48 protein-coding genes (1 of these 48 only partly in view) are annotated in these 57,671 nt (G+C 57.5%); 23 read left to right on the top strand and 25 right to left on the bottom strand.

Annotated elements, in window-relative coordinates; genetic code table 11:
• Positions 1-197: 197 nt before the first annotated feature.
• The 5 genes from BFG58_RS21905 to pckA all read left to right on the top strand — a co-directional run bounded on the left by BFG58_RS21905 (position 198) and on the right by pckA (position 6,364).
• A complete protein-coding gene (locus BFG58_RS21905) occupies positions 198-2,333 on the top strand; it encodes an intracellular growth attenuator family protein (RefSeq protein ID WP_045909339.1) in 2,136 nt (711 codons plus the stop codon).
• Between the two features lie 66 nt (positions 2,334-2,399).
• Positions 2,400-3,083 (top strand): GMP/IMP nucleotidase, encoded by a 684-nt coding sequence (yrfG, locus tag BFG58_RS21900; protein ID WP_048027692.1) that lies wholly within the window; start codon positions 2,400-2,402, stop codon positions 3,081-3,083.
• Positions 3,080-3,481, top strand: a complete 402-nt coding sequence (gene hslR / locus BFG58_RS21895; protein WP_063622743.1) for a ribosome-associated heat shock protein Hsp15 — start codon at positions 3,080-3,082, stop codon at positions 3,479-3,481. Before yrfG ends, hslR begins: the two co-directional genes overlap by 4 nt.
• 24 nt (positions 3,482-3,505) lie before the next feature.
• Positions 3,506-4,384, top strand: a complete 879-nt coding sequence (gene hslO, locus BFG58_RS21890) for an Hsp33 family molecular chaperone HslO (protein WP_023309492.1) — start codon at positions 3,506-3,508, stop codon at positions 4,382-4,384.
• A 360-nt stretch (positions 4,385-4,744) separates the two neighbouring features.
• On the top strand, positions 4,745-6,364 hold the full coding sequence (gene pckA / locus BFG58_RS21885) for a phosphoenolpyruvate carboxykinase (ATP) (protein ID WP_021242192.1): 1,620 nt from the start codon (positions 4,745-4,747) through the stop codon (positions 6,362-6,364).
• A gap of 66 nt (positions 6,365-6,430) precedes the next feature.
• Here pckA and envZ read toward each other — a convergent pair whose 3' ends face one another.
• Complete coding sequence (gene envZ / locus BFG58_RS21880) at positions 6,431-7,777, bottom strand: two-component system sensor histidine kinase EnvZ (protein ID WP_008503047.1); 1,347 nt, start codon at positions 7,775-7,777, stop codon at positions 6,431-6,433.
• Positions 7,774-8,493 carry a two-component system response regulator OmpR gene (gene ompR / locus BFG58_RS21875; protein WP_001157751.1) on the bottom strand — a complete coding sequence of 240 codons (720 nt, stop codon included), beginning with the start codon at positions 8,491-8,493 and terminating at the stop codon, positions 7,774-7,776. Before ompR ends, envZ begins: the two co-directional genes overlap by 4 nt.
• A gap of 228 nt (positions 8,494-8,721) precedes the next feature.
• Between ompR and greB the strand changes: the two genes are divergently transcribed.
• The 5 genes from greB (at position 8,722) to feoC (ending at position 14,763) form a co-directional block, all read left to right on the top strand.
• Positions 8,722-9,195 carry a transcription elongation factor GreB gene (greB, locus tag BFG58_RS21870; RefSeq protein ID WP_008503048.1) on the top strand — a complete coding sequence of 158 codons (474 nt, stop codon included), beginning with the start codon at positions 8,722-8,724 and terminating at the stop codon, positions 9,193-9,195.
• A gap of 88 nt (positions 9,196-9,283) precedes the next feature.
• Positions 9,284-11,614, top strand: a complete 2,331-nt coding sequence (locus BFG58_RS21865; protein WP_069720568.1) for a Tex family protein — start codon at positions 9,284-9,286, stop codon at positions 11,612-11,614.
• Positions 11,615-11,934: 320 nt separating this feature from the next.
• Positions 11,935-12,162, top strand: coding sequence for a ferrous iron transporter A (gene feoA, locus BFG58_RS21860; protein ID WP_008503050.1), 228 nt, complete (start codon positions 11,935-11,937; stop codon positions 12,160-12,162).
• A gap of 30 nt (positions 12,163-12,192) precedes the next feature.
• Entirely contained in the window at positions 12,193-14,511 is a 2,319-nt protein-coding gene (gene feoB / locus BFG58_RS21855) for a Fe(2+) transporter permease subunit FeoB (protein ID WP_069720567.1), read from the top strand.
• A gap of 12 nt (positions 14,512-14,523) precedes the next feature.
• Positions 14,524-14,763 (top strand): [Fe-S]-dependent transcriptional repressor FeoC, encoded by a 240-nt coding sequence (gene feoC / locus BFG58_RS21850; RefSeq protein WP_045909345.1) that lies wholly within the window; start codon positions 14,524-14,526, stop codon positions 14,761-14,763.
• Here feoC and bioH read toward each other — a convergent pair.
• The gene (gene bioH, locus BFG58_RS21845) at positions 14,735-15,517 is read right to left on the bottom strand and encodes a pimeloyl-ACP methyl ester esterase BioH (RefSeq protein WP_069720566.1); all 783 of its coding nucleotides are present in this window, start codon (positions 15,515-15,517) and stop codon (positions 14,735-14,737) included. The genes feoC and bioH overlap by 29 nt on opposite strands.
• Positions 15,518-15,553: 36 nt before the next feature.
• Between bioH and gntX the strand changes: the two genes are divergently transcribed.
• The 3 genes from gntX (at position 15,554) to gntT (ending at position 18,585) form a co-directional block, all read left to right on the top strand.
• The gene (gene gntX, locus BFG58_RS21840; protein ID WP_069720565.1) at positions 15,554-16,237 is read left to right on the top strand and encodes a DNA utilization protein GntX; all 684 of its coding nucleotides are present in this window, start codon (positions 15,554-15,556) and stop codon (positions 16,235-16,237) included.
• 61 nt (positions 16,238-16,298) lie between these two features.
• Positions 16,299-16,874, top strand: a complete 576-nt coding sequence (nfuA, locus tag BFG58_RS21835; RefSeq protein WP_008503055.1) for a Fe-S biogenesis protein NfuA — start codon at positions 16,299-16,301, stop codon at positions 16,872-16,874.
• A gap of 394 nt (positions 16,875-17,268) precedes the next feature.
• Positions 17,269-18,585, top strand: a complete 1,317-nt coding sequence (gene gntT / locus BFG58_RS21830) for a gluconate transporter (protein WP_024907902.1) — start codon at positions 17,269-17,271, stop codon at positions 18,583-18,585.
• An 88-nt stretch (positions 18,586-18,673) separates the two neighbouring features.
• Here the strand turns inward: gntT and malQ are convergent, their stop codons facing one another.
• Positions 18,674-20,752: a 4-alpha-glucanotransferase gene (gene malQ, locus BFG58_RS21825; protein WP_069720564.1), complete on the bottom strand. Its 2,079-nt coding sequence runs from the start codon at positions 20,750-20,752 to the stop codon at positions 18,674-18,676.
• A 9-nt stretch (positions 20,753-20,761) separates the two neighbouring features.
• The gene (malP, locus tag BFG58_RS21820) at positions 20,762-23,155 is read right to left on the bottom strand and encodes a maltodextrin phosphorylase (RefSeq protein ID WP_069720563.1); all 2,394 of its coding nucleotides are present in this window, start codon (positions 23,153-23,155) and stop codon (positions 20,762-20,764) included.
• Between the two features lie 585 nt (positions 23,156-23,740).
• On the opposite strand from malP, the gene malT reads away from it, so the two are divergent.
• Positions 23,741-26,446: an HTH-type transcriptional regulator MalT gene (gene malT, locus BFG58_RS21815; RefSeq protein WP_045909015.1), complete on the top strand. Its 2,706-nt coding sequence runs from the start codon at positions 23,741-23,743 to the stop codon at positions 26,444-26,446.
• A gap of 81 nt (positions 26,447-26,527) precedes the next feature.
• On the opposite strand, the gene BFG58_RS21810 is transcribed toward malT, so the two are convergent.
• From BFG58_RS21810 to glpE, 3 genes are read right to left on the bottom strand one after another with little or no spacing between them, the layout of a single operon-like run.
• Complete coding sequence (locus BFG58_RS21810) at positions 26,528-27,286, bottom strand: DeoR/GlpR family transcriptional regulator (protein ID WP_008503060.1); 759 nt, start codon at positions 27,284-27,286, stop codon at positions 26,528-26,530.
• Between the two features lie 16 nt (positions 27,287-27,302).
• Positions 27,303-28,133, bottom strand: a complete 831-nt coding sequence (gene glpG / locus BFG58_RS21805) for a rhomboid family intramembrane serine protease GlpG (protein WP_028015659.1) — start codon at positions 28,131-28,133, stop codon at positions 27,303-27,305.
• A gap of 47 nt (positions 28,134-28,180) precedes the next feature.
• Positions 28,181-28,513 (bottom strand): thiosulfate sulfurtransferase GlpE, encoded by a 333-nt coding sequence (glpE, locus tag BFG58_RS21800; protein ID WP_008503062.1) that lies wholly within the window; start codon positions 28,511-28,513, stop codon positions 28,181-28,183.
• Between the two features lie 188 nt (positions 28,514-28,701).
• Between glpE and glpD the strand changes: the two genes are divergently transcribed.
• Positions 28,702-30,210, top strand: a complete 1,509-nt coding sequence (gene glpD, locus BFG58_RS21790) for a glycerol-3-phosphate dehydrogenase (protein ID WP_069720562.1) — start codon at positions 28,702-28,704, stop codon at positions 30,208-30,210.
• Positions 30,211-30,295: 85 nt separating this feature from the next.
• Here glpD and glgP read toward each other — a convergent pair whose 3' ends face one another.
• The 6 genes from glgP to asd form a co-directional block, all read right to left on the bottom strand.
• On the bottom strand, positions 30,296-32,743 hold the full coding sequence (gene glgP / locus BFG58_RS21785) for a glycogen phosphorylase (protein ID WP_025910282.1): 2,448 nt from the start codon (positions 32,741-32,743) through the stop codon (positions 30,296-30,298).
• 18 nt (positions 32,744-32,761) lie between these two features.
• Positions 32,762-34,195, bottom strand: coding sequence for a glycogen synthase GlgA (gene glgA, locus BFG58_RS21780; protein WP_008503065.1), 1,434 nt, complete (start codon positions 34,193-34,195; stop codon positions 32,762-32,764).
• Positions 34,195-35,490 (bottom strand): glucose-1-phosphate adenylyltransferase, encoded by a 1,296-nt coding sequence (gene glgC, locus BFG58_RS21775; protein WP_008503066.1) that lies wholly within the window; start codon positions 35,488-35,490, stop codon positions 34,195-34,197. The genes glgA and glgC overlap by 1 nt, the downstream gene beginning before the upstream one ends.
• 17 nt (positions 35,491-35,507) lie before the next feature.
• Positions 35,508-37,481, bottom strand: coding sequence for a glycogen debranching protein GlgX (glgX, locus tag BFG58_RS21770; protein WP_069720561.1), 1,974 nt, complete (start codon positions 37,479-37,481; stop codon positions 35,508-35,510).
• Positions 37,478-39,664, bottom strand: coding sequence for a 1,4-alpha-glucan branching enzyme (glgB, locus tag BFG58_RS21765; protein WP_032623089.1), 2,187 nt, complete (start codon positions 39,662-39,664; stop codon positions 37,478-37,480). Before glgB ends, glgX begins: the two co-directional genes overlap by 4 nt.
• Before the next feature lie 249 nt (positions 39,665-39,913).
• Complete coding sequence (gene asd / locus BFG58_RS21760) at positions 39,914-41,017, bottom strand: aspartate-semialdehyde dehydrogenase (protein ID WP_008503069.1); 1,104 nt, start codon at positions 41,015-41,017, stop codon at positions 39,914-39,916.
• Positions 41,018-41,194: 177 nt separating this feature from the next.
• Between asd and yhgN the strand changes: the two genes are divergently transcribed.
• The gene (gene yhgN / locus BFG58_RS21750) at positions 41,195-41,788 is read left to right on the top strand and encodes an NAAT family transporter YhgN (RefSeq protein ID WP_003861574.1); all 594 of its coding nucleotides are present in this window, start codon (positions 41,195-41,197) and stop codon (positions 41,786-41,788) included.
• A gap of 140 nt (positions 41,789-41,928) precedes the next feature.
• Here yhgN and tusA read toward each other — a convergent pair whose 3' ends face one another.
• Positions 41,929-42,171, bottom strand: coding sequence for a sulfurtransferase TusA (gene tusA / locus BFG58_RS21745; RefSeq protein WP_008503071.1), 243 nt, complete (start codon positions 42,169-42,171; stop codon positions 41,929-41,931).
• A gap of 167 nt (positions 42,172-42,338) precedes the next feature.
• On the opposite strand from tusA, the gene BFG58_RS21740 reads away from it, so the two are divergent.
• Positions 42,339-43,004, top strand: coding sequence for a 7-cyano-7-deazaguanine/7-aminomethyl-7-deazaguanine transporter (locus tag BFG58_RS21740; RefSeq protein WP_069720560.1), 666 nt, complete (start codon positions 42,339-42,341; stop codon positions 43,002-43,004).
• 72 nt (positions 43,005-43,076) lie between these two features.
• Positions 43,077-43,634 (top strand): DcrB family lipoprotein, encoded by a 558-nt coding sequence (locus BFG58_RS21735; RefSeq protein ID WP_008503073.1) that lies wholly within the window; start codon positions 43,077-43,079, stop codon positions 43,632-43,634.
• Between the two features lie 4 nt (positions 43,635-43,638).
• On the opposite strand, the gene BFG58_RS21730 is transcribed toward BFG58_RS21735, so the two are convergent.
• A complete protein-coding gene (locus tag BFG58_RS21730) occupies positions 43,639-44,856 on the bottom strand; it encodes an MFS transporter (protein WP_069720559.1) in 1,218 nt (405 codons plus the stop codon).
• 145 nt (positions 44,857-45,001) lie between these two features.
• Between BFG58_RS21730 and BFG58_RS21725 the strand changes: the two genes are divergently transcribed.
• Entirely contained in the window at positions 45,002-46,051 is a 1,050-nt protein-coding gene (locus tag BFG58_RS21725) for an AI-2E family transporter (protein WP_045909021.1), read from the top strand.
• A gap of 104 nt (positions 46,052-46,155) precedes the next feature.
• Positions 46,156-46,776 carry a 4'-phosphopantetheinyl transferase AcpT gene (gene acpT, locus BFG58_RS21720; protein ID WP_069720558.1) on the top strand — a complete coding sequence of 207 codons (621 nt, stop codon included), beginning with the start codon at positions 46,156-46,158 and terminating at the stop codon, positions 46,774-46,776.
• Here acpT and arnF read toward each other — a convergent pair.
• The 8 genes from arnF to BFG58_RS21680 all read right to left on the bottom strand — a co-directional run bounded on the left by arnF (position 46,709) and on the right by BFG58_RS21680 (position 55,059).
• Positions 46,709-47,113 carry a 4-amino-4-deoxy-L-arabinose-phosphoundecaprenol flippase subunit ArnF gene (gene arnF / locus BFG58_RS21715; RefSeq protein ID WP_069720557.1) on the bottom strand — a complete coding sequence of 135 codons (405 nt, stop codon included), beginning with the start codon at positions 47,111-47,113 and terminating at the stop codon, positions 46,709-46,711. The genes acpT and arnF overlap by 68 nt on opposite strands.
• On the bottom strand, positions 47,110-47,445 hold the full coding sequence (arnE, locus tag BFG58_RS21710; protein WP_045909037.1) for a 4-amino-4-deoxy-L-arabinose-phosphoundecaprenol flippase subunit ArnE: 336 nt from the start codon (positions 47,443-47,445) through the stop codon (positions 47,110-47,112). Before arnE ends, arnF begins: the two co-directional genes overlap by 4 nt.
• Positions 47,445-49,100: a lipid IV(A) 4-amino-4-deoxy-L-arabinosyltransferase gene (gene arnT / locus BFG58_RS21705; protein WP_069720556.1), complete on the bottom strand. Its 1,656-nt coding sequence runs from the start codon at positions 49,098-49,100 to the stop codon at positions 47,445-47,447. Before arnT ends, arnE begins: the two co-directional genes overlap by 1 nt.
• Entirely contained in the window at positions 49,097-49,999 is a 903-nt protein-coding gene (gene arnD / locus BFG58_RS21700; RefSeq protein WP_048226324.1) for a 4-deoxy-4-formamido-L-arabinose-phosphoundecaprenol deformylase, read from the bottom strand. The genes arnT and arnD overlap by 4 nt, the downstream gene beginning before the upstream one ends.
• Positions 49,996-51,978, bottom strand: coding sequence for a bifunctional UDP-4-amino-4-deoxy-L-arabinose formyltransferase/UDP-glucuronic acid oxidase ArnA (arnA, locus tag BFG58_RS21695; protein ID WP_069720555.1), 1,983 nt, complete (start codon positions 51,976-51,978; stop codon positions 49,996-49,998). Before arnA ends, arnD begins: the two co-directional genes overlap by 4 nt.
• Positions 51,975-52,958 (bottom strand): undecaprenyl-phosphate 4-deoxy-4-formamido-L-arabinose transferase, encoded by a 984-nt coding sequence (gene arnC, locus BFG58_RS21690; RefSeq protein ID WP_048027754.1) that lies wholly within the window; start codon positions 52,956-52,958, stop codon positions 51,975-51,977. Before arnC ends, arnA begins: the two co-directional genes overlap by 4 nt.
• A 1-nt stretch (position 52,959) precedes the next feature.
• The gene (gene arnB, locus BFG58_RS21685) at positions 52,960-54,099 is read right to left on the bottom strand and encodes a UDP-4-amino-4-deoxy-L-arabinose aminotransferase (protein WP_048027756.1); all 1,140 of its coding nucleotides are present in this window, start codon (positions 54,097-54,099) and stop codon (positions 52,960-52,962) included.
• A gap of 453 nt (positions 54,100-54,552) precedes the next feature.
• Positions 54,553-55,059, bottom strand: a complete 507-nt coding sequence (locus tag BFG58_RS21680) for a phenolic acid decarboxylase (RefSeq protein WP_024908855.1) — start codon at positions 55,057-55,059, stop codon at positions 54,553-54,555.
• A 99-nt stretch (positions 55,060-55,158) separates the two neighbouring features.
• Between BFG58_RS21680 and BFG58_RS21675 the strand changes: the two genes are divergently transcribed.
• Both BFG58_RS21675 and BFG58_RS21670 read left to right on the top strand, forming a co-directional pair.
• Complete coding sequence (locus BFG58_RS21675) at positions 55,159-56,040, top strand: LysR family transcriptional regulator (RefSeq protein ID WP_069720554.1); 882 nt, start codon at positions 55,159-55,161, stop codon at positions 56,038-56,040.
• A 32-nt stretch (positions 56,041-56,072) separates the two neighbouring features.
• Positions 56,073-56,867, top strand: a complete 795-nt coding sequence (locus tag BFG58_RS21670; protein ID WP_021242161.1) for an SDR family NAD(P)-dependent oxidoreductase — start codon at positions 56,073-56,075, stop codon at positions 56,865-56,867.
• Between the two features lie 5 nt (positions 56,868-56,872).
• Here the strand turns inward: BFG58_RS21670 and BFG58_RS21665 are convergent, their stop codons facing one another.
• On the bottom strand, positions 56,873-57,319 hold the full coding sequence (locus BFG58_RS21665) for an NlpC/P60 family protein (RefSeq protein WP_175430185.1): 447 nt from the start codon (positions 57,317-57,319) through the stop codon (positions 56,873-56,875).
• 320 nt (positions 57,320-57,639) lie between these two features.
• On the opposite strand from BFG58_RS21665, the gene BFG58_RS21660 reads away from it, so the two are divergent.
• A protein-coding gene (locus BFG58_RS21660; RefSeq protein WP_024908852.1) for an HAD family hydrolase crosses the window boundary here: on the top strand, positions 57,640-57,671 show its beginning. 631 nt of this gene lie beyond the right edge of the window; 32 of the gene's 663 nt are visible here — the first part of the coding sequence; it begins with the start codon at positions 57,640-57,642; its stop codon lies off the right edge, out of view.

Here is a 57,671-nt window from a genome sequence, read left to right as displayed (position 1 = left end):
GTCAAGAGGTTGAAATGTTTCCAGGAATTTGCTGATATCGCGCCATAACAGGCTTTGCTATCATCACCGGTCACTGGGATGCGCTTCAGAATGCTCAAGTTCGACTCCATACTTGCCGATAGCCAACCACAGACACTCATTCAATGTAAAGGTGCTACTGACTACACCTGTAAGAAGATAAGTAAGATGGGGAAAGCATGAGCACCATTTTGATTGTTCTCGCTGCTATGCTGGCCGGCGCATTGGTTGCAGGGTGGTTGTACAGGCGTCGCGTACAGCGACGTTATCGTCTGCCCTTTTTAAATGCATTTGCGGGCGCGACCACGCGTAAACTCACGCAAGAAGAGCGCGATGCAGTTGAAAACTATCTCGAAATCCTGAACCGTTCTCAGCTCACGCCTGGGCCAACGGGAGCCACCACTGCGCCCGTCGCGCTAAAGCTTAATGCGCAAAGTGACACCGTGCTCTGCGTGACGCGTTCCATCACGCGCTACGGCATTACCACTGATGACCCCAACAAATGGCGCTATTACCTGGATTCCGTCGAAGTGCATCTGCCTCCGTCATGGGAGCAATACATTAATGACGAAAACAGCGTTGAGCTGATTCACACCGATTCATTGCCTCTGGTTATCTCGCTTAACGGCCACACGCTGAATGAATATCTTCAGGAAGCCCCGCGTTTTGCGCTGGAACGCGCCAGTTCAACGCAGGCCTCCATTCGTGGCGAAGAGACAGAGCAGATTGAACTGCTGAACATTCGCCAGGAAACCCATGAAGAGTACGCCCTGAGCCGACCGGACGGTATTCGTGAAGCTCTGCTGATCGTCGCCGCTTTCCTGCTCTTTTTTATCTGCCTGCTGACGCCGGATGTGTTTGTCCCCTGGCTGGCAGGCGGTGCGGTGCTGCTGCTGGCGGGCGGACTTTGGGGGCTCTTTGCTCCACCGGCCAAAACCTCGTTGCGCGAGATCCACTGCCTGCGTGGTACGCCAAAGCGCTGGGGTCTGTTCGGTGAAAACGATCAGGAACACCTCAACAATATTTCGCTGGGAATTATTGACCTGATCTACCCGCGCCACTGGCAACCGTGGATTGCGCAGGATCTGGGCCAGAAAACCGATATTGATATCTACCTTGACCGCCACGTTGTGCGTCAGGGGCGCTTCTTATCCCTGCATGATGAAGTGAAAAATTTCCCGCTTCAGCACTGGCTTCGCAGCACGGTCATTGCCGGAGGCGCGGCGCTGGTCTTAGTCATGCTGCTGCTCTTTGTGCCGCTGGATATGCCCATCAAATTCACCCTGTCGTGGATCAAAGGGGCGCAAACCATTGAAGCGACCAGCGTCAACAAGCTGGATGAAGCCGGTGTCCGCGTGGGGGACACGCTGCGCCTGAAGGGAACCGGGATGTGTAATATTCACACGCCGGGGGCATGGAACACGCGCCAGAACTCACCGTTTATGCCGTTTGATTGCTCGCAAATTATCTGGAACGACGCACCGCCGCTGCCGCTGCCGGAATCCGAAGTGGTGAATAAAGCCACGGCCCTCACCCAGACGGTTAACCGCCAGCTGCACCCGAAACCGGACGATGATTCGCGCGTCAGCCCCGCGCTGCGCTCGGCCATTCAAAAGTCAGGCATGGTTCTGCTGGATGATTTTGGTGACATCGTTCTGAAAACGCAGGATCTCTGTTCTTCGCAGGATGAGTGCATACGTCTTAAAAATGCCCTGGTAAACCTGGGGAACAGTAAAGACTGGGACTCGCTGGTGAAACGCGCAGAAGCGGGGCGGCTGGATGGCGTCAACGTGCTGCTGCGTCCGGTGAGCGCTGAATCGCTGGATAACCTGGTCGCCACTTCCACGTCGCCGTTCATGATGCGCGAGACCACTCGAGCGGCTCAGGCGCTGAACAGCCCGGCACCGGGCGGGTTTGTGATTGTCAGCGATGAGGGCAGCGACCTGGTCGATCAGCCTTACCCGCAGGTTGCGCTTTACGACTACCCGGCGCAGGAGCAGTGGAGTCAATTCCAGCGCCTGGCGCAGATGCTGATGCAAACGCCGTTCAGTGCCGAAGGGATCGTCACAAGCCTCTACACCGACGCCAACGGTACTCGCCATATCGGCCTGCACCGGATGCCGGATAGCGCAGGGCTGTGGCGTTATATCGGCACCTCTCTGCTGATGACCGCAATGCTAATCGCCATTTTCTGGAACGGCTTTATGGCCCTGCGCCGCTACCAGCGCTCGCGCACCCGGCTTGCCGAGATCCAGCAATATTACGAAAACTGCCTCAATCCTAAGCTGATCCCCTCCTCTGAGAGCCTGATCTGATAACGTCGTTGCGCGGCAAGATGTGCTACCCTGTCGCGCACGTTTCTTCTGGCTGGAGTTCCCCTTATGCATCTTGATATCGCCTGGCAGGAGGTTGATACCGTTCTGCTGGATATGGACGGCACGCTGCTCGATCTCGCCTTTGATAACTATTTCTGGCAAACGCTGGTTCCAGAAACCTATGGCGAGCAGCAGGGGATCTCCCCGGCAGAAGCGCAGGCATTCATTCGTTCGCAATATAGTGCCGTGCAACATACGCTAAACTGGTACTGTCTTGACTACTGGAGCGAGCGCCTCGGTCTGGATATTTGTGCCATGACCACCGCCCAGGGTCCACGCGCCGTGCTGCGCGAGGATACGGTTCCGTTCCTGGACGCGCTGAAAGCAAGCGGCAAGCGCCGCATTTTGCTGACCAACGCGCATCCCCATAACCTGGCCGTGAAGCTGGAGCATACGGGTCTGGCATCACACCTTGATTTATTACTTTCCACCCACACATTTGGTTATCCGAAAGAGGATCAGCGGTTGTGGCATGCGGTGAAGGAAGAGACGGGTTTGCAGCCGGAACGCACGCTGTTCATTGATGACAGCGAACCCATTCTGGATTCCGCGGCTAAGTTTGGCATTCGCTATTGTCTGGGCGTCACCAATCCTGACTCTGGCCTGGCTGAAAAAAGCTATCTGCGCCATCCGGGACTGAACGACTATCGCCAGATGATCCCCTCACTGACCGTGAAGGAGAGGCCATGAAAGAAAAACCCTCTGACGGGGTAAGACTGGATAAATGGCTGTGGGCGGCGCGTTTTTATAAGACGCGCGCCCTTGCCCGCGAGATGATTGACGGCGGAAAAGTGCATTACAACGGCCAGCGCAGCAAACCAAGCAAGCTGGTTGAGCTGAATGCCACCTTAACGCTGCGTCAGGGCAACGATGAACGTACGGTAGTGATTAAAGCCATTACCGAACAACGACGGCCGGCAGCCGAAGCCGTACTGCTTTATGAAGAGACGGCGGAAAGCATAGAAAAGCGCGAGAAGACCGCGCTGGCGCGCAAAATGAATGCGCTGACCATGCCCCACCCGGACCGGCGACCGGACAAAAAAGAGCGCCGCGATCTGATGAAATTTAAACACGGTGAGACCGAGTAACCCTCACCTGCACGAGAGACTATTATGGCCCAACACGACCAATTACACCGCTATCTGTTTGAACAATTCGCCGTGCGCGGCGAGCTGGTCACCGTATCCGAAACCTGGAAACAGATTCTGGAAAACCACAACTACCCGCTGCCGGTGAAGACCCTGTTGGGCGAACTGCTGGTTGCCACCAGCCTGCTCACGGCGACGCTGAAATTTGCCGGTGATATCACCGTGCAGCTGCAGGGTGACGGCCCGATGACGCTGGCGGTCATCAACGGCAATAACCAGCAGCAGATGCGCGGCGTGGCGCGCGTTCAGGGCGACGTGCCTGAGAATGCTGACCTCAAAACGCTGGTGGGTAATGGCTACCTGGTGATCACCATCTCCCCAGAGGAAGGTGAGCGCTATCAGGGCGTGGTGGGTCTGGAAGGCGATACCCTCGCAGCCTGCCTGGAAGATTACTTCATGCGTTCTGAACAGTTGCCGACGCGCCTGTTCATCCGCACCGGTGAAGTGGACGGCCAGCCTGCTGCGGGCGGGATGCTGCTGCAGGTTCTGCCTGCGCAGGACGCGCAGACCAATGATTTTGAGCACCTGGCGACGCTGACCGAAACCATCAAAGCGGAAGAACTGTTCAACCTGTCGGCGACCGACGTGCTGTGGCGTCTGTACCACGAAGAAGAAGTGACCGTCTACGACCCGCAGTCTGTAGAGTTTAAGTGCACCTGCTCCCGCGAGCGTTGCGCTGGCGCACTGAAAACCCTGCCGGATGAAGAGATCGACAGCATCATGGCGGAAGACGGCGAAATTGATATGCACTGTGACTACTGCGGTACGCACTATGTGTTCAATTCGATGGATATCGCTGAGATCCGCAATAACGCCTCCCCGGCGGATCCGCAGGTTCACTAAACCTCTCTTCCCCTCACCTTAACCTTCTCCCCAAAGGGGAGAAGGCTGGGCTGAGGGGAAAAAAACTCCACCCAAGCTGAATCGTTTTCCCAATGTAACTCTTACGTAATTTTCTTACGTGTATGCGATTACATTCACATTCTCTCCGATAAAATCACCAGCCTTTAACCTTTTCGGAACATTTTCCCCAACCAAAAAGCGATTCCTGCGATAATCCGCCTGCGCTGTGACTGGAGTTGCAGCGTTTTCCGTTAGTAAGGGTTTTGTCCAGATGCGTGAATCTATGAGCCCCGTCGCGGTAAACAACCTCAGAAAAACCCTACAATTTCAGGCAGTACATATTGGCTAAGGAGCAGTGATATGCGTGTTACTGGTTTAACCCCGCAAGATCTCAAGGCTTATGGTATTCACGACGTCCAGGAAGTCGTCTACAACCCCGACTACGATACGCTGTATCAGGAAGAGCTCAATCCAGCACTGGAAGGATACGAGCGCGGTGTGTTGACGAATCTTGGTGCTATCGCCGTCGATACCGGTATCTTTACCGGTCGTTCGCCGAAAGATAAGTATATCGTCCGAGACGAAACCACCCGCGATACGCTGTGGTGGGCTGACAAGGGCAAAGGGAAGAACGACAACAAACCGCTCTCTCCGGAAACCTGGCAGCACCTGAAAGGGCTCGTCACCCATCAACTTTCCGGCAAGCGTTTGTTTATTGTCGACGCTTTCTGCGGCGCTAACGCCGACACCCGTCTCTCCGTACGTTTTATCACCGAAGTGGCCTGGCAGGCGCATTTCGTGAAAAACATGTTTATCCGTCCAACCGACGAAGAGCTGCAGGACTTCACCCCTGATTTCATCGTGATGAACGGCGCGAAATGCACCAACCCACAGTGGAAAGAGCAGGGTCTGAACTCCGAAAACTTTGTTGCCTTCAACCTGACCGAGCGTATCCAGCTGATCGGCGGTACCTGGTACGGCGGCGAAATGAAGAAAGGGATGTTCTCGGTCATGAACTACCTGCTGCCGCTGCGGGGCATCGCCTCCATGCACTGCTCGGCTAACGTCGGTGAAAAAGGCGACGTGGCGGTCTTCTTCGGCCTTTCCGGCACCGGGAAAACCACCCTGTCTACCGATCCAAAACGTCGTCTGATTGGTGATGACGAACACGGCTGGGATGACGACGGCGTATTCAACTTTGAAGGCGGCTGCTACGCGAAGACCATTCGCCTGTCTGAAGAGGCCGAGCCGGATATCTTCCACGCGATCCGTCGCGATGCGCTGCTGGAAAACGTCACCGTGCGTGCCGACGGCTCCATCGACTTCGACGATGCGTCGAAAACAGAAAACACCCGCGTCTCTTATCCGATCTACCACATCGACAATATCGTGAAGCCGGTGTCGAAAGCGGGTCATGCCACGAAGGTTATTTTCCTGACGGCGGATGCGTTCGGCGTGCTGCCTCCGGTGTCTCGCCTGACGGCCAGCCAGACGCAGTACCACTTCCTCTCCGGTTTCACCGCCAAGCTGGCGGGTACCGAGCGCGGTGTAACGGAGCCAACCCCAACCTTCTCCGCCTGCTTCGGCGCAGCCTTCCTGTCGCTGCACCCGACGCAGTACGCTGAAGTGCTGGTGAAACGCATGCAGGCATCCGGCGCGCAGGCATACCTGGTGAACACCGGCTGGAACGGCACCGGCAAACGTATCTCCATCAAAGATACCCGCGCCATTATCGACGCCATTCTGGATGGTTCTCTGGACGACGCCGAAACCTTCACGCTGCCGATGTTTGACCTGGCGATCCCAACGTCGCTGCCGGGTGTGGATACGCATATCCTCGACCCGCGCAATACGTACGGTTCGCCGGAGCAGTGGCGTGAGAAAGCGGAATCGCTGGCGAAGCTGTTTATCGAGAACTTCGAGAAGTATACCGATACCCCGGCGGGTGCTGCGCTGGTGAGTGCGGGTCCAAAACTGTAGTCCATGTCGGGTGGCGGCTTCGCCTTACCCGACCTACAAAAAAGGGTGGCTCGTGCCACCCTTTTTTCAACTCTCTTTCACCTGCCCTCGCGTCACCGGAACCGGCAACCAGGCGCGAATGCTCAACCCCCCCCGCTCGCTGGTACCAATCTCCAGCAACCCGTTATGGTTATCCACAATACGCTGCACAATCGCCAGGCCTAAGCCCGTACCGCTGGTGCTGCGCGCGCTGTCGCCGCGCACAAACGGCTGGAACAGATGCTTACGCTGCTCGGGCTTGATGCCCGGACCGTCGTCTTCCACCTGGAACCAGGCGCGGTTGAGCTCAGAGCCGCTGCTGACCTTAATCCAACCGTTGCCGTAGCGCGCCGCGTTAACCACCATGTTGGCCACCGCGCGCTTAATGGAGAGCGGGTGCATACGTACCTGGATCTCGCCCGCCTGAAGGTCGGTATCAATTTCACGCTCGTAGCCGCTTTCCGCCGCCACCACTTCGCCCAGCACCGCGTTCAGATCCGCCATCTCCATCGGCATCTCCTGACCGGTGCGCAGGTAGTCGATGAACTGCTCGATGATGGCGTTGCACTCTTCGATATCCTTGTTGATGGACTCGGCAAGATAACCGTCCTCTTCTCCCATCATTTCCGTCGCCAGACGGATACGCGTCAGGGGGGTGCGCAGGTCATGGCTCACGCCCGCCATTAGCAGCGTACGGTCATCCGCCAGCTGCTTCACGCCTGCCGCCATATGGTTAAACGCACGCGTCACCGAGCGGACTTCCGAGGCGCCATACTCGCGCAGCGGAGGAGGAATAATGCCTTTACCGACCTGCAGCGCAGCGTGCTCCAGGTCGACCAGCGGTCGGTTCTGTATACGGATAAACAGCCAGGCCCCGCCTATCGCCAGCAGCATAATCGCCAGGGTATAGCGGAACAGCGGCGAGAAATCGCCCTGATGGATTTCGGTCAGCGGGACGCGCACCCAGATGTTGGGTGACAGCCAGGTTTTCAGCCAGACGACGGGCGAGCTTTTGTTGACCTCAACGCGCACTTCCGTCGGGCCGCCCAGCTGTTGCGCCATCTGCTGGCTGAGGAATTCATAGTGCTGCGCCCAGCGCAGGCCCGCGTCTTCCGCCGCTTCATTCGAGTAGAGCGAAATGCCCAGTTCACGATAGATTTCACGACGAAACGCCGGGGGAACGACGAGCTGTGTGCCGTCCTCCAGCTGCAGCTTATCGGTCATCAGCATACGCACTTCGTAGGCCAGGACCTTATTGAACTGCTGGAGGCTCGGCAGGATCGCAAAGTTCAACACCACCAGGTAGGTCGTCACCAGACTGACGAACAGCAGGGTGACGATCAGTAACAGGGTGCGGGCAAACGAGCTTCGCGGCGAGAAGCGCATTCGCCTCATGCTTTAGAGCCGTCCGGGACGAACACGTAGCCCAGACCCCATACGGTCTGAATATAACGAGGATGCGCCGGATCTTCTTCCACCATGCGGCGCAGGCGGGAGATCTGCACGTCGATAGAGCGTTCCATAGCGGAGTATTCGCGACCGCGCGCCAGGTTCATCAGCTTGTCACGAGAAAGCGGTTCACGCGGGTGGCTGACCAGCGCTTTCAGGACCGCAAACTCGCCGCTGGTGAGCGGCATTGGCTCGTCTTCACGGAACATTTCGCGCGTGCCGAGGTTCAGCTTGAACTTGCCGAAGGCAATAACGGCTTCTTCCTGCGACGGCGCGCCCGGCAGTTCGTTCGCCTGACGACGCAGCACGGCGCGAATGCGCGCCAGCAGTTCACGCGGGTTAAACGGTTTTGGAATATAGTCGTCGGCGCCGATTTCGAGGCCCACGATACGGTCAACTTCTTCGCCCTTCGCCGTCACCATGATGATCGGCATCGGGTTGCTCTGGCTGCGCAGACGGCGGCAGATAGAAAGCCCATCTTCGCCAGGCAGCATCAGGTCGAGAACCATCAGATGGAAAGATTCACGGGTCAGCAGACGGTCCATCTGCTCAGCGTTCGCGACGCTACGAACCTGGAAGCCCTGCTCGGTCAGATAACGTTCCAGCAGCGCACGCAGGCGCATGTCGTCATCCACGACCAGAATTTTGTAGTTTTCTTGCATTGTGTGTACTCCCAAAGGTTCGGATAGTCTTTGTAACAGCGTATTCTAAAAAAGTGCACGTATTCGACCAGTTAATTCTGGTATAAATTCTAGTCGAAATTGTTACAAAGCATATTTAACAGCAGCTTATCTGTTCATTTCATCACATAAATCATTATTAATCCTGTCTGTTACACTGTGTGGTACGTATTGTGCGCAAAACAGAGAACCGGCAGCAAAGGCAGCACCATGAAAACGCCCCTGATCACCCGCGAAGGGTACGAGAAACTCAAAAAAGAGATGGATTTCCTCTGGCGCGAAGAGCGTCCTGAGGTAACCAAAAAGGTGACCTGGGCCGCGAGCCTGGGCGATCGCAGCGAAAACGCTGACTACCAATACAACAAGAAGCGGCTGCGCGAAATTGACCGCCGGGTACGCTATCTGACGAAATGCCTCGAAAATCTAAAAATTGTCGATTACTCCCCGCAGCAGGAGGGCAAAGTGTTCTTCGGCGCGTGGGTGGAGATTGAAAACGACGACGGTGACACCCTGCGCTTTCGCATTGTCGGCTACGATGAAATTTTTGGTCGTAAGGATTACATCTCCATCGACTCGCCGATGGCCCGCGCGCTGCTGAAAAAGGAAGTGGGCGATCTGGCCGTCGTGCAGACCCCAGCCGGTGAAGCCAGCTGGTACGTTAATGAGATCGTCTACGTAAAATAGTCCGAGAGCGCCCTCCCCGGCTGGCATTTTGCCCTGTCAGCCCGTATAACTATCCCCTGATTTTTTCGACTCGACAGATGATAAAGCCATGATGAAAGATTCGCTCTGCCGCATTATTGCGGGTGAACTTCAGGCCAGAGCCGAACAGGTAGAAGCTGCCGTTCGCCTGCTTGATGAAGGGAACACCGTGCCGTTTATTGCACGCTATCGTAAGGAAGTCACCGGCGGTCTGGATGACACGCAGCTGCGTAACCTGGAAACCCGTCTCGGTTATCTGCGCGAACTGGAAGAACGTCGTCAGGCGATCCTCAAATCCATCGGCGAACAGGGCAAGCTGACCAGCGAACTGGAAAACGCCATCAATGGCACCCTGAGCAAAACCGAACTCGAAGACCTCTATCTGCCGTACAAGCCGAAGCGCCGTACGCGCGGACAGATTGCGATTGAAGCGGGTCTTGAGCCGCTGGCCGACCTGCTGTGGAACGAACCGTCCCACGATCCGGATACCGAAGCGGCGAGATTCATCGACGCCGACAAAGGCGTAGCGGACACCAAGGCCGCCCTCGACGGCGCGCGCTATATTCTGATGGAGCGCTTCGCCGAAGACGCTGCCCTGCTCGCCAAAGTGCGTGATTACCTGTGGAAGAACGCCCACATCGTCTCTACCGTCGTCGCGGGTAAAGAGGAAGAAGGCGCGAAATTCCGCGACTACTTCGATCACCACGAACCGATTTCCACCACCCCTTCCCACCGCGCGCTGGCAATGTTCCGCGGCCGCAACGAAGGCGTGCTGCAACTCTCCCTGAACGCCGACCCGCAGTTTGACGAGCCGCCGAAAGAGAGCCACTGCGAGCAGATCATCATCGACCATCTCGGCCTGCGCCTGAACAACGCCCCGGCTGATAGCTGGCGTAAAGGCGTGGTGAGCTGGACCTGGCGCATCAAGGTGCTGATGCACCTCGAAACCGAGCTGATGGGCACCGTGCGCGAACGTGCTGAAGATGAAGCGATTAACGTCTTCGCCCGCAACCTGCACGACCTGCTGATGGCCGCCCCTGCTGGCCTGCGCGCGACCATGGGTCTCGATCCGGGTCTGCGTACCGGTGTAAAAGTCGCTGTCGTTGACGGCACCGGCAAGCTGGTCGCCACCGACACCATCTATCCGCACACCGGCCAGGCAGCGAAAGCGGCCGTCGTGGTGGCGGCGCTGTGCGAAAAATACAACGTCGAGCTGGTCGCCATCGGCAACGGTACGGCGTCCCGCGAAACCGAGCGTTTCTATCTCGACGTGCAGAAGCAGTTCCCGAAAGTGACGGCACAGAAAGTGATCGTCAGCGAGGCCGGGGCGTCCGTCTATTCCGCGTCCGAGCTGGCGGCACAGGAGTTCCCGGACCTGGACGTTTCCCTGCGCGGCGCGGTCTCGATCGCTCGCCGTCTGCAGGATCCGCTGGCGGAACTGGTGAAGATCGATCCGAAATCGATCGGCGTGGGCCAGTATCAGCACGATGTGAGCCAGACTCAGCTGGCGCGCAAGCTGGATGCGGTCGTGGAAGACTGCGTAAACGCCGTTGGCGTTGACCTGAACACCGCCTCCGTTCCTCTGCTGACCCGCGTGGCGGGCTTAACCCGCATGATGGCGCAGAACATCGTCGCCTGGCGCGACGAGAACGGCCAGTTCCAGAACCGTCAGCAGCTGCTGAAGGTAAGCCGTCTGGGGCCAAAAGCGTTTGAGCAGTGCGCGGGCTTCCTGCGCATCAACCACGGCGATAACCCGCTCGATGCCTCCACCGTTCACCCGGAAGCGTATCCGGTGGTGGAACGCATCCTGGCCGCTACTCAGCAGGCGCTGAAAGATCTCATGGGCGACAGTAGCGCCCTGCGCAACCTGAAAGCCGTTGATTTCACCGACGATAAATTTGGTGTGCCAACCGTTACCGACATTATCAAAGAGCTGGAAAAACCGGGCCGCGATCCGCGTCCTGAGTTCAAAACCGCGACCTTTGCTGACGGTATCGAGACCATGAACGACCTGCTGCCAGGCATGGTGCTGGAAGGTGCGGTGACTAACGTCACCAACTTTGGCGCGTTCGTGGATATCGGCGTGCATCAGGATGGCCTGGTCCATATCTCATCCCTTGCCGACAAGTTCGTTGAAGACCCGCACACCGTGGTCAAAGCGGGCGACATCGTGAAGGTCAAAGTGCTGGAAGTGGACCTGCAGCGCAAGCGTATCGCGCTCACCATGCGTCTGGACGAGCAGCCGGGTGACACCAACGCGCGCCGCGGCGGCAATGGCGGTGGCCGCGAGCAGCAGCGTCCGGCCGCGAAAGCGGCAAAACCGCGCGGGCGGGATGCCCAGCCTGCAGGCAACAGCGCGATGATGGATGCACTGGCGGCCGCGATGGGTAAAAAACGCTAAGGTCATAAATGCCCGGTGGCGCTGCGCTTACCGGGCCTAAGGTTTTGTAGGCCGGGCAAACGCAGTGCCGCCCGGCAAGCAGGCCGCAGGGAATTAAAAATAAATAGTGTGTAGCCATATTTAAACCGCGAATTATCACCCCGTTAACAAATACTCCGCTTTTCGTTTTCCCGGCATTTCAGCAAATATTGAGCAAGGTCAAAAAGGCCGTAAATTAATATCGCAAACAACATTCCGTCACAGTTTTAATATTGCTGATAAAAACTATTCTCATTATCATCGCATAGTAGATAATTTAACCTTTCGTGGAATCAGGCGTTATGCAATTCACTCCAGACAGTGCATGGAAGATTACCGGTTTTACCCGCGAAATTAGCCCGGCCTATCGGCAGAAGCTGCTGTCGCTGGGCATGCTGCCCGGCTCGTCATTCCAGGTCGTACGCGTGGCGCCGTTAGGCGATCCGGTTCATATCGAAACCCGACGCGTGAATCTGGTCCTGCGTAAAAAAGACCTCGCGTTAATAGAAGTCGAAGCCTTATCCCGATAACAAGCCAGCGGTTTCAGTGAGTCTAAAAAAATGAAAAAGTTAACTATTGGCTTAATTGGCAATCCTAATTCCGGCAAGACCACGCTTTTTAACCAGCTGACCGGGGCTCGCCAGCGCGTGGGCAACTGGGCGGGCGTGACGGTTGAACGTAAAGAGGGCCAGTTCACGACGACAGACAACCAGGTAACGCTGGTTGACCTTCCCGGCACCTACTCCTTAACCACTATTTCGTCGCAAACCTCGCTCGATGAGCAAATCGCCTGTCACTATATTCTTGGCGGCGACGCGGATCTGCTGATCAACGTGGTCGACGCCTCAAACCTCGAGCGTAACCTTTATCTGACGCTGCAGCTGCTGGAGCTGGGTATCCCCTGCATCGTGGCGCTCAACATGCTCGATATCGCAGAGAAACAAAAGCTGCGCATCGACGTCGATGCCCTCTCCGCGCGCCTGGGGTGCCCGGTCGTTCCGCTGGTCTCGACGCGCGCGCGCGGTATTGATGCGCTGAAGCTGGCCATTGACCGTCACGCGGGAAATCGCGACGTTGAGCTGGTGCATTACGCGCAGCCTCTTCTGCGTGAAGCCAACGTGCTGGCGCAGGAGATGGATAACGCTATGCCTGCGAAACAGCGTCTGTGGCTTGGCCTGCAGATGCTGGAAGGGGATATCTACAGCCGCGCTTACGCCGGGCATGTGGCCGATAAGCTGGACGTGACGGTGGCTCGTCTTAGCGACGAGCTGGACGACCCGGCGCTGCACATCGCCGATGCCCGTTACCAGGCCATCGCCTCGATTTGCGACGTGGTCAGTAACGCGCTGACGGCGGAACCCAGCCGCTTTACGGCGGCAGTGGATAAGATTGTGCTTAACCGCATCCTCGGTTTGCCCATCTTCCTGCTGGTGATGTACGTGATGTTCCTGCTCGCCATTAACATCGGTGGCGCACTGCAGCCGATTTTTGACGCCGGTTCCGTCGCGGTCTTCGTGCACGGGATCCAGTGGGTGGGTTACACCCTGCACTTCCCGGAATGGCTCACCATCTTCCTCGCGCAGGGGATCGGCGGCGGTATCAATACCGTTCTGCCGCTGGTGCCGCAGATCGGCATGATGTATCTGTTCCTCTCGTTCCTGGAAGATTCCGGCTACATGGCGCGCGCGGCGTTCGTGATGGATCGTCTGATGCAGGCGCTGGGCCTGCCGGGTAAATCCTTCGTCCCGCTGATTGTCGGCTTCGGCTGTAACGTGCCGTCGGTGATGGGCGCACGCACGCTGGATGCACCGCGTGAACGTCTGATGACCATTATGATGGCGCCGTTTATGTCCTGCGGTGCCCGACTGGCGATCTTTGCGGTCTTTGCGGCAGCCTTCTTTGGGCAGCAGGGCGCGCTGGCGGTCTTCTCGCTGTATGTCCTGGGCATCGTGATGGCGATCCTGACCGGTCTAATGCTCAAGCACACCATCATGCGCGGTGAGGCGTCACCGTTCGTGATGGAGCTGCCGGTGTACCACGTCCCCCATCTGAAAAGCCTGGCGATCCAGACCTGGCAGCGCCTGAAAGGCTTCGTCCTGCGCGCCGGTAAGGTGATTGTCATCGTCAGCGTTTTCCTGAGCGCCCTGAACAGCTTCACCCTGAGTGGACAGGCAGCGGATAACATTAACGACTCTGCCCTCGCCTCCGTCAGCCGCGTCATCACGCCGGTCTTCAAACCGATTGGCGTGCATGAGGATAACTGGCAGGCAACCGTCGGCCTGTTTACCGGCGCGATGGCAAAAGAGGTGGTTGTCGGTACCCTGAATACGCTCTACACCGCCGAGAACATTCAGGAGCAGGAATTTAATCCGGCTGAGTTTCATCTCGGTGATGAGCTGCTGGGTGCCGTAGAGGAAACCTGGCAGAGCCTGAAGGACACCTTCAGCCTGAGCGTGCTGGCGAACCCGATTGAGGCCAGCAAAGGCGATGGCGAAATGGCGACGGGTGCCATGGGCGTGATGGGCGAGAAATTTGGCAGCGCGTCCGCGGCCTACAGCTATCTCATCTTCGTTCTGCTCTATATTCCGTGCATCTCCGTGATGGGGGCGATTGCCCGCGAGTCCAGCCGCGGCTGGATGGGGTTCTCCATCCTGTGGGGGTTAAACATTGCCTACTCGCTGGCGACGCTGTTTTATCAAACCGTTAACTTCAGCCAGCACCCGCGCTACAGCCTGGTCTGCATTCTTGCTGTTGTGCTGTTCAACGTGGTCGTTCTCGGTCTGCTGCGGCGGGCACGCAGCCGCGTCGACATCGACCTGCTGGCAAACCGTAAAACCGCCGCAACCTGCTGCAACAGCCCGGCGGGCGACTGTCACTAAGGAGCACACATCATGGCATCGTTGATTCAGGTTCGTGATCTGCTGGCGCTGCAGGGGCGAATGGAGGCGAAACAGCTGAGCCTCAGCCTGCATACGCCGCAGCCGATGATCGATGCCATGCTGGAAAGACTGGAAGCCATGGGGAAAGCGGTGCGGATTCAGGAAGAGCCGGACGGCTGTCTGTCCGGCAGCTGTAAACATTGCCCGGAAGGAAAAGCCTGCCTCACGGAGTGGTGGTCACTTCGCGAATAAAGACGGTCAGCGCCGAACAAAACTCGTCAGGATGTGAGATAAACGGCGCGTGTGCCGCTTTAGCGACCACCATTGATTGGCTTTTCGGCCACAGATCATCCAGCAGCGGAGCCACTTTGCGCGGCACAATTCCGTCAAGGTAACCATAAATACGCAGATGCGGTATCGTCAGGGAGGCCAGCGGCGCGCGCAGGTCAACCGTTTTCAGCAGCTCAAGACCGCCATTAAGCACCTCCACCTCCGGCATCGGCAGCGACAGCACGGTTTGCTTCAGCGTACGGGCATCCTTACGGGCGGTTTCAGTTCCCATCGTCTGCAGGGCGAGGAACCGCTCTACGGTCCGCTGGAAATCTTCGCTCAGCTGCTGCTGGAAGCCCGCCAGTACCTCGGGTTTTATCCCCGGCCACGCGTCCTGCGCGCTAAAACAGGGCGACGACGCCACCGTCACCAGCGCTTTTACGCGGTCAGGCCGCGACAGCGCAATCTGGCTTGCCACCAGCCCGCCCAGGCTCCAGCCCAGCCAGACAGCGTTTTGCGGCGCAGCGTCCAGAACCTGCTGTGCCATCTCATCAAGCGACATGGCCCCAAAACCGCGGCTGCGGCCAAAGCCGGGTAAGTCCACCAGATGCAGCGTGAAATGCGAGGCAAGTTCCTCACGTATGCAATGCCATATCTCTGCATTCAGGCCCCATCCGTGCAGCAGCACAAGATGGCAATTTCCTGTCCCTACGGTCTGCCACCACAGCGTCTTCATCAGTTACTGTTCTCTTTTTTCACATGGAGGTTGCACATGCTAACAGTACCTGGGTTGTGCTGGCTATGCAGAATGCCGCTGGCACTCAGCGGGTGGGGCATCTGCTCCGTCTGCACGCGATCGCTGCAATGGCGTATCGGGACCTGTCCACAATGCGGTTTACCGGCTACCAATCCCTCTTTGCCCTGCGGCCGCTGCCTGAAAAAATCCCCGCCGTGGAGTGCGCTGGTGGCAGTGGATGATTATGTTCCGCCGCTGAGCAGGCTGATTCACGCGCTGAAGTTTTCCGGCCAGAGTGCGCTGGCTCAGCCCCTTGCCCGACTGCTACTGCTGGCAGTTTTGCAGGCGCGGCGCCACCGCGCATTGCCGAAAATCGACAGGGTGGTAAATGTCCCCCTGTACCGACGTCGGCACTGGCGGCGGGGCTATAACCAGAGTGACCTGATCTGCCGTCCCCTCGCCCGGTGGCTTGGCTGTCAGTATGATGCCCGCGCGCTGACACGTGTTCATGCCACCGCCATCCAGCATCAGCTCAGCGCCCGGCTTCGCAAAAGAAACCTCAAAAATGCCTTTCGCCTTGAATTGCCGGTCGACGGTCTCCATATCGCGATTGTGGATGATGTCGTCACCACAGGCAGTACCGTTGCTGAACTTTCCCGACTGCTTTTGCAAAGCGGCGCCGCGTCGGTTCAGGTATGGTGTCTGTGCCGTACCTTGTAGCCCTTCTTCAATGGGCGTATGATTATACCCAGGTAATTTAGTCAACTATTAGGCCAAAGCTATGATCCGTATTTCCGATTCTGCACAAGCGCACTTTGCCAAACTGCTGGCAAATCAGGAAGAAGGGACGCAGATCCGCGTGTTTGTGATTAATCCAGGCACTCCGAATGCAGAATGTGGTGTTTCTTATTGTCCTCCGGACGCTGTGGAAGCCACCGACACTGCCCTTAAATTTGAACAGCTCACCGCCTATGTTGATGAGCTGAGCGCACCGTATCTTGAAGATGCGGAGATCGACTTCGTCACCGATCAGCTGGGTTCTCAGCTGACCCTGAAAGCGCCGAACGCGAAAATGCGTAAAGTGTCTGACGATGCCCCGCTGATGGAGCGCGTTGAGTATCTGCTGCAATCCCAGATCAACCCACAGCTGGCTGGCCACGGCGGCCGTGTTTCCCTGATGGAAATCACCGACGAAGGTTTTGCCATTCTGCAGTTTGGCGGCGGTTGCAACGGTTGTTCTATGGTCGATGTCACCCTGAAAGAAGGGATCGAGAAGCAGCTGCTGAACGAGTTCCCGGAACTGAAAGGCGTGCGTGACCTGACCGAACACCAGCGCGGCGAGCACTCCTACTACTGATTCAGTGCCCGTCTGTATTGCCCGGTGGCACGACGCTTACCGGGCCTACAAAAATAGTGAGGTCTGATGCCCTCACCCCGGCCCTCTCCCACGGGAGAGGGTGAAAACATTAAAAACGGTAACCTCGTGGTTACCGTTTTGCGTTTACCTCTCCCTCTATATGTTGACCTGTGTCTCATAATTCACATTTTGCCTTCCAGGGTGATTCTCAATCACGCCATGTTACCCGTATCATTCTCATGGGCACTAAACACACTCATAACAGCCGACTAAACTTAATCGTTTAAAAGGCATCAGTACTAGTGCCGTTACTTCTCTGTTCCCAGTTGGGACAATCGGAATTTGTCGTTGAAACAATGACGTTACCCATAACAATTCAAAGGCCAGGTAAATCATGCCATTAGTCATCGTTGCTATCGGTGTTGTGTTATTACTGCTCTTGATGATCCGCTTCAAAATGAACGGATTTATCGCTCTGGTTCTGGTGGCGCTTGCAGTCGGTCTGATGCAGGGGATGCCGCTGGTGAAAGTTATCAGCTCGATTAAAGCCGGTGTCGGCGGCACGCTCGGCAGCCTGGCGTTGATCATGGGCTTCGGCGCCATGCTCGGCAAAATGCTGGCGGACTGCGGCGGCGCCCAGCGTATTGCCACCACGCTTATCGACAAATTTGGTAAGAAGAACATTCAGTGGGCAGTGGTGTTAACCGGTTTTACCGTCGGTTTCGCGCTATTCTATGAAGTGGGCTTCGTATTGATGCTGCCGCTGGTGTTCACCATTGCGGCTGCCGCGAGCATCCCGCTGCTGTATGTCGGTGTGCCAATGGCCGCGGCGCTGTCCGTGACCCACGGCTTCCTGCCGCCGCACCCGGGTCCAACCGCTATCGCCACCATCTTCCACGCGGATATGGGTAAAACCCTGCTGTTCGGTACGATTCTGGCGATCCCGACGGTGATTCTGGCAGGTCCGGTTTATGCCCGCTTCCTGAAAGGCATTGATAAGCCGATTCCGGAAGGTCTGTACAGCGCCAAAACCTTCACCGAAGAAGAGATGCCTGGCTTTGGCGTCAGCGTCTGGACCTCTCTGGTACCGGTGATCCTGATGGCGATGCGCGCCGTGGCAGAGATGATCCTGCCGAAAGGTCATGCGTTCCTGTCCGTGGCGGAATTCCTGGGTGATCCGGTGATGGCAACGCTGATTGCCGTGCTGATCGCGATGTTCACCTTCGGTCTGAACCGTGGTCGCTCGATGGATCAGATCAACGACACGCTGACCTCTTCCATCAAAATCATTGCCATGATGCTCCTGATCATCGGCGGTGGCGGTGCGTTCAAACAGGTTCTGGTCGACAGCGGCGTGGACAAATACATCGCTGCCATGATGCATGAAACCAACGTGTCGCCGCTTCTGATGGCCTGGTCTATTGCCGCAGTTCTGCGTATTGCGCTGGGCTCTGCGACCGTTGCGGCGATCACCGCCGGCGGCATCGTTGCGCCGTTGATTGCCACCACGGGCGTGAGTCCTGAGCTGATGGTTATCGCCGTCGGTTCCGGTAGCGTGATTTTCTCTCACGTTAACGACCCGGGCTTCTGGCTGTTCAAGGAGTACTTCAACCTGACGATCGGTGAAACCATCAAGTCCTGGTCCGCGCTGGAAACCATTATTTCGGTGTGCGGTCTGGTCGGGGTGCTGCTGTTGAATATGGTGGTCTGATGCCCTAAGTCGGGTGGCGGCTACGCCTTACCCGACCTACATGAGCACTACCGGATAATAAAAAACCCGCCACTGGCGGGTTTTTTTATTACTTCTTCCCGGCAGCTTTTCGCCGCTTATCCAAATCCTTAATCAACCTGTTCACCCCGTCATCGGCAAACATAGCCTCAAGCGTGGTGGACAGCTTGCGACGCCAGTTCTTGTACTGATAGCTGGTGCCCGGGATGTTGACCGGCTCCGCCATATCAATCCAGTCTTCCGGCTGCAGGCCCAGCAGGGCGCTATTGCTGTCGGCAATATAACGCTGCAAACCACGGTTGAGGGTCGCGGTCATAGACATCAGCGACGCCTTATGCCCGGCACGTTTCGGCAGACAGCCCTGCTTGTGCAGCGCATCCAGCAGCCCCTGTTTGGAGAGTTCGCGATCCTGATACAGGCCGCGTAACACCTCTTCATCAGGATACAGGCCCAGCGTTTTGCCAAGGGTCAGATCGCCGCTTTCCCAATAGCCACGAAGCGTAGGAAGGTCATGCGTCGTCGCGACTGCCATTGACTGTTCAGGGTACGCTTGCGGCGCGCGGAAGGTTTTCTCATGGTCGTTTTCAAAATAGAGCACTTTATAGGAGTAGACGCCGCTGTCGCGGAGCTTGCTGACAATTTCCACCGGCACGGTACCGAGATCTTCACCGATCACCATGCACTGATGACGCTTGCTTTCCAGAGCCAGGATCGACAGCAGATCGTCAACCGGATACTGCACATACGCCCCGTGATCCGCCGTTTCACCGTACGGGATCCACCACAGGCGCAGCACGGACATCACGTGGTCAATACGCAGCGCGCCGCAGTTCTGCATGTTCGCGCGCAGCAGGTCGATGAACGGCTCGTAGGCGCGCGCCGCCATGACGTGCGGATCCATCGGCGGTAATCCCCAGTTCTGGCCGAGCGGCCCCAGGATATCCGGTGGTGCCCCCACGGAGGCCTTCAGGCAGTAAAGCTCACGGTCGCACCAGGTTTCCGCGCCGCCTTCCGCCACGCCCACGGCCAGGTCACGGTACAGGCCAATCGGCATTTTATAACCCTGGCTCACCTGCCAGCAGGCGGCAAACTGGCTGTACGCCAGCCACTGCAGCCACAGGTAGAAGTCCACTTCATCGGCATATTTTTTACAGAACGCTTTCACTTCCGGCGTGTCGACGGATTGATACGCTTCAGGCCAGACCGGCCAGCCCCAGCGCATTTCGTCCTCTTTCACCTGATACGCGTGCAGCGCATCGAACGCCGCCTGCCAGTACAGGCTCTCGCCCTCCTGCGTCACAAACTGGCGGAACGCCGCCATCTGCTCGTCATCGCGCTGCGAAAAGCCTTTCCACGCCAGGCGCAGCGCGGCCATTTTCAGCGCCGTGACGGTGGAGTAATCCACCCAGTCGGCTTCGCGCGCCTGCTTCAGCGCCTGTTGCGTGGTGCTGAGTTTCCACCAGGCCTGTGCCTCCTGGCTGTTTTTGAAATCATCTAAAGCGTTAACGTCGATATAAATCACGTTCAGCCAGCGACGGGACGACGGACTGTACGGGCTGGCGCTCTCCGGGTTGGCCGGGTAGAGGGCGTGGATCGGGTTGAGGCCGATAAACGCGCCGCCGCGCTCGCCCACGGATGCCAGCATGTTCTTCAGATCGCCAAAATCACCGATCCCCCAGTTGCTGTCGGAACGCAGCGTATAGAGTTGCACGCAGGCGCCCCACAGCTTTTTGCCTTCAAGCAACGCCTGCGGCTCGTAGCAGCGTTTTGGCGCGACGATCACCCGGCAGTGGAAACGCCGATCGTCCTGGGTGAGCGTCAGGGTGTGATAGCCCTCCGGCAGCTTCGCCGGAAGGTTTAGCGTTTTGCCGCCGGTGGCGTGGCCTTTGTGCTGATGCCCCTCTTCGGTCGTGAGCAGCCAGCTAAACTCGCCGCGCCCCTCCACCGCGAGCGGCATCTTTTTGCCTGCAGTGAATACCTTCACGTTCGGCACCGGCGCAGCCGACGCTTTCGCGTCGGTTTTGTGCATAGCGTCCAGCAAACGTCTTTTGGTGTCGGCGCCAATAGACTGTGGTTTGCCGTGAGCATTAATGTAACTGAGGCTAATTCCCGCCGCCTGCGCGGCACTGTCCAGACGTTTACTCTCCATCGCGCTTCCTTAGCGTTTTGCCTGCCAGATACGGGCCTGATAATCACGGATTGAGCGGTCAGAGCTGAACATACCGCAGCGCGCGGTGTTCAGGATGCACGCGCGGGTCCACGCTTCCTGGTCGCGATACAGCACATCGACCTGTTTTTGCGCTTCAACGTAGGCCGTGAAGTCCGCCATCACCAGATACGGGTCACCGCCGTGTTTGTCCATGCTGTGCAGCATCTGGTCAAACGCGTGCTTGTCGCCGTCGCTGTATTTGCCGCTCTCCAGCTCCTTCAGCACCGCGTCCAGCACTTTGTCTTTCTTACGCCACTTCACCGGGTCGTAGCCTTTGGCCTTGATGGCTTTCACCTCTTCCACGGTGTGGCCGAAGATAAAGATATTCTCTTCGCCCACCTTCTCGGCGATTTCGACATTGGCCCCGTCGAGCGTGCCGACGGTCAGCGCGCCGTTCAGCGCCAGCTTCATGTTGCCGGTACCGGAGGCTTCTTTCCCTGCGGTTGAGATCTGCTCGGAGATATCTGCCGCCGGGATCAGCATTTCAGCCGCCGAGACGCAGTAATCCGGCAGGAACACCACCTTCAGCTTGTCGCCCACTTTCGGATCGCTGTTGATCGCCGCCGCCACTTTATTGATGGCGAGGATGATGTTTTTCGCCAGATAGTAGCCCGGGGCCGCTTTCGCACCGAACAGGAACACGCGCGGGACGCGATCGGCCTGCGGGTTCTCGCGGATCTCTTTGTACAGCGCCAGAATGTGCAGCAGGTTCAGGTGCTGGCGTTTGTACTCGTGCAGACGTTTGATCTGAATATCGAAAATCGCATTCGGGTTGATCTCAATCCCGGTACGCACTTTCACAAACTCCGCCAGGCGAACCTTGTTCTCCAGCTTGATCGCCCGGTACTGCTCGCGGAATGTCGCGTCGTCAGCATATTTTTCCAGGTTGATGAGCTGGTCCAGATCGTTGGCCCACTCTTTCTTCAGGGTCTTGTCCAGCAGGCCCGCCAGCAGCGGGTTGCACTGCTTGATCCAGCGACGCGGCGTGATGCCGTTGGTCACATTGTGGAATTTGGTTGGCCACAGCTGGTGGTATTCCGGGAACAGATCTTTGACCACCAGATCCGAGTGCAGCGCCGCCACGCCGTTCACTGCAAAGCCGCTCACCACGCACATGTTCGCCATGCGTACCTGCTTATCGTGAACCACCGCCAGCTTCGCCCAGACCGCCTTGTTGCCCGGCCAGGTCTTGTCCACCAGGGTTTTAAACTGGTCGTTAATCTTGTTGATGATCTGCATGTGGCGCGGCAGCAGCGTTTTCACCAGCTTCTCATCCCAACACTCCAGCGCTTCTGGCATCAGCGTGTGGTTGGTGTAGGCAAAGGTACGGCTGGTAATGGCCCAGGCGTCGTCCCAGCTCAGCTGATGCTCGTCGATCAGCACGCGCAGCAGTTCCGGGATGGCAATGGTCGGGTGCGTGTCGTTGAGCTGAATCACTTCGAAGTCCGGCAGCTGCGCCAGCTTGCGGCCCGCCAGGTGATGGCGACGCAGAATGTCCGCCACAGAGCAGGCGCACTGGAAGTACTGCTGCATCAGGCGCAGCTTTTTACCGGCCAGGTGGTTGTCGTTCGGATAGAGGACTTTGGTCAGCTTCTCGGCGTCGATGCCCTGCTGCTCGGCCCGCAGGAAATCGCCGTCGTTGAATTTAGTCAGGTTAAACGGGTGGGCGTGCTTCGCCTGCCACAGACGCAGCGGCTGCGCCACGCCGTTACGGTAGCCAAGCACCGGCAGATCCCAGGCTTCGCCGGTGATGGTGAACGCCGGTTCCCAGAGACCTTGTTTCGTCACTTTCCCGCCAATGCCAACCTGCACGTCAAGCTGCGCGTTATGGCGGAACCACGGATAGGTATTGCGATGCCAGTCGTCCGGCGCTTCCATCTGGTGGCCGTCAGCAAACGACTGACGGAACAGGCCGTACTGGTAGTTCAGGCCGTAGCCAATCGCCGACTGGCCGACGGTCGCCATGGAGTCAAGGAAGCAGGCCGCCAGGCGTCCCAGGCCGCCGTTGCCCAGCGCCGGGTCAATCTCTTCTTCCAGCAGGTCGGTCAGGTTAATGTCGTGTTCTTTAAGGACGTCACCGACCTCCTGATACCAACCGAGGTTCAACAGGTTGTTGCCCGTCAGACGGCCAATCAGGAATTCCATTGAAATGTAGTTTACATGGCGCTGGCCTTTTACCGGTTTTGCCAGGGGTTGAGCATCCAGCTGCTCTGCGAGCGCACCGCTCACTGCCTGCCACCACTGGTGAGGCGTCATCTCGTTTGCAGCATGAAGGCCAAAACGCTGCCACTGACGCGTCAGGGCAGCCTGGAATTGAGCTTTGTTGAAGGTAGGCTGTGACATAGGGGATCGGCATCCTTTAGAAAGAAAACACAAGTTGGCGCTAGTGTGCCTGGCTCATTTCTCCTCTTCCTCCTCCCGAGGGGGATTAGACAGGGAGGAGTAGCGGGGATGAGCAGAAAAGTGTGATCAAGGCCACTCTCAGAGCATAGTTCGAGTGTGCCCGGAAGATAAAAAAGTAACCGAGGAGAATGTCAAAGAAATGAAATGCGGTTTCGGGTGAAATTAAACCCCGCCGAAATAATTACTTACGTAGAATAATATTTCGGCAATCGGGAAATCGCTAAGGAGATTATTAATCTCCCTTAACTTTACCAGAAGTATATTAAATTCGACGTCACTATCCCTTCCTGAAACCAGTTTCAGCGCAGCCGCAGCACAGCCATACAAGCCAGCATTGACGGGGCATCAAAGACCTTTTCAGAAAGTTCCCTCCTCTGCCTGAATGTTTTGTGACAGAGTGCAAATTCACAGCCACCAAATCCAGACATAACTTGCAATAGTTAACTTATTGGCCGACCTTATAACCATTAATTACGAAGCGCAAAAAAAATAAAATCTCTCGTTCCCCACAGTGAAGTGAAACCTATGTTGATTCCGTCTAAATTAAGTCGCCCGGTTCGTCTTGACCACACAGTGGTCCGCGAGCGTCTGTTGGCTAAACTTTCCGGCGCGCATAATTTCCGACTGGCGCTGGTTACGAGCCCTGCAGGTTATGGAAAAACAACGCTCATTTCGCAATGGGCCGCAGGTAAGAGCGATCTTGGCTGGTACTCTCTTGATGAGGGCGATAACCAGCAGGAGCGCTTTGCCAGCTATCTGATTGCCGCGATACAGCAAGCCACCCATGGGCACTGCGTTGCCAGTGAGGTGATGGTGCAAAAGCGCCAGTACGCCAGCCTGTCCTCCCTTTTCTCTCAGCTGTTTATCGAACTGGCTGAATGGCATCGCCCGCTATACGTGGTGATTGATGATTACCATCTCATCACTAACCCGGTGATTCATGAATCAATGCGTTTCTTCCTGCGCCATCAGCCGGAAAACCTGACGTTAGTGGTGCTGTCACGCAACCTGCCGCAGCTGGGTATTGCCAACCTGCGCGTGCGCGATCAGCTTCTGGAAGTAGGTAGCCAGCAGCTGGCCTTTACCCACCAGGAAGCAAAACAGTTCTTTGACTGCCGCCTGACCTCACCCATTGAGGCCGCTGAAAGCAGCCGCCTGTGTGATGACGTCGCGGGCTGGGCCACGGCGCTGCAGCTCATCGCCCTCTCTGCCCGGCAAAACAACAGTCCAGCCCATCAGTCAGCGCGGCGTCTGGCCGGCATCAACGCCAGCCACCTCTCTGATTACCTGGTGGACGAGGTGCTGAACAGTGTCGATCCCTCGACGCGTAATTTCCTGCTGAAAAGCTCGCTGCTGCGCTCCATGAACGATGCCCTCATCGTGCGGGTGACGGGCTGTGAAAACGGTCAGCTGCAGCTCGAAGAAATTGAACGTCAGGGCCTTTTCCTGACGCGCATGGACGATCCCGGCGAGTGGTTTAGCTATCATCCGCTGTTTGGTAGCTTCCTGCGCCAGCGCTGTCAGTGGGAACTGGCGGTTGAACTGCCGGAGATCCACCGCGCCGCTGCCGAAAGCTGGATGGCACAGGGCTTCCCGAGCGAGGCCATCCACCACGCGCTCGCTGCCGGGGATGCCAGCATGCTGCGCGATATCCTCCTCAATCATGCGTGGGGCCTGTTTAACCACAGCGAGCTGACGCTGCTGGAAGAGTCCCTCAAAGCCCTGCCGTGGGAAAGCCTGCTGGAGAATCCGCGTCTGGTGCTGCTGCAGGCCTGGCTGATGCAGAGCCAGCATCGCTACAGCGAAGTGAACACCCTGCTGGCGCGCGCCGAGCAGGAGATGGAAAGCGAGATGGATACCACCCTGCACGGCGAGTTCAACGCGCTGCGCGCTCAGGTGGCCATTAACGATGGCGACCCGGACGAAGCGGAACGGCTGGCGATGGTCGCGCTGGATGAACTGCCGCTGGCCAACTTCTACAGCCGCATCGTGGCGACCTCCGTGCACGGCGAAGTGCTGCACTGCAAGGGCGACCTCACGCGTTCGCTTTCACTGATGCAGCAAACCGAACAGATGGCGCGTCGTCATGATGTCTGGCACTACGCGCTGTGGAGCCTGATCCAGCAGAGTGAGATTTTATTCGCGCAAGGGTTCCTGCAGGCTGCCTGGGAAAACCAGGAAAAAGCGTTCCAGCTGATTCGTGAACAACACCTGGAACAGCTGCCGATGCACGAATTCCTGTTGCGTATTCGCGCTCAGCTGCTGTGGGCATGGTCGCGTCTGGATGAAGCAGAAAGCTGCGCCCGCCAGGGTGTGGATGTTCTTTCCAGTTTCCAGCCTCAGCAGCAGCTGCAGTGCCTGGCGCTGCTGGTGCAGTGCTCGCTGGCGCGCGGCGATCTCGATAACGCCCGCAACCATCTTAACCGCCTGGAAAACCTGCTCGGCAACGGTCAGTATCATAGCGACTGGGTGTCAAACGCCGATAAGGTCCGGGTGATTTACTGGCAGATGACCGGCGATAAAAAATCCGCCGCCAACTGGCTCCGTCAGACGCCAAAACCGGAATTTGCCAACAACCACTTCCTGCAGAGCCAGTGGCGCAACATTGCCCGCGCGCAGATCCTGCTCGGTGAATTAGAGCCTGCTGAGATTGTGCTGGAAGAGCTGAACGAGAACGCGCGCAGCCTGCGCCTGATGAGCGATCTGAACCGCAACCTGCTGCTGCAGAACCAGCTCTACTGGCAGGCGGGTCGTAAAAACGATGCCCAGCGCGTGCTGCTGGAGGCGCTGCAGCTGGCAAACCGCACCGGGTTTATCAGCCACTTTGTGATTGAGGGTGAAGTGATGGCGCAGCAGTTGCGTCAGCTTATCCAGCTCAACACGCTGCCGGAGCTGGATCAACATCGCGCCCAGCGTATTCTGCGCGAGATTAACCAGCATCATCGGCACAAGTTCGCGCATTTCGATGAGAACTTCGTTGAACGTCTACTGAACCACCCAGAAGTGCCGGAGCTTATCCGCACCAGTCCGCTCACCCAGCGCGAATGGCAGGTTCTGGGGCTGATCTATTCAGGTTACAGCAATGAGCAGATTGCCGGTGAGCTGGCGGTGGCGGCGACCACCATCAAAACGCATATCCGCAACCTGTACCAGAAGCTGGGCGTGGCGCATCGTCAGGATGCGGTACAGCATGCACAGCAGCTGTTGAAGATGATGGGGTACGGAGTGTAATTCATTGCCCGGCGGCGCTACGCTTGCACGGGCCTACGGGTGTTGTAGGTCGGGTAAGCGCAGCGCCACCCGACACAACCGTTAGCACAATTCCAGCTGCAAATTATTATCTTTAATCACCTGCATCACGCCCGCTGGCGGCATCACGTCGGTATAGACCGCATCCACCATGCTGATGCTGCCCATGTTCACCATCGCGTTACGGCCAAACTTCGAATGATCCACCACCAGCATCACGTGGCGCGAGTTTTCAATGATCGCGCGCTTGGTGCGTACCTCGTGGTAATCAAACTCCAGCAGCGAGCCGTCGCTGTCGATGCCGCTGATCCCCAGAATGCCGAAGTCGAGGCGGAACTGGGAGATAAAATCGAGGGTGGCTTCGCCAATAATTCCGCCGTCGCGGCTGCGCAGCTCCCCACCCGCGAGGATGATGCGGAAATCGTCTTTCTGCATCAGGGTGTTAGCCACGTTCAGGTTGTTGGTGACCACGCGCAGGTTCTCATGATCCAGCAGCGCATGGGCGACCGCTTCCGGCGTGGTGCCGATATCAATAAACAGCGTCGCCCCGTTCGGGATCTGGCTGGCGACCTTGCGGGCAATACGCTCTTTCTCCGCCGTCTGCGTGGCTTTACGGTCGTGCCAGGAGGTGTTAACCGAGCTGGACGGCAGCGCCGCGCCACCGTGGTGGCGAAGAATACGGTTCTGATCGGCCAGGTCATTCAGGTCACGACGGATGGTTTGTGGGCTGACGGCAAACTGCTCCACCAGCTCTTCGGTGCTGACGTATCCCTGTTTTTTTACCAGTTCGATAATGGCGTCATGACGTTGTGTTTGTTTCATCAATTATCCCTGAGAATTATGTTCGTTTTCGCGCATGGAGCGTGTCGGCAAAGGCCATCGCCAGCCCCACGGCCAGCCCGGCGACGTGCGCGCCGTTGGCGATAGACATACCAAACAGATCAAACCATCCGGCAATTAGCCATATTAACGCAAAGGTTATTAATCCGCGTTGCAGATAGATGCCACTTTCCGGGTCGCGCTCCCCGCGAAGCCAGACGTAGCCCATCAGGGCATACACGACACCCGACAGCCCGCCGAACCACGGCCCGCTGAACTTGTGCTGCACGTAGCCGCTTAAAAGGGCGCTGATGATGGTGATAACGATCAGCTTGCCGCTGCCCAGACGCTTTTCAACGGCACCGCCGAGATACCACCACCAGAGCAGGTTAAAGAGGATATGCATCACCGAGAAGTGCATCAGCGCGTGGCTAAAGTAGCGCCAGACGTCAAACTCAAGAGACGGGTCATAAGGCCACGCCAGGGCAATCATCACGCTCTGGTCGCCGACCACGTTCATGATAATGAAGACAATGATGCAGGCCGCCATCAGCAGCAGCGTAAACGGGCCCGCGCGCTCGCGAATGGTGGCGAGGAAGGGAAAGCGGCTGTAGTGCAATCCGCTGCCGGTCTGGCCGGATTGCCAGCTGGCCGCCAGATAGCGCGGGTCGCCAGGGTTCTCAAGAAAACGCGCCAGCTCCTCGTTTACCCGCCCGGCCTGGCTCTCATCGGCCAGCCAGACGTCGGTCTGCGTATGTTGCTGAATAGTCAGAATAACGCCCTGCGTCGCCATATAGTCGACAAACGCCTGGGCGACGCGCGGGTTGGTAAAAGAGGTGATCATCAACATGGGCAGCGGTCGCTTATTTCCACACAAAAGGAGACAGTATAGCGGGATCAGCGCTCAAAAGCGTATTCCACTTCCGCCGGGAAATGACGATGCCAGGCATCGAAACCGCCGTCGACGCTGTAAACCGCGTCGTAACCCTGCTGAAGCAGGTACTGCGCCGCGCCTTTGCTGCTGTTGCCGTGATAGCACATGACCATCACCGGCGTGTCGAAGTCGTTATCGCGCATAAACGCGCCCAGCGTGTCGTTGGTGAGATGGAACGCGCCCGGCGTATGGCCCATCGCAAAACTCTGCGGATCGCGGATGTCCACCAGCACCGCTTTTCCCTGGTGCATCTTCTGGTGGGCTTCTTCTACGTTAATACATTCAAACTGATCCATGGTGTTCTCTTTACAGTGGTCAACGACAAGATTTTACCCCGTAGTGTACGTCCTGGCGGCGGGTAAACGCCATTATGTTATCCATATCACTCTAAATTGTTTTTTTGATGTTACCAAAAGCGCGTTCCTTTGCTATTATGAGCGATATCGAACATTTCTGAGCTTTAACGAAAGTGCATGAGGGTGTTATGGAAACCAAAGATCTGATTGTGATAGGCGGTGGCATCAACGGTGCCGGTATTGCGGTCGATGCCGCAGGACGCGGTTTATCCGTACTGATGCTGGAAGCTAACGATCTCGCCTGCGCGACGTCGTCCGCCAGCTCCAAACTGATTCACGGTGGCCTGCGCTACCTGGAACACTACGAATTCCGCCTGGTCAGTGAAGCGCTGGCCGAACGTGAAGTGCTGCTGAAAATGGCCCCGCATCTGGCGATTCCGATGCGCTTCCGCCTGCCCCATCGCCCGCATCTGCGTCCGGCGTGGATGATCCGAATTGGTCTGTTTATGTACGATCATCTGGGTAAACGCACCAGCCTCCCGGGTTCGAAAGGTTTGCGTTTTGGCTCAGAATCGGTCCTTAAGCCTGAAATCGTGCGCGGATTCGAATATTCCGACTGCTGGGTGGACGATGCCCGCCTGGTGCTGGCGAACGCGCAGATGGTTGAGAAGAAAGGCGGCGAGGTGAAAACCCGCACCCGCGCGACCTCTGCCCGTCGTGAAAACGGCCTGTGGATTGTCGAGGCGGAAGATATCGATACCGGCGAGAAATTCAGCTGGAAAACGCGCGGCCTGGTGAACGCCACCGGCCCGTGGGTGAAACAGTTCTTTGACGAGGGCATGCATCTGCCTTCCCCGTACGGCATCCGCCTGATCAAAGGCAGCCACATTGTGGTGCCGCGCGTACATACCCAGAAGCAGGCGTACATTCTGCAGAACGAAGACAAGCGCATCGTGTTTGTGATCCCGTGGATGGACGAATTCTCGATCATCGGCACCACCGACGTGGAGTACAAAGGCGATCCGAAGAACGTCGAGATCGACGAGAGCGAAGTGAACTACCTGCTCAAAGTGTACAACGCGCACTTTAAGAAACAGCTGTCGCGCGACGACGTGGTCTGGACCTACTCCGGCGTGCGTCCGCTGTGCGATGACGAATCTGACTCACCGCAGGCCATCACCCGCGACTATACGCTCGATATTCACGACGTTGACGGTCAGGCGCCGCTGCTGTCCGTGTTTGGCGGCAAGCTCACCACCTACCGCAAGCTGGCCGAGCACGCGCTGGAAAAACTGGCGCCGTACTACAAAGGCATTGGCCCGGCATGGACCAAGGGCGCGGTACTGCCCGGCGGTGATATCGGCGATAACCGCGATGATTACGCCGCGAAGCTGCGCCGTCGCTTCCCGTTCATCACCGAAGGGATGGCGCGCCACTATGCCCGCACCTACGGCAGCAATACCGAGCTGTTCCTGGGCGATGCGAAGGACATTACGGATCTGGGCGAACATTTCGGCCACGAGCTGTACGAAGCCGAGCTGCGTTACCTGGTTGAGCACGAGTGGGTGCGTCGTCTGGATGATGCTATCTGGCGCCGTACCAAAGAAGGGATGTGGCTCAACGCCGAACAGCAGTCTCGCGTGGCGCAGTGGTTGCTGCAACATGCGGGAAAGCGTGAGCTGTCGCTGGCGTCTTAATTGAAAAAAGCCGGGTGGCGGCTCCGCCTTACCCGGCCTACTCGATCCCGTAGGCCCGGTAAGCGCAGCGCCACCGGGCTTGGTTTTACAACCTCACCGGATCAATATGCCAGATCGTCTCGGCATACTCCTTGATGGTCCTGTCTGACGAGAAATAGCCCATATTGGCGATGTTGTACATCGCGGCGCTGGTCCACTTCTCCGGCTGGCGATACAGCTCGTCCACCTTGTCCTGACAGTCCACGTAGCTACGGTAATCCGCCAGCACCTGGTAGTGATCGCCAAAGTTAATCAGCGAATCCACCAGATCGCGGTAGCGGCTCGGTTCATCAGGGCTAAACACGCCGGTCGCGATCTGCGTCAGCACCTGACGCAACTCTTCATCCTCTTCGTAATATTGACGCGGCGAGTAGCCTTTCCTGCGCAGCGCCTCCACCTCTTCCGTCGTATTACCGAAGATAAAGATATTGTCTTCGCCCACGTGCTCCAGCATCTCGACGTTCGCCCCGTCCAGCGTGCCGATGGTCAGCGCGCCGTTGAGGGCAAACTTCATGTTACTGGTGCCGGATGCCTCCGTCCCCGCCGTGGAAATCTGTTCAGAGAGATCCGCCGCCGGGATGATCAGCTGCGCCAGGCTGACGCTGTAGTTCGGAATGAACACCACCTTCAGCTTGTCGCCAATGTCCGGATCCTGGTTAACCACCTTCGCCACGTCGTTGATGAGATGAATAATGTGCTTCGCCATGTAGTAGGCCGACGCCGCCTTACCGGCGAAGATCTTCACGCGCGGCACCCATTCGGCCGTCGGATCGGCCTTGATGCGGTTGTAATGGGTGATCACGTGCAGCACGTTCATCAGCTGACGCTTGTATTCATGGATGCGTTTGATCTGAACGTCGAACAGCGCTTTCGGGTTTGCCACCACGTTGAGGTGCATCGCCAGCCAGACCGCCAGACGTTTTTTGTTCAGCAGCTTGGCTTCGCGCACGGCTTTGTTCACCGTCGGGAAATCAATATGCTGTTCCAGCTCGCTCAACTGGCTCAAATCGGTACGCCAGGTGCGGCCAATATTCTCGTCCAGTACCTCAGAGAGCGGCTGGTTGGCCAGCGCCAGCCAGCGGCGCGGGGTGACGCCGTTGGTCACGTTGCAGAACCGCGTCGGGAAGATCTTCGCGAAATCCGCAAACAGCGACTGCACCATCAGGTTCGAGTGGAGCTCGGACACGCCGTTGACCTTGTGGCTGATGACAACCGCCAGCCAGGCCATGCGCACGCGACGACCGTTCGACTCATCAATGATGGACGCGCGGCTCAGCAGGCCGGTATCGTTCGGATACTGCTCCTGCAGCGTCTTGAGGAAGTAGTCGTTAATCTCAAAGATAATCTGCAGATGGCGCGGCAGGATTTTGCCGAGCATGTCCACCGGCCACGTCTCCAGCGCTTCGCTCATCAGCGTGTGGTTGGTGTATGAGAACACCTGGCAGGTCACCTCAAAGGCGTCATCCCAGCTGAACTTATGCTCATCGATCAGCAGACGCATCAGCTCCGGAATAGAGAGCACCGGGTGGGTGTCATTAAGGTGGATCGCGGTTTTCTCCGCCAGGTTGGCGTAGGTTTTGTGCAGCTGATGGTGACGGCTAAGGATGTCCTGAATGGTCGCCGAAACAAGGAAGTACTCCTGACGCAGGCGCAGCTCGCGGCCCGAGTAGGTCGAGTCATCCGGGTACAGCACGCGGGACACGTTCTCGGAGTGGTTTTTATCCTCCACCGCCGCGAAGTAGTCACCCTGGTTAAATTTACCGAGGTTAATTTCGCTACTGGCCTGGGCACTCCACAGGCGCAGCGTGTTGGTGGCGTCGGTGTCGTAGCCGGGGATAATCTGGTCGTAGGCCACGGCCAGGATCTCTTCCGTTTCCACCCAGCGGGATTTCTTCCCTTCCTGCTGAATACGTCCGCCAAAGCGCACCTTGTAGCGCGTGTTGTGGCGCTTAAACTCCCACGGGTTGCCGTACTCCAGCCAATAGTCCGGGGACTCTTTCTGACGCCCGTCGACGATGTTCTGCTTGAACATGCCGTAATCGTAGCGAATACCGTAGCCGCGGCCCGGCAGCGCCAGCGTCGCCAGCGAGTCGAGGAAGCAGGCGGCGAGACGTCCCAGACCGCCGTTACCGAGGCCCGGGTCGTTCTCTTCGTCGATCAGTTCTTCTAAATCTAACCCCATCTCTTCCAGTGCGGTTTTGACGTCGTCATAAATACCAAGCGACAACAGCGCATTGGACAGCGTGCGGCCAATCAAAAATTCCATCGACAGGTAGTAAACCTGACGCGTCTCCTGCGAGAGCTGGGCGCGGTTTGAGCGCAGCCAGCGTTCAACTAAGCGGTCACGTACGGCAAACAGGGTGGCGTTCAGCCACTCGTGCTTGTTGGCAATAACCGGATCTTTCCCGATGGTGAACATCAGCTTGTAGGCGATGGAGTGCTTTAACGCCTCAACGCTGAGCGTGGGTGAAGAGTAGCTAAATGGAGCGTTCATATCAGTAACTTCGCCTCGTTACATCAAGCGTTGATAGAGATCGCGGTATGACTGCGCCGCGACATGCCAGCTAAAGTCCATGGACATCGCCTGACGTTGTACGTAACGCCACAGCGATGGACGGGACCACAAGACGAAAGCACGCCGAATCGCCCGAAGCAGCGACCAGGCATTACTGTCCTCAAAGACAAATCCGCTGGCGATACCGTCCGCCAGGTTTTCCAGAGAGCTGTCGGATACGGTATCCGCCAGTCCGCCCGTGCGGCGTACCAGCGGCAGGGTGCCGTATTTCAGGCCGTACAGCTGCGTCAGGCCGCAGGGTTCGAAACGGCTTGGCACCAGAATGACATCCGCGCCACCCATGATGCGGTGCGAGAACGCTTCGTGGTAGCCAATCTGTACGCCTACCTGCCCCGGATGTTCCGCGGCGGCGGCAAGGAAGCCTTCCTGCAGCACCGGGTCGCCCGCGCCGAGCAGCGCCAGCTGTCCCCCCTGCTCCAGTAAACCGGGCAGCGCCTCCAGCACCAGATCCAGCCCTTTCTGGCTGGTCAGGCGGCTCACGACGGCGAACAGCGGCACTTTGTCGTTCACCTTCAGGCCCATCGCAATCTGCAGCTGGCGTTTGTTCTCCGCTTTGTCCTCCACGGAATCACGACCGTAGCGCGCCGCCAGCAGGAGATCGGTTTCCGGGCTCCAGATTTGTTCATCCACGCCGTTCAGGATGCCCGACAGGCGGCCTTCGCGATGGCGCTGCTGCAGCAACCCTTCCATGCCGTAGCCAAACGCCGGCTGGGTGATCTCACGCGCGTAGGTTGGGCTCACCGCCGTGATGTGATCGGCGTAGTACAGCCCCGCCTTCAGGAACGAGATCTGCCCGTTAAACTCCAGACCGTGCATGTTAAAGAACGACCATGGCAGATCGATGTCATTCATGTGATGGGCGTAGTACATCCCCTGATACGCCAGGTTATGCACGGTAAAGACCGATTTCGCCGGGTGGCCGCGCGCGGCGAGATACGCCGGGGCAAGCCCGGCGTGCCAGTCGTGCGCGTGCACCACGTCCGGACGCCAGAACGGATCCAGCCCCGTCGCCATTTCGGCGCCGACCCAGCCGAGCAGCGCAAAGCGCAGCACGTTGTCGGTATAGGCGAACAGGTTCGTATCGTGATACGGGCTGCCCGGGCGATCGTATAAGTGCGGCGCGTCGATCAGGTAAATCCCTACGCCATTGTAATGTCCAAACAGCAGGGTAATGCGTCCGGCAAACGTTTCACGGCGGGTCACCACTTTCGCATCGGGTATACCGCGCCGGATATCCGGAAAGGCGGGCAGCAGGACTCGGGTATCCACGCCTCCGGCGATTTGCGCCGCCGGTAATGCGCCAAGCACATCTGCCAGTCCGCCCGTTTTTAATAACGGGAACATCTCAGAACATACGTGTAAAACCTGCATCATCGCTCCTGTTTGATCTGCAGCTTCCGCAACATTTCCCGTGTGACTAACACGATCCCCTCTTCCGAACGGTAGAAACGACGCGCGTCTTCTTCCGCATTCTCCCCAATAACCATCCCTTCAGGGATGACGCAGGCACGGTCGATCACGCAACGACGCAGACGACACGAGCGCCCTACCCAGACATCCGGCAACAAGACTGCCGAATCGATATTACAGAATGAATTTATCCGCACGCGCGGGAACAGCACCGACTGCACCACGACCGAACCGGAGATAATGCACCCGCCGGACACCAGCGAGTTCAGCGTCATCCCGTGGCTGCCGGAGCGGTCCTGGACGAACTTGGCCGGCGGCAGCGACTCCATATGGGTACGAATCGGCCAGTTCTGGTCGTACATATCCAGTTCAGGCGTGACCGATGCCAGATCGAGGTTCGCTTTCCAGTACGCTTCCAGCGTGCCCACATCGCGCCAGTAGGGTTCCGCATTTGGGTCGGACTGCACGCAGGACAGCGGGAAAGGATGTGCATACGCCATGCCAGCTTTCGTGATTTTCGGAATGATGTCTTTACCGAAGTCGTGGCTGGAGTTTTCGTCTTTGTCGTCTTCTTCCAGCAGCTCATAAAGATAATCTGCGTCAAAGACATAGATCCCCATGCTGGCGAGTGATTTGGTGTCATCGCCCGGCATGGTTGGCGGGTTCGCCGGTTTTTCAACGAAGTCGATAATTTTGTCGTCCGCATCCACGTGCATGACGCCAAACGCCGTCGCTTCAGCAACGGGCACAGGCAGACACGCCACGGTGCAGCGCGCCCCTTTTTCGACGTGGTCGATCAGCATGTGGGAGTAATCTTGCTTGTAGATGTGGTCCCCGGCGAGGATCACGATGTATTCCGCGTTGTAGCGACGAATGATGTCGAGGTTCTGGGTCACCGCATCCGCTGTCCCGCGATACCAGTTCTCGCCGTGGACGCGTTGCTGCGCAGGAAGGAGATCGACAAACTCGTTCATCTCTTCGCTGAAAAAAGACCAGCCGCGCTGGATATGCTGAACCAGCGTATGCGACTGATACTGCGTAATGACGCCGATGCGGCGAATGCCCGAGTTCAGGCAGTTGGAGAGCGCAAAGTCGATGATACGGAACTTACCACCAAAGTGAACAGCCGGTTTGGCGCGCTTGATGGTCAAATCTTTCAGACGGGTACCACGCCCGCCCGCAAGTATCAGGGCAACCGTTTTTAATGGTAGCTGGCGTGCCAACATTAAGGGATCGTTCTTCTCTAATCTAACCATGACTAACTCCTTTTTTATCATCTTTGGAATACGCACACTCCGTGCGCAGGCCCGTGCCAGACAGCCATTACTACCGGATTATCCGCTCCGGCAAAGGGGGGAACGGCTCGCCACTCCCCGTCAGGTAAAACAATCTCTGCGACGTCATCCGTCGCGTTCAGCGTGACCAGCCATTTATCCGACAGCAGGATTTGCAGGCGTGGTACGCCGTGTTGCCACTCTTGCGCGCTTAACGGTTGCGCGTCTTTATTCAGCCAGCGAACGTTGCCGTCACCCTCTTCCCACCAGCTGTTGGCGGTCAGCGCGGGGATCTGCTGGCGAAGATGGATCAGCGCAGCGGTAAAATGAATCAGCCCACTGTTGGCTTCCCCCCAGTCAAGCCAGGTTAAGGTGTTGTCCTGGCAATAGGCGTTGTTGTTACCGTGCTGGCTATGACCATGCTCATCGCCTGCCAGCAGCATCGGCGTGCCCTGCGACAGTAAAAGCGTTGTCAGCAGCGCATGAACGCTGGCGCGTCGCCGCTCTATCACATCCAGACTTCCGCCTAACCCTTCTATACCATGATTGAAGCTATGGTTATTGTTAGTGCCATCGCGATTCTCTTCGCCGTTCGCCTCATTGTGTTTCTGATTGAAACAAACGCAGTCCCTGAGCGTAAAACCGTCGTGCGCCGTCAACAGATTGACGGTGGCCGACGGGCGTTTGCCGTCGCGCTTAAAGAGATCGCTCGACGCGGCAAAGCGCCCGGCAAATTCCCCCAGCGACAGGTTCCGCTCCAGCCAGAAGCGGCGCACGGCGTCGCGGTAGTGGTCGTTCCACTCGGCAAACAGCGGCGGGAAATTCCCGACCTGATAACCGCCTTCACCGATGTCCCACGGCTCGGCAATGAGCTTCACCTGCGAGAGCACCGGGCAGTTTTTTATCGCCTCAAACAGCGGCGCCTGCTGGCTGAACGCTGGCGTGCGCCCCATCACCGGCGCCAGGTCGAAACGAAAACCGTCGACGTGGTACGTCTCTACCCAGTATTTCAGGCATTCATACGCAAAATGCGTGACCGCCGGATGGCTGAGATTGAGCGTGTTGCCGCAGCCGGTCCAGTTCTCGTAATCGCCATCCTGCCTGATCCAATAATAGCTACGGTTATCAATTCCGCGCATGGAGAGCGTCGGGCCGTCGAGATCGCTTTCTGCGCTGTGGTTCAGCACTACGTCCAGAATGACCTCAATGCCCGCCGCGTGGAGCGCCTTCACCGCATCGCGGAACTCGTCCCGCGCCTTTTCCGGATGGACGGCATAGCGCGGTTCGAGCGCGAACATCGCCAGCGGGTTGTAGCCCCAGTAGTTGCTTAGCCCCAGCCGCTGCAGGCGCGGCTCGCTGGCAAAATGGGCGACGGGGAGCAGTTCCAGAGCGGTGATGCCGAGGTGTTTCAGGTAGGCGATCATGGTGGGATGCCCGAGCGCCTTGTAGGTGCCGCGCATCTCTTTGGGGATCGACGGATGCAGGTAGGTCAGCCCTTTGACGTGGGCTTCATAAATAACCGTATTGCCCCACGGCGTGTGCGGCGGGGCATCGTCTTCCCAGTCATAAAGATCGTTCACCACCACGCTTTTTGGCGCGACGGGCGCGCTGTCGCGGTGGTCAGGCTCGCCGTAGCCCACGTGGAAGAGCGGGTCATCTTTAAATTCGCCGTCCACGCGGTGCGCGCACGGATCAATCAACAGCTTCGCCGGGTTAAACCAGTGCCCCTGCGCGGGATCCCACGGACCGTGAACGCGAAAGCCGTAGTGCATGCCGGGCCGCCCGCCGGACAGGTAGCCGTGCCAGGTATCCCCCGTGCGCGCGGGTAAATCGTAACGGTGCTCGTTACCTTCCCCGTCAAACACGCACAGTTCTACCCGCTCGGCGTGAGCGGAAAAGAGGGTGAAATTGACCCCCTTTCCGTCAAAATGCGCCCCGAGCGGTTCGGGTTTACCTGCCGTAAGCTGCGTCATTCGCCCTCCCGCATCAGCCAGATGGTGCCAAGCGGCGGCAGCGTCAGGCTCAGGGAGTTGGGTCGCCCGTGGCTTTCAATGGCGTCGCTCTGTACCAGCCCGCCGTTACCGGCGTTGCTGCCGTGGTAGTGCATCGAGTCGGTATTCAGAATTTCACGCCATTTGCCCGGCTGGTTAATGCCGAAGCGGTAGTGTTCACGCGGCACCGGGGTGAAGTTGCTGGCGACGATGATCTCGTTACCCGCCTTGTCACGACGCACAAAGACAAACACCGAGCGCTCATGGTCGTCCACCACCAGCCATTCAAAGCCGTACGGATCGAAGTCGAGCTCGTGCAGCGCTTTGTGGTGGCGATAGGTCAGGTTCAGATCGCGCACCAGACGCTGCACCCCGTGGTGCCAGTTGTCGCCGCCTTCCAGCAGATGCCAGTCGAGGCTGGCGTCGTGGTTCCACTCGCGCCCCTGGGCGAACTCATTGCCCATGAACAGCAGTTTCTTGCCCGGGAAGGCAAACATCCAGCCGTAATAGGCGCGCAGGTTGGCAAACTTCTGCCATGCGTCGCCCGGCATGCGGTCGAGAATCGATTTTTTACCGTGTACCACCTCATCGTGCGACAGCGGCAGCATGAAGTTTTCGGTGTAGTTGTAGAGCATCCCGAACGTCAGCTTATCGTGATGATACTTACGGTGAACCGGATCCAGCTTCATGTAGTCGAGCGTGTCGTGCATCCAGCCCAGGTTCCACTTATACCAGAACCCCAGGCCGCCCAATGACGGCGGACGGGAGACGCCCGCAAAGTCGGTGGACTCTTCCGCCATGGTCACGGCACCGTCCACCTGCTCGCCGATAATGCGGTTGGTATTACGCAGGAATTCAATCGCTTCCAGGTTTTCGCGGCCGCCAAACTCGTTCGGGATCCACTCCCCCTCTTTGCGGCTGTAGTCGCGGTAGATCATCGACGCCACCGCATCCACGCGCAGGGCATCGATGCCAAACCGCTCGATCCAGTACAGGGCATTCCCGACCAGGTAGTTTGAGACCTCACGGCGACCGTAGTTGTAGATCAGCGTGTTCCAGTCCTGGTGATAGCCTTCGCGCGGATCGCTGTGCTCGTACAGCTTCGTACCGTCAAACTCTGCCAGCGCGAAATCATCCGCCGGGAAATGGCCCGGCACCCAGTCGAGGATGACGTTCAGCCCGGCGGCGTGCGCGGCATCAATGAAATAGCGGAAGTCGTCGCGGGTGCCGAAGCGGCGGGTCGGCGCATACAGCCCGGTGGGCTGATAGCCCCAGCTGCCGTCGAACGGGTGCTCGTTGACCGGCAGCAGCTCCAGGTGGGTAAAGCCCATCCATTTGGCGTACGGGACCAGCTGGTCGGCAAGCTCCCGGTAGCTGAGCCAGAAGTTGTTATCGGTGTGGCGACGCCATGAGCCGAGATGGACTTCATAAACGGAGATCGGCGCATCAAAGCGGTTAGCCTGTTTACGCTCCTCCGACTGGATAACCTTCTCCGGCAGGCCGCAAATCAGCGATGCGGTATCCGGGCGCATCTGCGCTTCGAAGGCATACGGGTCGGCTTTAATGCGCAGCTTGCCGTGGGCGTCAATCATCTCGAATTTATAAAGCTGCCCGTGGTGCGCCCCGGGGATAAACAGCTCCCAGATGCCGGTTTCTCGACGCAGGCGCATCGGGTGGCGACGGCCATCCCAGTAGTTGAACTGTCCGACAACGGAGACGCGCTGGGCATTGGGCGCCCACACGGAGAACCGCGTGCCGGTAATGCCGTCCATGGTATCGGCATGGGCACCCAGCGTTTCATAAGGGCGAAGATGCGTCCCTTCGGAGAGCAGCCAGGCATCCATCTCTTTAAGCAGAGGGCCAAAGCTGTAGGGATCGTCAATCAGGTTTTGCTGACCGTGCCAGAGAACGGCGAGCTGATAGCGAAAAGGATTTTTACGACGGGGCATCACGCCCGAGAAGAAGCCACGGGAATCGAGGCATTCCAGGTTACCGACCTTGCGGCCGGTTTTGGGTTCAATCACCCAGACTTCTGTGGCATCCGGTAACAGTGCCCGAACTTCCAGACCGGCCTCAGTACGGTGCATCCCAAGCACAGAAAAGGGGTCAGCGAAATGACCCGCAATAAGCGCATTAATCACGTCTCTATCCACACGATCGGACATGGTATTCATCCTGTTTTTTATGTCGTCCTTTTTAAGCGCTCCGGGACGACTTTTAATGTGACCTGAACGGGACAGCACAAAAATGTGCATCCATTCTGCTCCGCTCGAACCTCAGGTAAGAAATGACTCTTCCTTAAAGCATAGCCAACGCTCTAGATGACTCCTGATAAAAAATAAGACATACGCGTGTTACTCCATGTAGTACGCAAAAAAAAGGGGTGAAAATCACCCCTGGTATTTAACAAATTATTACGCCAGCTGGCGCAGCATGCGGCGCAGCGGCTCGGCGGCGCCCCACAGGAGCTGGTCACCGACGGTGAACGCGGAGAGATACTCCGGCCCCATATTCAGCTTACGCAGACGGCCAACCGGCGTGATCAGCGTGCCGGTCACCGCTGCCGGGGTCAGCTCGCGCATAGTGATATCGCGATCGTTTGGTACCACTTTCGCCCACGGGTTGTGCGCGGCCAGCAGCTCTTCCACGGTCGGAATAGACACATCTTTTTTCAGTTTAATGGTGAAGGCCTGGCTGTGGCAGCGCAGTGCGCCGATACGTACGCAGAGACCGTCAACCGGAATGGTGTTCGCGGTATTGAGGATTTTGTTGGTCTCAGCCTGGCCTTTCCACTCTTCACGGGTCTGGCCATTATCCAGTTGCTTGTCGATCCACGGGATCAGGCCACCGGCCAGCGGTACGCCAAAGTTATCCACCGGCAGCTCGCCGCTGCGGGTCAGTTGGGTCACTTTACGCTCGATATCCAGAATAGCGGATGCCGGGTTTGCCAGCTCGGTCGCAACGCTCTGGTGCAGTTGGCCCATCTGGGTCAGCAGCTCGCGCATGTGACGCGCACCGCCGCCGGACGCCGCCTGGTAGGTCGCCACGGAGACCCACTCCACCAGATCCTGCGCGAACAGGCCGCCGAGGGACATCAGCATCAGGCTGACGGTGCAGTTACCGCCAACAAAAGTTTTCACGCCGTTGTTCAGGCCATCGGTGATCACGCCCTGGTTAACCGGGTCGAGAATGATGATGGCATCGTCTTTCATGCGCAGCGACGAGGCCGCGTCAATCCAGTAGCCCTGCCAGCCGCTTTCACGCAGCTTTGGATAGATTTCGTTGGTATAATCGCCGCCCTGGCAGGTCACAATAATGTCGAGCGCCTTCAGCGCTTCCAGATCGTAAGCATCCTGCAACGTGCCTGTGGTACCACCAAAGGACGGAGCAGCCTGGCCGAGCTGAGAAGTGGAGAAGAAGACAGGGCGGATAGCGTCGAAATCGCGCTCTTCAACCATGCGTTGCATGAGTACAGAGCCGACCATACCGCGCCAGCCGATAAAACCAACGTTTTTCATAGCATTTTTTTCCTGCTGAGGGTGTGTGCTGATTGTGCAAGCCAGTATTGAACTGGGATATGCTTCACATTACAAAATGCTGCCAAAGTCGCAAGCGAAATTAATCGATGATTGCCCGGCAATCAGAAATACAGCTAATTATCATAATAACCTTAGAGAGTTTCAGGGATAATTTACATGAGTGAAATCATTTCCGCCGCGGTTTTATTGATCCTGATTATGGATCCCCTGGGCAACCTGCCCATCTTCATGTCGGTGCTAAAACACACCGAGCCGAAGCGACGCCGGGCGATCATGATCCGCGAGCTGCTCATCGCCCTGCTGGTGATGTTTATCTTCCTGTTTGCGGGTGAAAAAATTCTCGCATTCCTGAACCTGCGTGCCGAAACCGTGTCGATTTCCGGCGGGATTATTCTGTTCCTGATTGCCATTAAGATGATTTTCCCGAGCGCGGAAGGCAGCAGCAGCGGCCTGCCTGCGGGTGAAGAGCCATTTATTGTGCCGCTGGCGATCCCCCTCGTCGCGGGCCCGACCATTCTGGCCACGCTGATGCTGCTGTCGCATCAGTATCCGAATCAGATGAGCCATCTGGTGATTGCCCTGCTGATTGCCTGGGGCGGAACGTTCATTATCCTGCTGCAGTCGTCCCTGTTCCTGCGCCTGCTGGGCGAAAAAGGGGTAAACGCGCTGGAACGCCTGATGGGGCTGATTCTGGTCATGATGGCAACGCAGATGTTCCTGGACGGGATCCGGGCGTGGATGAAGGGCTAGGTAAAAGCAAAATGGCCACTACGTGGCCATTTTTAGTGTTTGCTCCCTCTCCCCGTGGGAGAGGGCCGGGGTGAGGGCATCAGGCCGCAGAGGAAACATATTCGCCGGGTGGCGGCTTCGCCTTACCCGGCCTACAAAACTTACCCCTTACGAATCAAATACCGGTACGGCAGCGCCTCAGTCTGCTGTGCCACCAGCTCATGCTCCATAAAGGTACAAAAACCGGGAATGTCGCGGGTCGTGGCCGGGTCGTCGGCGATGATCAGCAGCGTTTCACCGGTCTGCATGTTGCGCACGGTTTTACGTACCATCATTACCGGTTCCGGGCAGCGAAGGCCCTGGGCATCAAGGGTGTGGTCTGGGCTGGAAAACAGGTCGGTCATGATCTTCTCGGTCAGGTAAAAACGGCTGTAGTTTACGCCCGGTTGCGATCAATGCAAACCAGGTTAACGATTGCGTAAAAACTAACCATTGCAATGTCCTGCCAAAGCAGTATCATGCTGCGGTTTTTATTGGGTTCCCTCACCCCAACGTATAAAAAGGTCACAATATGACGCAGTTTTCTGAATCTCAGCGCGTAAAAGCGTTGTTCTGGCTTTCGCTTTTCCATTTGCTGGTGATCACCTCCAGCAACTATCTGGTGCAGCTCCCGATCTCCATCTTTGGTTTCCATACCACCTGGGGCGCGTTCAGTTTCCCGTTTATTTTCCTCGCCACCGATCTGACCGTGCGTATCTTTGGCGCACCGCTGGCTCGCCGCATTATTTTTGCGGTCATGCTCCCGGCGCTGTTCATCTCGTACGGGGTTTCGTCTCTGTTTTATATGGGAAGCTGGCAGGGTTTTGAGGCGTTTACCCACTTCAACCTGTTTGTCGCCCGTATCGCCGCAGCAAGCTTTATGGCCTACGCACTAGGGCAGATTCTCGACGTGCACGTGTTTAACCGCCTGCGTCAGAATCATCGCTGGTGGATGGCCCCCACCGCCTCCACGCTGTTCGGTAACGTGAGCGATACGCTGGCCTTTTTCTTCATCGCCTTCTGGCGTAGCCCGGATGCGTTTATGGCCGAACACTGGATGGAAATCGCGCTGGTGGACTACTGCTTTAAGGTGCTCATCAGCATTGTCTTCTTCCTGCCCATGTACGGCGTGCTGCTGAATATGCTGCTGAAAAGGCTGGCAGATAAATCTGAAATCACGGCATTGCAGGCAGGTTAAGGGTTCGCTTTATCAGTTGTGATAAGATGAACGAATGAGCCGTTATGGCCGTTTATCGAAAGGAAGAAGTCAATGCGCAATCTGGTTAAATATGTCGGGATTGGCCTGCTGGTTGTGGGTCTTGCAGCCTGTGATAACAGCGACACGAAAACGCCTGCTCAGGGCGCATCCGCAGAAAGCAATGCGACCGGCCAGCCGGTGAATCTGATGGATGGCAAACTCAGCTTCTCTCTGCCAGCCGATATGACTGACCAGAGCGGCAAGCTGGGCACTCAGGCGAACAACATGCACGTTTACTCCGACGCAACCGGGCAGAAAGCGGTCATTGTGATTGTGGGCGACGACACCAGCGAAGATCTGGCCGTCCTGTCCAAACGTCTGGAAGATCAGCAGCGCGGCCGCGACCCGCAGCTGCAGGTCGTGACCAATAAATCCATCGAGCTGAAAGGCCATAAGCTGCAGCAGCTGGACAGCATCATCTCTGCGAAAGGCCAGACCGCGTACTCCTCTGTCGTGCTGGGCAAGGTCGATAACAAACTCCTGACCCTGCAGATCACCCTGCCAGCGGAAGATCAGCAGAAAGCGCAGACGGCTGCTGAAAACATCATTAACACCATCGTGATCCAGTAACGTTTCACGATGATGACGTGGCCTCCGGTGCCTGCACCGGGGGCCATTTTTTTAGCCGCCACGTCAGAAGCAAGGCCACGATCACCAGACCCGCTGCGGCAAGATAGATCACCGGCACGCCTGCCCAGGCCATCACCAGCCCCGCCAGCGGGCCGGTAATGCCTAACGACATATCCATAAACACCGTATAGGTCGCCAGCGCGGCGCCCTGATTCTGCGGCGGCACGGCTTTAACCGCCACCACGCCCAGCGCCGGGAAGACCAGTGAAAAACCGGCTCCCGCGAGGAAGACGCCCACTTTCGCGACCCAGGGCACCATCGCTATTCCGGTCAGCAGCAGCCCGACAATTTCTATCGCAAAGCAGATCATCGCCACGTTCAGCCCACCCAGACGGTTGATGCCGTTAGGGAAAAGCAGGCGCGTGCCAACAAACGCACAGCTGAACAGGGTTAACGCAAAGGCCGCGCCGTCCCAGCCTTTGGCGTCATAGAACAGGGTAATGAAGGTCGCGATCACACCGAAGCCGGTGGTCGCCAGCGCCAGGGCCATGCCGTACGGCCAGACGCGCCCCAGCACCGCCCGAAACGGCAGCGGCTTGCCCTTGCTGGCCTTCACTTTCGGGCGCGGCAGCGCAAACAGAATCGCCAGCAGCGCGACCGCCATGATGGTGACGGCCAGCCCATACAGCCCGCCAAACGCATAGCAGGCCACGCCGAGCGGCGCACCGAGCGCCATCGCACCGTAGGTGACAATCCCGTTCCAGGAGATCACCCGGCCAATGTGCGGCGCACCGACAACCCCCACGCCCCACAGCGTCGAGCCGGTTCCCGCCAGGCTTTGCCCGATGCCGAGGATGACGCGGCCCAGGCAGAGGAGCGCCAGGCTGACCAGCGGCCAGTGGCTGGTTGTGGCAGCCAGCAGGTAGCTCAGGCCGCTGAGGAAGCAGCCGCACAATCCCACCACCACGATGCTTTTTGGACCGAACGTGTCCGCGTAGCGACCGGCATGCGGTCGGCTCAGGAGTGTCGCGAAATACTGCAGGCTAATCACCAGCCCCGCCCAGAAGGCACTGAAGCCCATCACGTCATGGACATAGCCCGGCAGGACCGCCAGCGGCAGGCCGATGGTGAGATAGCTGGCAAAGTTGAAAATAACAACGGAAACGATGCGCAGATTGAGGCGCAGTCCGCTCAGTGCCGTTTCAGCGGCAGGTTCGGGCATGAGGTTCTACCTGGATTTTTTACAACAGTGTTTCACTATTACCACGCCCCAATAAGAAAATCAGCACCGACTTTCAGATTAACGGTGCCAGACGAAGCGACGCCCGGGCACTACACTTACCGGGTCATCATTTTAAGGAACACGCATGATCGCTAACCCGTCCGACAAAGCAGGACTCCACATCTTATTAAAGCTCGCCTGTCTGGTGGTTATCCTTGCGGGTATCCATGCTGCCGCTGACATTATTGTCCAGCTCCTGCTGGCGCTCTTTTTTGCCATTGTGCTTAATCCTCTGGTCACCTGGTTTCTTCGCCGGGGCGTCAGCCGTCCGGTCGCCATCACCATTGTCGTCATCGTGATGCTGATTGCCCTGACGGCGCTCTTCGGCGTGCTGGCGGCATCGCTGAGCGAATTCTCCACCATGCTGCCGCAGTACAACAAAGAGCTGACGCGTAAGATTGTGGCGCTGCAGGAGATGGTGCCCTTCCTAAATTTACATATCTCACCTGAACGGATGCTGCGCAGGATGGATTCCGAGAAGGTCATGACCTACGCCACCACGCTGATGACGGGGCTTTCCGGCGCGATGGCCAGCATTCTGCTGCTGGTCATGACGGTGGTGTTTATGCTGTTTGAAGTCCGCCACGTCCCCTATAAACTGCGCTTTGCGTTGAATAATCCCCAAATTCACATTGCCGGATTACACCGGGCGCTGAAGGGCGTCTCTAAATATCTGGCGCTGAAAACGCTGCTGAGCGTCTGGACCGGGGTGATTGTCTGGCTGGGGCTGATGCTGATGGACGTGCAGTTCGCGCTGATGTGGGGCGTACTGGCGTTTCTGCTCAACTACGTGCCCAATATTGGCGCGGTGCTTTCCGCCGTGCCGCCGATGATTCAGGCGTTTCTGTTTAACGGTTTTTACGAATGCATGCTGGTTGGCGCGCTGTTCCTCGTGGTGCATATGGTGCTGGGCAATATTCTCGAGCCGCGCATGATGGGGCACCGGCTGGGCATGTCGACGCTGGTCGTATTTTTATCCTTACTGATTTGGGGATGGCTGCTGGGCCCGGTCGGCATGCTGCTGTCGGTCCCCCTGACCAGCGTATGTAAGATCTGGATGGAAACCACTAAAGGCGGCAGCAAGCTGGCGATCCTGCTCGGGCCGGGGAGGCCAAAAAGCCGGTTGCCTGGGTAAGCACTCTCGTCTGGTTAGCCATTACCGGGGACAATAGATTATAGTAATGGTTTCGCCGCGCAACTTTGCGACTCTCTCTGTTTTGACTGAAGGCCAGACGTTATATGTACCAGGTTTTTCTGGGAAAAATCTCCTCGCTGAGCACCAATCGCTGGGCTGAAGCACTCTCCCGACACGCGCCCGAAGGCGCCCAGCGTGCGCGCTGGCTGGCGGGTCGCGGGTTGCTTTCGCGTCTGCTGGCCCCGAAGTCACTGCCGGAGATTATCCACAACGAACAGGGGAAACCCCTTTTTGCCGGCGACTATCCGCTGTGGTTCAGCCTTAGCCACGCGGATGATGACATTGCGTTAATTATCAGTGACGAAGGTAACGTGGGCTGTTCACTGGAACGTATTCGCCCGCAGGATAACTGGCACACGCTCGCCAATGCCGTCTTCAGCGGCGCCGAGCATGAAGAGCTGGAAAAGGAAACGCCAGAGAGCCAGCTTACGGCGTTCTGGCGCATCTGGACGCGGAAAGAAGCGATCGTTAAACAGAGCGGCGGTCACGCCTGGCAAATGGTTAGCATTGACAGTACCGCCCGCGCATTTCACTCAGTTAGCCACTGCCGGATAGACTCGCTGAGTCTTGCAGTCTGTACCGCGACGCCCTTTGAGCTCAGGGCCGGGCTGATTTATTCTGCTGACGACGTGCTGGCCGAAAAATCGTCAACACACCCAGAATAATAAACCCGACCCCCACCAGCCCGTGCCAGGAGAAATGTTCTTCCCAGCCCGGCAGCAGGATCGCAGCGCCCCACACCAGGATATAGCTAAGACTCAGCAAGGCATACGCTTTGCTGAGCGCCATGCGATGCAGCGCCAGATACCAGCAGCCCATCGAGGCCACATACCCCATCAACCCCAGCAGCAGCGCCGCCGTGCCGGATGAGAAGTGCCACAGCGCGGAAATAAGCGCCAGAACATCGCTGACCGGCGGCAATGCCTGCATCGCATTGCGCAGCAACAGCTGCGCGGCGCTGACTAACAGCACGCTGCATAAGGCCCAGAACGCCCCTTTCACAGGCTTCCTCCCAGGATAACAATCCCAATGATGATCAACCCTACCCCCAGCCAGTGATGTGACGCGACGGTTTCACGCCAGAATACCTTCGCCGCCAGCGTCACCCAGACAAAATTAAGGCTCAGCATAGGGTAGGCAATGCCGACAGGCAGGCGCTGCAGCACCACCAGCCAGACCAGCATCCCGCTGCCCAGCGCCAGCAGAGCCAGGCCCAGCCACAGCGCGATATGCACGCCACGCCGCCCGGCTTTCGCCGGACGGGTAGCCTGTTTCTGGCACAGCTGTCCTGCACAGCTGAGCAGGCTTGCCAGTATCAGCCAGATCCAGGTCATCACTTCGGCAGATACTGCAGGTAGGCCAGACGGCCCTGGATATACAGGCTGTCCGGTTCTGGCAGATTAGCCCGCGAAAGGTCATCGCGTTTTGACAGCAGGATTACCAGCGATACGCGTCCCTGCTGACGGTGCTCTGCCAGCCACTGCGCGAAGTCATCTTTACCGACAAAACGATCTTTCACATCAGGATAATCCAGCCCGTAGCGCAGTTCGCCACTCTGACCATACAGCGTGATGTCATTGCGCTTCAGCTCCCACGCCAGGCCAGCGGCCACGCCCACGTTATTGGCCAGCACGTAACGGCTGTCCTGAAGCGGCTCGCGCACGGTGTCGACCAGCGACTGCGGCTGTTTGGAATCCACCACCAGGTTAGGAATGGCAAAACCAATCAGCAGCGCCAGGCCCGCAGGGCAGAACGCCGCCAGCCACCAGCGCTGCTGACTCTGCCTGAACGTAAACCAGCCTACCGCGGCCCAGATGAGGAACGCGACCACCGCGCAGAACACTTTATACAGTTCGACCGAGGTCCAGACCGGATGCTTAGACAGTCCCCACGGGGAGACCACCAGCGCCGCCACCACGCCGATAACGCCAAACGCCAGGTTAATCCCGCCGTTAATGCGCAACGCTCTGGCGCCTTTCTCCGCCGCGAGGCAGGCATAGCGTGCCATCAGGATCGCCAGCGGGGCAAAGCACGGCAGGATGTAGGTCGGCAACTTGCCTTTGGCGATGCTGAAGAACAGCAGCGGCATCACCACCCATCCCAGCAGATAGAACCCGCCACCCGCGTTTTGTCGGTCATTCCAGCCGAGACGAAACGCGCCGGGCAGCAGTGCCAGCCACGGCAGGCTACCCGCAATCAGGAACGGTATGTAGTACCAGAACGGGGCTTTGTGCTGCGCGTCGCTCTGGGCGAAACGCTGAATATGCTCTACCCAGAAGAAGTAACGCCAGAAGTCAGGCTCACGCTGCGCAATGGCCAGCCCCCATGGCAGAACAATCAGCACGCAGCTCAGGATCGCGAGCCAGCCAAAAATCAGCACCTCTTTCCAGCGCTTCTGGGCGATCACCCACGGCAGCACGCCAATCACCGGTACCGCCAGCGCCAGAAAGCCTTTGGTCATCACCCCCATCCCGCAGGCCAGCCCAAGCAGCACATAGCCGCCCGCTTTTCCGGCAACGGTTTGGGCCTGTGACGCCAGCCAGAAGCTGCACATCGCCGCCACCAGCCACAGGGTGATGATGGGATCCAGCACCGCATACGTACCGATGCCATACACCAGGAACAGGGTCAGGAAGATCAGGCCGGAGAAAATGGCTGTCCGCTTATCCCGCCAGAGACGCCAGGCCATCCAGATAACCAGCAGCGCGGCTAAACCGGTGGAGAAGATGGACCCGGCGCGCACGGCGAGGTTCGTGTGCCCGAACAGCATCTGCCCGATGCTGTTGACCCAGTAGCCGGCAATTGGCTTTTCAAAGTAACGCAGCCCCAGAAAATGCGGGACAACCCAATCTCCGGAGGCCAGCATTTCGCGGCTGATTTCCGCATAGCGCGTTTCATCAGGCTGCCAAAGCAGGCGGATATCGACCGGAATGAGGTAGTAAACGATAAACAGTGCGAGAAGCGCTAAGCCATAACGGGCTGTTTTCATGGGACCGGACTCACGGTTTGTTGATAACCAAGCCAGCCTTCCCGGCCAGCCAGTTCATTACGGACAACTTTGCCCACGGGCAGGGTGCTGAGGTCGTCTGGCAGCAGCTCGCTCAACGGGCAGAATTCGATGCCCTCCTGAGCGGCCATGGTCAGCAGTTCATCGAAATCATGCTGATACGCAATCCCTTCCACTTCGGCATGGATGGTATACACCGGCGTACCGGCGTCACGATGAATGCGGTCCAGAATGTAGCGATTGAACTCATCCGCCTTTACCTCGCGTCCGACCACTTCATCCCAGGTGGGAAGCGTTACCGGAATTTGCACCGTACCGTAGCGATTTTCGCCCAACAGCGGCAAAAAGGGCCCGGTTCCGCGGCAATCGCTGTTGTAGCGAAACGCGAAGGCCTCTTTGGCCTTCACGACGCGCTGATCCGCACGCCATCCCGCCACGGCGGAGCAGCGCACGGGCTGACCGATAATGGCCTCCAGCTCCAGCATCCCACGCTCGACCTCACGGGACAGGCGCGGGATATCCCAGACGCCCGCCCAGGCTTGCCAGGCATGGTGATCCCAGGCGTGCAGACCCACCTCATGATGCTGCGCCGCCTCGCGGATAACCGCTTCATTACCCGCGCCGATGCGTCTGCCGGGCCAGGCGGTGCCGGCCAGCAAAATATCCCAGCCGTAGAGGGATGCTGCGCGCGAGCGCAGCATTTTGTACAGAAATGCCGGTTTAACCAGACGCCATAAATGGCGTCCCATGTTGTCAGGCCCCACGCTGAAGAAAATGCTGGAGCGCACACCGTGTTTGCTCAGCAGTTCCAGCAGTTTGGGTACGCCGTCACGCGTTCCCCTGAAGGTGTCGACATCAATGCGTAAACCGACTTTTTTCATGAGACCTGTTCCGACAGCTCCACGGTGCGCAGGAAGAAATCAAGCGTTTCATCAATGGTCTGTTCCATCTTCACGGTCGGCGTCCAGTTCAGGCAGCGCTTCGCATTGCGAATGCTTGGCTTACGGTGCTCAACGTCCTGATACCCTTTACCGTAGTAGCTGCTGCTTTCCACTTCGCGGAAGCCGGCAAACGGCGGGAATTTATCGCGCAGCGGATGACGCTCAAAGCTGGCCAGCAGCATCTCGGCCAGCTCGCGAATGCTCGCTTCGTTGTCCGGGTTGCCGATGTTGATGATTTCACCGTTGCAGCGGTTATCTTTGTTTTCGATGATGCGGAACAGCGCTTCGATACCGTCGCTGATATCCGTAAAGCAGCGTTTCTGTTTACCGCCTTCGATAAGCTTAATTGGCGAGCCTTCCACCAGGTTCAGGATCAGCTGGGTGATTGCACGGGAGCTGCCGATACGCGCCGCGTTCAGGTTGTCCAGACGTGGCCCCATCCAGTTGAACGGACGGAACAGGGTAAAGCGCAGACCCTCTTTCTCGCCGTAGGCCCAAATCACGCGGTCCAGCAGCTGTTTGGAGACGGAGTAAATCCAGCGCTGTTTGTTGATCGGCCCGACCACCAGGTTGGAAGTGTCTTCATCGAAGTTCTTATCGGTACACATGCCGTACACTTCAGAGGTGGACGGGAAGATGATGCGCTTATCGTATTTCACGCAGTCGCGGATGATCTTCAGGTTCTCTTCGAAGTCCAGCTCGAACACGCGCAGCGGGTTACGGGTGTACTCGATTGGCGTGGCAATAGCGACCAGCGGCAGCACCACGTCGCATTTTTTAATGTGGTATTCAATCCACTCGGAATGGATGCTGATGTCCCCTTCCACGAAGTGGAAGCGCGGGTTGTCGAGGAAGCGGCTGATCGCGTCCGCGCCAATATCCAGACCGTAAATCTCGTAGTTATCGTCCTTAAGCAGACGTTCGGTCAGGTGGTTACCGATAAAACCGTTCACGCCGAGGATCAGAACGCGGGTGCGGCGTTTGATGGCAACAACCGGTGCGCTGGTGATCAGCGCCCCGGCCACCAGGCCCAGCGACTGCGCCAGCTGTGTGCCCTGAACGTACAGGCCGTTGTCGGTTTGTCCGGTAACGATCTCCAGCGCCTGCTCGCCGCAGCTCACAATCAGCGGGGAGACGGAGACGACGGTGCCCGGTTTTGCCGCCGGAATGTCGTCACGCACGCGGGATTTCCAGACGATGAATTTGCTTACGCCCGCAAAGCTGTAGGCGCCCGGCCACGGATCGGTTACGGCGCGCACCAGGTTGTGCAGCTGGCGGGCCGGTTTGTTCCAGTCCAGACGACCATCTTCCGGCGCGCGGCGACCAAAGCTGCTTGCCTTGCTCTCGTCCTGCGCGGTCTCGCTGAAGGTGCCGTTGAGGATGGCAGGAAGGGCATCACGCAGCAGCGTCTGTGCCGTCGCGTTCAGCTTCTGATGCAGCTGAAGCGCGGTATCGTCCGCATCAATAGCGACCTTCTGCTGTGCCACGATGGCGCCCGCATCCGCACGGCGCACCATGCGGTGCAGCGTCACGCCCGTTTCCGTTTCACCGTTCACCAGCACCCAGTTCAGCGGGGCGCGGCCACGGTAGGCAGGCAGCAGCGAACCGTGAAGATTAAAGGCGCCTTTCGCGGCCAGGCCTAAGATCTCGTCAGAGAGCAGGTTGCGATAGTAGAACGAGAAGATCACGTCAGGCGCGAGCGCGCGGATGCGATCCACCCACAGCGGGTGGTTAACGTCGTCCGGCGCATAAACCGGGATACCGCGCTCGGCGGCGATACGCGCTACGGAGCCGAAAAAGTTGTTTTCTCCAGCCGTGTCCGGATGGGTAAAGATTGCCGCAATGTCATAGCCCGCTTCCAGCAGGGCCAGCGTGCCCGTGCACCCCATATCGTGATAGGCAAATACAACAGCTTTCATGGGTGAATTTCCTCTTGAGATGCTTTGTGTTCCTGACGGACAACACGTTGAATAAAGTAGCGCGGACGCGCGCGAACATCGTTATAGATACGGCCAATGTATTCACCGAGGAGACCCATCCCGACAAACTGGGCGCCGATGAACATAAACAGCACGGCAAAGAGCATAAAGACCCCTTCCGCCGCCCACTGCGGGCCAAAGACCAGGCGCAGTACCACCAGCAGGACAGAAATCGCAAAGCCCGCCAGCGCAATAATGCTGCCGAACACGCTCAGCAGACGCAGCGGCGTGGTGGTCAGGCAGGTGATGAGGTCATACATCAGGTTGATGAGACGCATAAAGCTGTACTTCGATTCCCCGTGCTCGCGCTCGGCGTGCAGAACCGGGATTTCCGTTGCCTTACGGGCAAAGGTATTCGCCAGAATCGGAATGAAGGTGCTGCGCTCGTGGCAATGCAGCATGGCGTCGACAATATGGCGGCGGTAGGCGCGCAGCATGCAGCCGTAATCGCCCATCGCTTTACCGGTCGTGCGCTGGATCAGACGGTTGATGGTACGCGAGGCCAGCTTACGGAACAGGCTGTCCTGACGGTTCTGACGGACCGTGCCGACCACGTCATAGCCTTCGTCGGCTTTGGCCACCAGGCGCGGGATCTCTTCCGGCGGGTTTTGCAGGTCCGCGTCCAGGGTGATGATCAGATCGCCCGTGACGTGGCTAAACCCCGCCATAATCGCCGAGTGCTGGCCGTAGTTACGGTTGAGCAGCACGGCTACGATGTGGCTGCCTTCAACCTGCGCGGCTTCGGTCAGCATCAGCGCGGAATTATCGCTACTGCCATCATCCACCAGCAGAATTTCGTAGGCCTTGCCCATCGTGTCACAGGCGGCCGTTGTACGGCGGATCAGTTCGGGCAGGCTCTCCTGCTCGTTATAAACCGGGATTACCACGGATACTTTTTGTACAGGCGGTGCACTGAACATATCAATGTCCTGCAAGCTGATGGAGTGCGGTAATGACGCGGGTTGTGTCGTCATGAGTCATGTCCGGGAAAAGAGGGAGAGAACAAATACGCGCGCTATTCCATTCAGAATTCGGGAGCGATACATCAGGAAAACGCTCGCGGTAGTATTTTTGCGTGTGGGCCGCGCGGAAATGGAGGCCGGTACCGATGCCTTTCTCTTTCAGCGCCGCCATCAGGTTGTCGCGTGAGATCCCGCAGCGCGCTTCATCAACGCGAATAATAAACAGGTGCCAGGCGTGCACGTGCGGCCATGACGGAATAGTGAGCGGCTGGAACGGCGTATCGGCAAGCTCCCGCAGGTAGCGTTCAGCGATTTCCTGGCGGCGTTTGTTGGCCTCTTTCAGTTTGCCTAACTGCACCAGCGCCAGCGCGGCGTTGATGTCCGCCAGGTTGTATTTATAGCCCGGCGCGATCACTTCCGCCTGCGGCGCGCGGCCATGCGTCTGGCGATCATAGGCGTCTACGCCCAGGCCATGGAATTTCAGACTGCGGATCCGCTGTGCCAGCTGCGCGTTATCGGTGACCACCAGGCCGCCTTCCGCGCAGGTCATGTTTTTAATGGCGTGGAACGAGAAAATTGCCGTCCCTTTCCAGCCCACGTGACGGTTTTTGTAGTACGTTCCGGCGGCATGGGCCGCATCTTCAATCACCGGAATACCGTGACGTTCACCGATGGCATGGATAGCGTCGATTTCACACGGCGCGCCGGCATAGTGAACGGGAATAATGGCTTTAGTGCGCGGGGTAATGGCGGCTTCAACGGCTTCTGGCGTCACCATTAATGTGTCTTTATCCACATCAATCATGACTGGCGTGGCGCCCAGCAATACGATCATATTCAGCGTGGACACCCAGGTCTGGGAAGGGGTAATGACTTCATCGCCCGGGCCAATATCCAGCGCCATCAGCGTAACGTGCATGCCCGCGGTGGCGGAACAGACGGCAATCGCATGCTGATTCCCGGTAAGTTGACAGAATGCCTCTTCAAGTTCCTGATTCTTAGGCCCCGTGGTGATCCAGCCCGACATCAAAACGTCCTGAAGCGCCGCAATTTCCTCAGCGCCCATCGACGGTCGCGAAAAAGGCAGAAAATCACTCATTATTAATTTCCTTGCTGTATTAAAGGCGTCATCTTTTACTGCGCTGTCGTTATGGGCAGCTCAATGGAATCATGCAAGATGGTTATTAAATAAAGACCAAATAAAATTAAGTCGCTATAACAGTTATGTCAACAAACCATCAACTGAAGCAAAAGTAGCGTCGTTTTCTTAGGAAAAAATTAAGACAGAGGGGAAGCAGAAGAGGAGCAGCATATAAAAAAGCACAGGAAAGTGTTTTACAACAGTAAGATAGCGTTTACGGCAATTTTTTCTGTTTTTTGTGGGGCCACTCACAGCAGCAACTATAATATTTCATTTGTTTTACACTAAAAATTATAGGAAAAGTAAATGAATACTCAACCAAAATAAAAATCCCGAAGGTTTGGGCGGGAATTCCGACCTCCTCCGGGAACTTTTTATTAATTTGAATTGTCGCGGAATCAACTGTCGCGATTAGTTAAGATTAGCAGGAAAATCATTCGGCAATTCACTGGCCGCGCAGGCGATCACGCTTTCGTTATTGGCGCCGCAGTCACGTACAAAGGTGATAGTGGCAAATTCATCAATCACTTCCGTTGGATACGCCGGGCCCGCATCACGGTAGCTGTTCATCAGTGGAATATGATCGTTCTGGAAGCAGACGGTTTTTTCCGGGTTGTTCATGACCCAGCGCGGGAAGAAGATGGTGCCGTGGAACAGTTTGTCGCCCAGGTTCACAATCAGGCTGACGTCGGTACCGGTTGGCTCGGTCCAGGAAATTTTATAGATGCTCTCCCCTACCCGCACGATGTAAGCCTGCTGATCTTTCACCCAACGGTTTGCCACCAGACCGCTGTGAATACGGTAATCCAGGGTCGTCTCATTTTTGACGTAAATCTCGTAGTTCCAGCCGTTGTCGTAGGTATAAACAAGGTGTTTGCCAACGAAGCCGCTTAAGTCGTGTTTGTCGAAGGTGTTCATAAGATGTCTCCTTTGTTTTGATGAGACGATCGTACCCCTTCAAAAAATGAATGAATAACGCTATGTTTTAATCAAATTCATCCAAATTTTAGATAAATTATGCATAAGACGACGCTTGAACAATGGTCTTTACTGGCGAAAGTGATCGAGGCGGGCAGCTTTGCCCGAGCGGCGGAAGAAACGCACCGCAGCCAGTCTTCGGTGAGCTATAACCTGTCGCTGCTGCAGGAGCGGCTGGGCGTGGCTCTCCTGGTGCCGGAAGGACGACGGGCGGTGTTAACGCCGGCAGGAGAACTGCTGCTCAACCAGGTTAAACCGCTGCTGAAAGCCTTTTCGTACGTTGAGACGCGCGCAGCGACCCTTCGCAACGGAATGCGCACGCGGCTGGATCTGGTGGTGGATTCCATTTTCCCCCGCCGCCGCCTGTTTGCCATTCTGCGCCAGTTCCAGCAGCAGTATCCGCAAACCCAGGTACGACTCACCGAGGTGCTGGAAAACACCCGGGACGATGCCATTAACGACGAAGCCGATGTGATGGTCCTCACCCGCCGCCAGGACATGACCGGGCTCGGCGAATGGCTGATGAATATCGACTTTGTTGCCGTGGCCCACCATCAGCACCCCCTCTTTGACCTCGACGCGCCGCTTAACGATGACATGCTACGCCCGTGGCCGCTCATTCAGATTGCGGACAGCCAGCCCGCCGCGCGCGCGGCCGGTGAGTCATGGACCTTCTCCACCATCGATGCCGCCATTGAGGCCGTCCTCTCTCAGGTCGGCTACGGCTGGCTGCCGGAGGAACGCATCCAGACTCAGCTGGATCAAGGCATCCTGAAACGCCTGCCGCTGAGCCACGGTGCACGCAGAGCGACGCCGCTTCACCTGATTGTTAAGCGCTCCCTCGCCCCGCTTGACGAGCAGGTGGAGACGCTGCTGCGCCTTTTTAGCCAGGAGCCGTCATCCTCACCTGCTACGCTTTAAGGTCCGAACGTTAAAACGATAAGGAGCGGATGATGAAAATCGACTTTACGGGGAAAGTGGCGCTGGTGACCGCCTCAACCGGCGGGATCGGGTTCGCCATTGCCAGAGGGCTGGCAGAAAGCGGTGCCGAGGTGATCGTTAATGGCCGCAGCACGGAATCGGTGAATAAAGGCATTCAGCAGCTGCAGCAGGTAGTGCCGGGCGTGCAGGTGCGCGCCGCGATTGCCGATCTCAGCACGGCGGAAGGGGTCGAGTCGCTGCTCAAGGTAGCGAATAACGTCGATATTCTGGTTAACAACGCCGGGATTTACGGCCCGCAGGATTTCTATGCCACCGACGATGAGACCTGGGAGCGTTACTGGCAGACCAACGTGATGTCCGGCGTGCGTCTGTCCCGCGCCCTGCTGCCGGGCATGGTGCAAAAGGGCTGGGGGCGGGTGGTGTTTATCTCCTCCGAGTCGGCCTGCAATATCCCGGCGGATATGATCCACTACGGCGTGACCAAAACGGCGCAGCTCTCCCTGGCGCGCGGGCTGGCGAAGTTCGTGGCGGGAAGCGGCGTGACGGTCAACAGCGTCTTGCCGGGGCCAACGATGTCGGACGGTTTCGCAGAGATGATGAAGGATGAAATCGAAAAAACCGGTAAATCGCTGGAGCAGCTGGCGAAAGAGTTTGTGATGGCCAACCGCCCCAGCTCGGTGATCCAGCGCGCGGCCACGGTAGAAGAGGTGGCCAATATGGTGATTTATGTCTGTTCGCCCCAGGCTTCCGCCACCTCGGGCGCGGCGCTGCGCGTCGATGGCGGCGTCGTGGATGACATCATCTGAGGCTGTCAGGCCGCACTGCCTGCAACCCGACGGGCAGTAATGTAGTGCGCCTGCCAGTAAGCATCCGTCAGGGTTGAGACCGTGACGCCCTGGCTGCTTGAGGCATGAATAAACTGGCTATTGCCAATATACACGCCGACATGCCTGCGGTTCGGACCCGTCTGGAAGAACACCAGATCTCCTGGCCTCAGGCGGTATTGCGTCACCTGCACCCCGCGGTGGATCTGCTCGCCGGTCGTGCGCGGTAAGTTAAGATGCGCCACATCGCTAAACAGGTGCTGCATGAGCGCGGAGCAATCCACCCCGCGGCGCGTGGTTCCGCCCCACTGGTACTGGGTCCCCTTCCACTTTTGGAATTGATCAAGGATGCGCGCGCGCAGCGGGCCCGTATCCTGTTGCATCAGTGCAGATTTCGCTGGCGAGACGGCCAGGTCACTGTTCATCGATAGCATCGACGCGGGGAGTTGAAAACTGAATGCAGAAAACGAAGCAAAACTTAACGTCAGGATTGAAATAAACGATCTAAGAGTCATATCAAGAAAGCAGTAGTGAGTGAGTTTTTCCTTACCTGTGGGGCCAAAGGGTTCCCCTGAATATCGTGCGATGTGGCGATAATATAGACAGATCGTTTTTTCACCAATTCTTATCGAGGCCAAAAATGGACTCACTTTGAGATCGCAAGATCGAGAAAAAAATGGTGGTGATGTAAGGACTGTCCTGGTAAAGCAGGTAAACTGATCCACAGAATGTGTATTTCAGCTAAGACGTATTTATGACCAATATGATTGCCGACGAGACGGTGGC

It is taken from the genome of Enterobacter sp. ku-bf2, from assembly GCF_001742765.1.
GTDB lineage: Bacteria > Pseudomonadota > Gammaproteobacteria > Enterobacterales > Enterobacteriaceae > Enterobacter > Enterobacter quasiroggenkampii.
The sequence above is the reverse complement of the archived record's forward strand: the minus strand, read 5'-3'. Positions and strand labels throughout refer to the sequence as shown.

Bases quoted from the DNA above. Each gene is read 5' to 3' on its own strand.
- arnE (WP_045909037.1), bottom strand. From the start codon at position 47,445: ATGACCTGGATCTGGCTGATACTGGCAAGCCTGCTCAGCTGTGCAGGA.
- BFG58_RS21725 (WP_045909021.1), top strand. From the start codon at position 45,002: ATGATCGCTAACCCGTCCGACAAAGCAGGACTCCACATCTTATTAAAG.
- BFG58_RS21740 (WP_069720560.1), top strand. From the start codon at position 42,339: ATGACGCAGTTTTCTGAATCTCAGCGCGTAAAAGCGTTGTTCTGGCTT.
- glpD (WP_069720562.1), top strand. From the start codon at position 28,702: ATGGAAACCAAAGATCTGATTGTGATAGGCGGTGGCATCAACGGTGCC.
- greB (WP_008503048.1), top strand. From the start codon at position 8,722: ATGAAAACGCCCCTGATCACCCGCGAAGGGTACGAGAAACTCAAAAAA.
- yhgN (WP_003861574.1), top strand. From the start codon at position 41,195: ATGAGTGAAATCATTTCCGCCGCGGTTTTATTGATCCTGATTATGGAT.
- gntX (WP_069720565.1), top strand. From the start codon at position 15,554: ATGCTAACAGTACCTGGGTTGTGCTGGCTATGCAGAATGCCGCTGGCA.
- nfuA (WP_008503055.1), top strand. From the start codon at position 16,299: ATGATCCGTATTTCCGATTCTGCACAAGCGCACTTTGCCAAACTGCTG.
- hslR (WP_063622743.1), top strand. From the start codon at position 3,080: ATGAAAGAAAAACCCTCTGACGGGGTAAGACTGGATAAATGGCTGTGG.
- glgP (WP_025910282.1), bottom strand. From the start codon at position 32,743: ATGAACGCTCCATTTAGCTACTCTTCACCCACGCTCAGCGTTGAGGCG.
- pckA (WP_021242192.1), top strand. From the start codon at position 4,745: ATGCGTGTTACTGGTTTAACCCCGCAAGATCTCAAGGCTTATGGTATT.
- arnB (WP_048027756.1), bottom strand. From the start codon at position 54,099: ATGAGTGATTTTCTGCCTTTTTCGCGACCGTCGATGGGCGCTGAGGAA.
- glgB (WP_032623089.1), bottom strand. From the start codon at position 39,664: ATGTCCGATCGTGTGGATAGAGACGTGATTAATGCGCTTATTGCGGGT.
- glpE (WP_008503062.1), bottom strand. From the start codon at position 28,513: ATGGATCAGTTTGAATGTATTAACGTAGAAGAAGCCCACCAGAAGATG.
- feoB (WP_069720567.1), top strand. From the start codon at position 12,193: ATGAAAAAGTTAACTATTGGCTTAATTGGCAATCCTAATTCCGGCAAG.
- arnT (WP_069720556.1), bottom strand. From the start codon at position 49,100: ATGAAAACAGCCCGTTATGGCTTAGCGCTTCTCGCACTGTTTATCGTT.
- malP (WP_069720563.1), bottom strand. From the start codon at position 23,155: ATGTCACAGCCTACCTTCAACAAAGCTCAATTCCAGGCTGCCCTGACG.
- malT (WP_045909015.1), top strand. From the start codon at position 23,741: ATGTTGATTCCGTCTAAATTAAGTCGCCCGGTTCGTCTTGACCACACA.
- BFG58_RS21865 (WP_069720568.1), top strand. From the start codon at position 9,284: ATGATGAAAGATTCGCTCTGCCGCATTATTGCGGGTGAACTTCAGGCC.
- feoC (WP_045909345.1), top strand. From the start codon at position 14,524: ATGGCATCGTTGATTCAGGTTCGTGATCTGCTGGCGCTGCAGGGGCGA.
- hslO (WP_023309492.1), top strand. From the start codon at position 3,506: ATGGCCCAACACGACCAATTACACCGCTATCTGTTTGAACAATTCGCC.
- arnD (WP_048226324.1), bottom strand. From the start codon at position 49,999: ATGAAAAAAGTCGGTTTACGCATTGATGTCGACACCTTCAGGGGAACG.
- acpT (WP_069720558.1), top strand. From the start codon at position 46,156: ATGTACCAGGTTTTTCTGGGAAAAATCTCCTCGCTGAGCACCAATCGC.
- glgX (WP_069720561.1), bottom strand. From the start codon at position 37,481: ATGACGCAGCTTACGGCAGGTAAACCCGAACCGCTCGGGGCGCATTTT.
- tusA (WP_008503071.1), bottom strand. From the start codon at position 42,171: ATGACCGACCTGTTTTCCAGCCCAGACCACACCCTTGATGCCCAGGGC.
- BFG58_RS21810 (WP_008503060.1), bottom strand. From the start codon at position 27,286: ATGAAACAAACACAACGTCATGACGCCATTATCGAACTGGTAAAAAAA.
- yrfG (WP_048027692.1), top strand. From the start codon at position 2,400: ATGCATCTTGATATCGCCTGGCAGGAGGTTGATACCGTTCTGCTGGAT.
- BFG58_RS21665 (WP_175430185.1), bottom strand. From the start codon at position 57,319: ATGCTATCGATGAACAGTGACCTGGCCGTCTCGCCAGCGAAATCTGCA.
- ompR (WP_001157751.1), bottom strand. From the start codon at position 8,493: ATGCAAGAAAACTACAAAATTCTGGTCGTGGATGACGACATGCGCCTG.
- gntT (WP_024907902.1), top strand. From the start codon at position 17,269: ATGCCATTAGTCATCGTTGCTATCGGTGTTGTGTTATTACTGCTCTTG.
- BFG58_RS21675 (WP_069720554.1), top strand. From the start codon at position 55,159: ATGCATAAGACGACGCTTGAACAATGGTCTTTACTGGCGAAAGTGATC.
- BFG58_RS21730 (WP_069720559.1), bottom strand. From the start codon at position 44,856: ATGCCCGAACCTGCCGCTGAAACGGCACTGAGCGGACTGCGCCTCAAT.
- arnA (WP_069720555.1), bottom strand. From the start codon at position 51,978: ATGAAAGCTGTTGTATTTGCCTATCACGATATGGGGTGCACGGGCACG.
- asd (WP_008503069.1), bottom strand. From the start codon at position 41,017: ATGAAAAACGTTGGTTTTATCGGCTGGCGCGGTATGGTCGGCTCTGTA.
- glgC (WP_008503066.1), bottom strand. From the start codon at position 35,490: ATGGTTAGATTAGAGAAGAACGATCCCTTAATGTTGGCACGCCAGCTA.
- feoA (WP_008503050.1), top strand. From the start codon at position 11,935: ATGCAATTCACTCCAGACAGTGCATGGAAGATTACCGGTTTTACCCGC.
- arnC (WP_048027754.1), bottom strand. From the start codon at position 52,958: ATGTTCAGTGCACCGCCTGTACAAAAAGTATCCGTGGTAATCCCGGTT.
- glpG (WP_028015659.1), bottom strand. From the start codon at position 28,133: ATGTTGATGATCACCTCTTTTACCAACCCGCGCGTCGCCCAGGCGTTT.
- BFG58_RS21680 (WP_024908855.1), bottom strand. From the start codon at position 55,059: ATGAACACCTTCGACAAACACGACTTAAGCGGCTTCGTTGGCAAACAC.
- BFG58_RS21735 (WP_008503073.1), top strand. From the start codon at position 43,077: ATGCGCAATCTGGTTAAATATGTCGGGATTGGCCTGCTGGTTGTGGGT.
- BFG58_RS21670 (WP_021242161.1), top strand. From the start codon at position 56,073: ATGAAAATCGACTTTACGGGGAAAGTGGCGCTGGTGACCGCCTCAACC.
- BFG58_RS21905 (WP_045909339.1), top strand. From the start codon at position 198: ATGAGCACCATTTTGATTGTTCTCGCTGCTATGCTGGCCGGCGCATTG.
- bioH (WP_069720566.1), bottom strand. From the start codon at position 15,517: ATGAAGACGCTGTGGTGGCAGACCGTAGGGACAGGAAATTGCCATCTT.
- glgA (WP_008503065.1), bottom strand. From the start codon at position 34,195: ATGCAGGTTTTACACGTATGTTCTGAGATGTTCCCGTTATTAAAAACG.
- malQ (WP_069720564.1), bottom strand. From the start codon at position 20,752: ATGGAGAGTAAACGTCTGGACAGTGCCGCGCAGGCGGCGGGAATTAGC.
- envZ (WP_008503047.1), bottom strand. From the start codon at position 7,777: ATGAGGCGAATGCGCTTCTCGCCGCGAAGCTCGTTTGCCCGCACCCTG.